60 protein-coding genes and 3 pseudogenes (2 of these 63 cut by a window edge) are annotated in these 57671 nt (G+C 36.2%); 15 read left to right on the forward strand and 48 right to left on the reverse strand.

From position 1 onward, the window contains the following. The 6 genes from VK90_RS06690 to hutP all read right to left on the reverse strand — a co-directional run. Window positions 1-115 carry the 5' portion of an alkene reductase gene (locus VK90_RS06690; protein WP_048371437.1) on the reverse strand. 1013 nt of this gene lie to the left of the window's left edge, so only the first 115 of its 1128 coding nucleotides appear in the window; its start codon is at window positions 113-115; its stop codon lies off the left edge, out of view. 135 nt (window positions 116-250) lie between these two features. After that, entirely contained in the window at window positions 251-1222 is a 972-nt protein-coding gene (hutG, locus tag VK90_RS06695) for a formimidoylglutamase (protein WP_048371439.1), read from the reverse strand. Then, entirely contained in the window at window positions 1201-2472 is a 1272-nt protein-coding gene (gene hutI, locus VK90_RS06700; RefSeq protein ID WP_002172924.1) for an imidazolonepropionase, read from the reverse strand. Before hutI ends, hutG begins: the two co-directional genes overlap by 22 nt. Window positions 2473-2484: 12 nt before the next feature. Further along, complete coding sequence (gene hutU, locus VK90_RS06705) at window positions 2485-4143, reverse strand: urocanate hydratase (RefSeq protein ID WP_048371441.1); 1659 nt, start codon at window positions 4141-4143, stop codon at window positions 2485-2487. 23 nt (window positions 4144-4166) lie between these two features. After that, window positions 4167-5684, reverse strand: a complete 1518-nt coding sequence (hutH, locus tag VK90_RS06710; protein ID WP_048371443.1) for a histidine ammonia-lyase — start codon at window positions 5682-5684, stop codon at window positions 4167-4169. Between the two features lie 103 nt (window positions 5685-5787). After that, window positions 5788-6228 (reverse strand): hut operon transcriptional regulator HutP, encoded by a 441-nt coding sequence (gene hutP, locus VK90_RS06715; protein WP_000926516.1) that lies wholly within the window; start codon window positions 6226-6228, stop codon window positions 5788-5790. Between the two features lie 196 nt (window positions 6229-6424). On the opposite strand from hutP, the gene VK90_RS06720 reads away from it, so the two are divergent. Beyond that, window positions 6425-7372, forward strand: coding sequence for a class I SAM-dependent methyltransferase (locus tag VK90_RS06720; RefSeq protein ID WP_048371445.1), 948 nt, complete (start codon window positions 6425-6427; stop codon window positions 7370-7372). 13 nt (window positions 7373-7385) lie between these two features. On the opposite strand, the gene VK90_RS06725 is transcribed toward VK90_RS06720, so the two are convergent. Beyond that, entirely contained in the window at window positions 7386-7958 is a 573-nt protein-coding gene (locus VK90_RS06725) for a DJ-1/PfpI family protein (protein ID WP_048371447.1), read from the reverse strand. Continuing rightward, complete coding sequence (locus VK90_RS06730; RefSeq protein WP_048371449.1) at window positions 7955-8542, reverse strand: AAA family ATPase; 588 nt, start codon at window positions 8540-8542, stop codon at window positions 7955-7957. The genes VK90_RS06725 and VK90_RS06730 overlap by 4 nt, the downstream gene beginning before the upstream one ends. 250 nt (window positions 8543-8792) lie before the next feature. Here VK90_RS06730 and VK90_RS06735 point away from each other — a divergent pair, with 250 nt between their 5' ends. Together VK90_RS06735 and VK90_RS06740 are read left to right on the forward strand one after the other, a co-directional pair. After that, window positions 8793-9089 carry a hypothetical protein gene (locus VK90_RS06735; protein WP_002172930.1) on the forward strand — a complete coding sequence of 99 codons (297 nt, stop codon included), beginning with the start codon at window positions 8793-8795 and terminating at the stop codon, window positions 9087-9089. Window positions 9090-9197: 108 nt separating this feature from the next. Continuing rightward, the gene (locus VK90_RS06740) at window positions 9198-9629 is read left to right on the forward strand and encodes a DUF2621 domain-containing protein (protein ID WP_002172931.1); all 432 of its coding nucleotides are present in this window, start codon (window positions 9198-9200) and stop codon (window positions 9627-9629) included. Between the two features lie 71 nt (window positions 9630-9700). Here VK90_RS06740 and VK90_RS06745 read toward each other — a convergent pair whose 3' ends face one another. Together VK90_RS06745 and ccdA are read right to left on the reverse strand one after the other, a co-directional pair. After that, window positions 9701-10207: a CcdC family protein gene (locus VK90_RS06745; RefSeq protein ID WP_002172932.1), complete on the reverse strand. Its 507-nt coding sequence runs from the start codon at window positions 10205-10207 to the stop codon at window positions 9701-9703. A gap of 91 nt (window positions 10208-10298) precedes the next feature. Beyond that, on the reverse strand, window positions 10299-11006 hold the full coding sequence (ccdA, locus tag VK90_RS06750) for a cytochrome c-type biogenesis protein CcdA (RefSeq protein ID WP_002172933.1): 708 nt from the start codon (window positions 11004-11006) through the stop codon (window positions 10299-10301). A 490-nt stretch (window positions 11007-11496) separates the two neighbouring features. On the opposite strand from ccdA, the gene VK90_RS06755 reads away from it, so the two are divergent. Next, a complete protein-coding gene (locus tag VK90_RS06755; protein ID WP_048371452.1) occupies window positions 11497-12405 on the forward strand; it encodes an EamA family transporter in 909 nt (302 codons plus the stop codon). Window positions 12406-12497: 92 nt separating this feature from the next. Beyond that, on the forward strand, window positions 12498-13658 hold the full coding sequence (locus tag VK90_RS06760; protein ID WP_048371454.1) for a M20 peptidase aminoacylase family protein: 1161 nt from the start codon (window positions 12498-12500) through the stop codon (window positions 13656-13658). Window positions 13659-13681: 23 nt separating this feature from the next. Here VK90_RS06760 and VK90_RS06765 read toward each other — a convergent pair. The 3 genes and pseudogenes from VK90_RS06765 to alsR all read right to left on the reverse strand — a co-directional run. After that, window positions 13682-14074 (reverse strand): annotated as a pseudogene (locus tag VK90_RS06765) (ABC transporter permease); the annotation flags it as partial. A gap of 9 nt (window positions 14075-14083) precedes the next feature. After that, window positions 14084-14659 (reverse strand): FtsX-like permease family protein, encoded by a 576-nt coding sequence (locus VK90_RS06770; protein ID WP_048371456.1) that lies wholly within the window; start codon window positions 14657-14659, stop codon window positions 14084-14086. Between the two features lie 262 nt (window positions 14660-14921). Continuing rightward, window positions 14922-15830, reverse strand: a complete 909-nt coding sequence (alsR, locus tag VK90_RS06775; RefSeq protein WP_048371459.1) for an acetoin biosynthesis transcriptional regulator AlsR — start codon at window positions 15828-15830, stop codon at window positions 14922-14924. A 152-nt stretch (window positions 15831-15982) separates the two neighbouring features. Here alsR and VK90_RS06780 point away from each other — a divergent pair, with 152 nt between their 5' ends. After that, complete coding sequence (locus VK90_RS06780) at window positions 15983-16348, forward strand: CidA/LrgA family holin-like protein (RefSeq protein ID WP_000872360.1); 366 nt, start codon at window positions 15983-15985, stop codon at window positions 16346-16348. Further along, window positions 16345-17022, forward strand: a complete 678-nt coding sequence (locus VK90_RS06785) for an LrgB family protein (RefSeq protein WP_048371462.1) — start codon at window positions 16345-16347, stop codon at window positions 17020-17022. Before VK90_RS06780 ends, VK90_RS06785 begins: the two co-directional genes overlap by 4 nt. Window positions 17023-17034: 12 nt before the next feature. Here the strand turns inward: VK90_RS06785 and VK90_RS06790 are convergent, their stop codons facing one another. Continuing rightward, the gene (locus VK90_RS06790; RefSeq protein ID WP_048371463.1) at window positions 17035-17448 is read right to left on the reverse strand and encodes an NUDIX hydrolase; all 414 of its coding nucleotides are present in this window, start codon (window positions 17446-17448) and stop codon (window positions 17035-17037) included. Window positions 17449-17590: 142 nt separating this feature from the next. Here VK90_RS06790 and VK90_RS06795 point away from each other — a divergent pair, with 142 nt between their 5' ends. Further along, window positions 17591-17791 (forward strand): DUF3903 domain-containing protein, encoded by a 201-nt coding sequence (locus tag VK90_RS06795; protein ID WP_048371465.1) that lies wholly within the window; start codon window positions 17591-17593, stop codon window positions 17789-17791. Between the two features lie 321 nt (window positions 17792-18112). Here the strand turns inward: VK90_RS06795 and VK90_RS06800 are convergent, their stop codons facing one another. The 15 genes from VK90_RS06800 to VK90_RS06870 form a co-directional block, all read right to left on the reverse strand. After that, window positions 18113-18865: a sulfite exporter TauE/SafE family protein gene (locus VK90_RS06800; RefSeq protein ID WP_025148027.1), complete on the reverse strand. Its 753-nt coding sequence runs from the start codon at window positions 18863-18865 to the stop codon at window positions 18113-18115. 108 nt (window positions 18866-18973) lie between these two features. Next, window positions 18974-19120 carry a BC1881 family protein gene (locus VK90_RS06805; protein ID WP_002172944.1) on the reverse strand — a complete coding sequence of 49 codons (147 nt, stop codon included), beginning with the start codon at window positions 19118-19120 and terminating at the stop codon, window positions 18974-18976. A 168-nt stretch (window positions 19121-19288) separates the two neighbouring features. Then, window positions 19289-21016, reverse strand: coding sequence for an S-layer homology domain-containing protein (locus tag VK90_RS06810; protein WP_048371467.1), 1728 nt, complete (start codon window positions 21014-21016; stop codon window positions 19289-19291). Between the two features lie 220 nt (window positions 21017-21236). Beyond that, window positions 21237-21806 (reverse strand): hypothetical protein, encoded by a 570-nt coding sequence (locus VK90_RS06815; RefSeq protein ID WP_048371469.1) that lies wholly within the window; start codon window positions 21804-21806, stop codon window positions 21237-21239. Between the two features lie 173 nt (window positions 21807-21979). Then, window positions 21980-23014, reverse strand: a complete 1035-nt coding sequence (locus VK90_RS06820) for a nuclease-related domain-containing protein (RefSeq protein WP_048371471.1) — start codon at window positions 23012-23014, stop codon at window positions 21980-21982. A 218-nt stretch (window positions 23015-23232) separates the two neighbouring features. Next, complete coding sequence (locus tag VK90_RS06825) at window positions 23233-24279, reverse strand: GH25 family lysozyme (RefSeq protein WP_048371473.1); 1047 nt, start codon at window positions 24277-24279, stop codon at window positions 23233-23235. A gap of 152 nt (window positions 24280-24431) precedes the next feature. Further along, window positions 24432-26195 (reverse strand): ABC transporter ATP-binding protein, encoded by a 1764-nt coding sequence (locus VK90_RS06830; protein WP_048371474.1) that lies wholly within the window; start codon window positions 26193-26195, stop codon window positions 24432-24434. After that, complete coding sequence (locus VK90_RS06835; protein WP_048371476.1) at window positions 26195-27946, reverse strand: ABC transporter transmembrane domain-containing protein; 1752 nt, start codon at window positions 27944-27946, stop codon at window positions 26195-26197. The genes VK90_RS06830 and VK90_RS06835 overlap by 1 nt, the downstream gene beginning before the upstream one ends. A 124-nt stretch (window positions 27947-28070) precedes the next feature. Further along, the gene (locus VK90_RS06840) at window positions 28071-28292 is read right to left on the reverse strand and encodes a YneF family protein (RefSeq protein ID WP_002172951.1); all 222 of its coding nucleotides are present in this window, start codon (window positions 28290-28292) and stop codon (window positions 28071-28073) included. Window positions 28293-28370: 78 nt separating this feature from the next. Further along, window positions 28371-28811 carry a sporulation inhibitor of replication protein SirA gene (gene sirA / locus VK90_RS06845; RefSeq protein ID WP_048371478.1) on the reverse strand — a complete coding sequence of 147 codons (441 nt, stop codon included), beginning with the start codon at window positions 28809-28811 and terminating at the stop codon, window positions 28371-28373. A gap of 156 nt (window positions 28812-28967) precedes the next feature. Then, window positions 28968-30968, reverse strand: a complete 2001-nt coding sequence (tkt, locus tag VK90_RS06850) for a transketolase (protein WP_048371480.1) — start codon at window positions 30966-30968, stop codon at window positions 28968-28970. 324 nt (window positions 30969-31292) lie between these two features. Beyond that, complete coding sequence (gene phnE / locus VK90_RS06855) at window positions 31293-32096, reverse strand: phosphonate ABC transporter, permease protein PhnE (RefSeq protein ID WP_048371482.1); 804 nt, start codon at window positions 32094-32096, stop codon at window positions 31293-31295. Then, complete coding sequence (gene phnE, locus VK90_RS06860) at window positions 32096-32890, reverse strand: phosphonate ABC transporter, permease protein PhnE (protein ID WP_048371483.1); 795 nt, start codon at window positions 32888-32890, stop codon at window positions 32096-32098. Before phnE (VK90_RS06860) ends, phnE (VK90_RS06855) begins: the two co-directional genes overlap by 1 nt. Then, complete coding sequence (gene phnC / locus VK90_RS06865; RefSeq protein WP_048371485.1) at window positions 32887-33660, reverse strand: phosphonate ABC transporter ATP-binding protein; 774 nt, start codon at window positions 33658-33660, stop codon at window positions 32887-32889. Before phnC ends, phnE (VK90_RS06860) begins: the two co-directional genes overlap by 4 nt. Window positions 33661-33776: 116 nt before the next feature. Next, window positions 33777-34715, reverse strand: coding sequence for a phosphate/phosphite/phosphonate ABC transporter substrate-binding protein (locus VK90_RS06870; RefSeq protein WP_048371488.1), 939 nt, complete (start codon window positions 34713-34715; stop codon window positions 33777-33779). Between the two features lie 184 nt (window positions 34716-34899). Between VK90_RS06870 and VK90_RS06875 the strand changes: the two genes are divergently transcribed. Beyond that, entirely contained in the window at window positions 34900-36483 is a 1584-nt protein-coding gene (locus VK90_RS06875) for a bifunctional metallophosphatase/5'-nucleotidase (protein WP_048371490.1), read from the forward strand. A gap of 46 nt (window positions 36484-36529) precedes the next feature. Here VK90_RS06875 and VK90_RS06880 read toward each other — a convergent pair whose 3' ends face one another. Then, window positions 36530-36769, reverse strand: coding sequence for a DUF896 domain-containing protein (locus VK90_RS06880; RefSeq protein ID WP_048371493.1), 240 nt, complete (start codon window positions 36767-36769; stop codon window positions 36530-36532). A gap of 45 nt (window positions 36770-36814) precedes the next feature. Next, window positions 36815-37471 carry a YneB family resolvase-like protein gene (locus tag VK90_RS06885; RefSeq protein WP_048371494.1) on the reverse strand — a complete coding sequence of 219 codons (657 nt, stop codon included), beginning with the start codon at window positions 37469-37471 and terminating at the stop codon, window positions 36815-36817. Between the two features lie 141 nt (window positions 37472-37612). Between VK90_RS06885 and lexA the strand changes: the two genes are divergently transcribed. Then, complete coding sequence (lexA, locus tag VK90_RS06890) at window positions 37613-38233, forward strand: transcriptional repressor LexA (RefSeq protein ID WP_048371643.1); 621 nt, start codon at window positions 37613-37615, stop codon at window positions 38231-38233. Between the two features lie 114 nt (window positions 38234-38347). Here lexA and VK90_RS06895 read toward each other — a convergent pair whose 3' ends face one another. The 8 genes and pseudogenes from VK90_RS06895 to hflX all read right to left on the reverse strand — a co-directional run bounded on the left by VK90_RS06895 (window position 38348) and on the right by hflX (window position 45161). Then, window positions 38348-39151, reverse strand: a complete 804-nt coding sequence (locus VK90_RS06895; protein WP_048371496.1) for a DUF4097 family beta strand repeat-containing protein — start codon at window positions 39149-39151, stop codon at window positions 38348-38350. Next, window positions 39152-39694 (reverse strand): DUF1700 domain-containing protein, encoded by a 543-nt coding sequence (locus VK90_RS06900; protein WP_048371498.1) that lies wholly within the window; start codon window positions 39692-39694, stop codon window positions 39152-39154. Beyond that, window positions 39687-40010: a PadR family transcriptional regulator gene (locus tag VK90_RS06905; RefSeq protein WP_048371500.1), complete on the reverse strand. Its 324-nt coding sequence runs from the start codon at window positions 40008-40010 to the stop codon at window positions 39687-39689. Before VK90_RS06905 ends, VK90_RS06900 begins: the two co-directional genes overlap by 8 nt. 228 nt (window positions 40011-40238) lie before the next feature. Further along, window positions 40239-40607 (reverse strand): annotated as a pseudogene (locus tag VK90_RS06910) (ATP-binding cassette domain-containing protein); the annotation flags it as partial. Window positions 40608-40673: 66 nt separating this feature from the next. After that, window positions 40674-42008, reverse strand: coding sequence for a type I glutamate--ammonia ligase (gene glnA / locus VK90_RS06915; RefSeq protein WP_002172992.1), 1335 nt, complete (start codon window positions 42006-42008; stop codon window positions 40674-40676). Between the two features lie 48 nt (window positions 42009-42056). Beyond that, window positions 42057-42446: a transcriptional repressor GlnR gene (gene glnR / locus VK90_RS06920; protein ID WP_000656783.1), complete on the reverse strand. Its 390-nt coding sequence runs from the start codon at window positions 42444-42446 to the stop codon at window positions 42057-42059. Between the two features lie 176 nt (window positions 42447-42622). Beyond that, window positions 42623-43894 carry a methionine gamma-lyase family protein gene (locus tag VK90_RS06925; protein WP_048371504.1) on the reverse strand — a complete coding sequence of 424 codons (1272 nt, stop codon included), beginning with the start codon at window positions 43892-43894 and terminating at the stop codon, window positions 42623-42625. Further along, window positions 43887-45161 carry a GTPase HflX gene (gene hflX, locus VK90_RS06930; RefSeq protein WP_048371506.1) on the reverse strand — a complete coding sequence of 425 codons (1275 nt, stop codon included), beginning with the start codon at window positions 45159-45161 and terminating at the stop codon, window positions 43887-43889. The genes VK90_RS06925 and hflX overlap by 8 nt, the downstream gene beginning before the upstream one ends. A gap of 92 nt (window positions 45162-45253) precedes the next feature. On the opposite strand from hflX, the gene VK90_RS06935 reads away from it, so the two are divergent. Continuing rightward, window positions 45254-45877, forward strand: coding sequence for a trimeric intracellular cation channel family protein (locus tag VK90_RS06935; protein WP_000312272.1), 624 nt, complete (start codon window positions 45254-45256; stop codon window positions 45875-45877). 99 nt (window positions 45878-45976) lie between these two features. After that, a complete protein-coding gene (locus tag VK90_RS30135) occupies window positions 45977-46114 on the forward strand; it encodes a hypothetical protein (protein WP_053081360.1) in 138 nt (45 codons plus the stop codon). 33 nt (window positions 46115-46147) lie between these two features. Here the strand turns inward: VK90_RS30135 and spoVK are convergent, their stop codons facing one another. Continuing rightward, entirely contained in the window at window positions 46148-47104 is a 957-nt protein-coding gene (gene spoVK / locus VK90_RS06940) for a stage V sporulation protein K (protein WP_002172996.1), read from the reverse strand. A 113-nt stretch (window positions 47105-47217) separates the two neighbouring features. Here spoVK and VK90_RS06945 point away from each other — a divergent pair, with 113 nt between their 5' ends. Then, on the forward strand, window positions 47218-48180 hold the full coding sequence (locus VK90_RS06945) for a tyrosine-type recombinase/integrase (protein WP_002172997.1): 963 nt from the start codon (window positions 47218-47220) through the stop codon (window positions 48178-48180). A gap of 169 nt (window positions 48181-48349) precedes the next feature. Further along, window positions 48350-49450 (forward strand): annotated as a pseudogene (locus VK90_RS31060) (Gly-Xaa-Xaa repeat protein); the annotation flags it as partial. 76 nt (window positions 49451-49526) lie between these two features. Here VK90_RS31060 and hfq read toward each other — a convergent pair. Both hfq and miaA read right to left on the reverse strand, forming a co-directional pair. Further along, window positions 49527-49751 (reverse strand): RNA chaperone Hfq, encoded by a 225-nt coding sequence (gene hfq, locus VK90_RS06955; protein ID WP_000813896.1) that lies wholly within the window; start codon window positions 49749-49751, stop codon window positions 49527-49529. 21 nt (window positions 49752-49772) lie between these two features. Further along, a complete protein-coding gene (miaA, locus tag VK90_RS06960; RefSeq protein ID WP_048371510.1) occupies window positions 49773-50726 on the reverse strand; it encodes a tRNA (adenosine(37)-N6)-dimethylallyltransferase MiaA in 954 nt (317 codons plus the stop codon). A 181-nt stretch (window positions 50727-50907) separates the two neighbouring features. Between miaA and VK90_RS06965 the strand changes: the two genes are divergently transcribed. Then, on the forward strand, window positions 50908-51153 hold the full coding sequence (locus VK90_RS06965; RefSeq protein ID WP_033719435.1) for a hypothetical protein: 246 nt from the start codon (window positions 50908-50910) through the stop codon (window positions 51151-51153). Between the two features lie 69 nt (window positions 51154-51222). Here the strand turns inward: VK90_RS06965 and entD are convergent, their stop codons facing one another. The 6 genes from entD to VK90_RS06995 form a co-directional block, all read right to left on the reverse strand. Beyond that, a complete protein-coding gene (gene entD / locus VK90_RS06970; protein WP_048371513.1) occupies window positions 51223-52155 on the reverse strand; it encodes a cell wall-binding protein EntD in 933 nt (310 codons plus the stop codon). 349 nt (window positions 52156-52504) lie between these two features. Further along, window positions 52505-54361, reverse strand: a complete 1857-nt coding sequence (locus tag VK90_RS06975) for a PTS fructose transporter subunit IIABC (RefSeq protein WP_048371514.1) — start codon at window positions 54359-54361, stop codon at window positions 52505-52507. 13 nt (window positions 54362-54374) lie between these two features. Further along, a complete protein-coding gene (gene pfkB, locus VK90_RS06980) occupies window positions 54375-55286 on the reverse strand; it encodes a 1-phosphofructokinase (RefSeq protein WP_048371516.1) in 912 nt (303 codons plus the stop codon). After that, window positions 55283-56035: a DeoR/GlpR family DNA-binding transcription regulator gene (locus VK90_RS06985; protein WP_048371518.1), complete on the reverse strand. Its 753-nt coding sequence runs from the start codon at window positions 56033-56035 to the stop codon at window positions 55283-55285. The genes pfkB and VK90_RS06985 overlap by 4 nt, the downstream gene beginning before the upstream one ends. 158 nt (window positions 56036-56193) lie before the next feature. After that, a complete protein-coding gene (locus tag VK90_RS06990; RefSeq protein ID WP_048371519.1) occupies window positions 56194-57357 on the reverse strand; it encodes an iron-containing alcohol dehydrogenase in 1164 nt (387 codons plus the stop codon). 117 nt (window positions 57358-57474) lie between these two features. After that, on the reverse strand, window positions 57475-57671 hold the final stretch of the coding sequence (locus tag VK90_RS06995; RefSeq protein ID WP_002173006.1) for a DUF420 domain-containing protein. The gene runs 346 nt beyond the window's last position; only the last 197 of its 543 coding nucleotides appear in the window; its start codon lies beyond the right edge, outside the window; it ends in the stop codon at window positions 57475-57477.

The raw sequence follows: 57671 nt of genomic DNA on the forward strand, positions 1-57671 counted from the left end.
ATCCAATTTGAATCGGATCAAATAACTTCGTTTCTTCAATGTTTTCAAAAGCTCCCCAATTATTTATATTTGTTCCTGCATAAATATTTGCTGCTTTATTGTTTGAACTTGCCATTTTTCTTCCCCCTTATAAAAAACTTACTATAATCGCATCATACTTACTTTTAAATAGTAACGTCAATTTATACGCTCTTATCTAGAAATATTCGTATATAGAAAAAAACCCCTCTAACAATAGAGAGGTTCCTCCTTATATACGAATCTCTTTCTCAATCGTTTCTCGCGCTAAAAGAAAACTCATAATAACTTGCGCTGCTACTCGGCTCGTCATATCTCTAAAATCAAGAGTTGGATCAATCTCTACAATATCCATCCCTTGAACGAGCGGCTCTTTTCCAAGGAATTCAATCGCATCAAGTAAAGTCGTACTATCCATTCCTCCAGGGCCGATTGCTGGACAACCTGGCGCAAACGCTTGGTCTAATACGTCCATATCAAGAGAAATATAAATAGAAGTCACGCCTTGTTTTCTTAATACTTCAATACTTTCTGTAATAATATCTTTTATTTCTCGCTCTCTTACATCTTTCATTGTATACACAGTCACGCCATGCTCTTTTGCATATTCATGGTACGCCCGTGCATTTGAAAAATTACGAATCCCAATTTGAACGAGTTGTTTTCCTGTAATGACATCATTTTCTAGTAAACTACGGAACGGTGTACCATTTGATGGGCCACCATCATCTAAATTACGTAAATCATGATGGGCATCAAATTGAATAATACCGATCTTTCCTTTACTATTTGCAAAACCACTTATACTCGGAAAACTAATAGAATGGTCACCACCAAGAACAATTGGTATCATTTTCGGATTCACTTTCGTTAAGTGACCAACTGTTTTCGCGATTCGATTATGACTTTCTTTTATATCTGTAACATGCATCGTAATATCACCGCAATCATACAGGACACTTTCTTTCATGTCGTGTTCTTCTGTAATTGCATATGTGCTATATGCATCTAACATTGAACGAATCGTTTTCGGTGCAAAACATGCCCCTGAATGACTAATGGATGGTTTAGAAAGAGGTGCTCCAATTAAGGCAGCACCGAATATTTCTACACCTTCCTCCCAATCTTTAATCATTTCGCTCCATTTCGTCACTTCACGATCGATAAACTTTGCATTCTTCTTTAAATAGTGGCCGTGCTCCACGATTGTTCACCTCTTGTATATGCGATATTACCATTCTTCCATACTGTATTTACATGACTAACACCGTAATGGTACGGTACGTAAGCATAATTATAAGCATCCCATAAAACTAAATCTGCCTTACGACCAACTCTAATTTTCCCCGCTACATCACCACGATTAATTGCGTGAGCAGAGTTAACTGTTACCGCATTCCAAACTTCTTCTGGTGTCATTTTCAGTTTCAGCATCGCAATGCTCATAATAAGCTGAATGTTTTCAGTTGGACAGCTACCTGGATTAAAGTCTGTAGCTAAAGCAACCGCAACACCTTCATCAATCATTTTGCGTCCACGTGCGAAACTTTCTTTATTTAAATAAAAAGTTGTTCCTGGTAATAATGTTGCTACTGTATTAGAATTTGCAAGCATTTCAATTCCTTTATCAGAAGCGCCAACTAAATGGTCCGCTGATGCTGCACCAATTTCAGCCGCTGCTTCAGCACCACCAAGAGGGTCGATTTCATCTGCATGAATTTTCACATCAAAGCCAAGTTCTTTCGCTTTTAATAAAAATTCTTTTGATTCTTCTACAGAGAACACGCCTGTTTCACAGAAAATATCAACGAACTCAGCTAATTGCTTCTCTTTCATTTCTGGTAATAAATCTAGCATCCATTGTAAAAATTCTTTTGATTTTCCTTTGTACTCTTTCGGAACTGCATGAGCACCTAAAAATGTTGAAACTAAATCGATTGGATGCTCTTTTTGTAATTGTGCAGTTGCCTCTAATTGTTTCCATTCCGTCTCATCATCTAATCCGTAACCACTTTTCGCTTCTACAGTTGTCACACCGAAAGATAGCATACGGTCTAAATGGAATTTTGCTTTTTGAACAAGTTCTTCTTTCGATGCCTGTTTCGTTGCATTTACAGTCGCAAGAATACCTCCGCCTTGTTCTAAAATTTCTAAGTACGGAACTCCTTGTAATTTCAGCGCAATTTCATTTTCACGAGATCCACCAAATACAAGATGCGTATGCGGATCAACAAGACCAGGAGAAACCATTTTCCCGCCGCAATCAATAACCTCTTTCGCTTGTAATCCTTTTGCTTCTTCCGCTGTTCCAACGAAAGTAATTACGCCGTTTTCAATTCCAACAGCACCGTTTTCAATAACAGGAAGCGTGTTCATCGCTTCCCGTCTTAACAAGCCATCTTCTTGATCCATTGTTAGTAATTGACCGATATTTATTAGTAAAGTGTCCAGCATGTTTCTTCCCCCTTATTTCATCATTGGAATGTTAACGCCTTTTTCTTTCGCTGTTTCAACAGCTAAGCCATATCCTGCATCAACGTGACGAACAACACCCATACCAGGGTCAGAAGTCAATACGCGTTCAATACGTTTTGCTGCTGCTTCAGTTCCATCTGCAACAATAACCATTCCAGCATGAAGTGAATAACCCATACCAACACCACCACCGTGGTGAACAGATACCCAGCTCGCACCGTTTACACTGTTAATTAATGCATTTAAAATTGGCCAGTCTGCTACTGCATCACTACCGTCTTTCATCGCTTCTGTTTCACGGTTTGGAGATGCTACAGATCCGCAATCTAAATGGTCACGACCGATAACGATCGGTGCCGATAATTCACCATTTGCCACCATTTCATTAATGATGCGGCCAAATTTTGCACGCTCTCCGTAACCAAGCCAACAAATACGTGATGGAAGACCTTGGAACTCAACTTGCTGACGAGCCATACGAATCCAATTACATAAATGCTCATTATCCGCGAACTCGCGTAAAATAACTTCGTCTGTTTTATAAATATCTTCTGGGTCACCAGAAAGAGCTACCCAGCGGAATGGTCCTTTTCCTTCACAGAATAACGGACGGATAAATGCTGGAACGAATCCTGGGAAATCGAAAGCATTTTTTAATCCTTCATCGAAAGCAACTTGGCGAATGTTATTTCCATAATCAAATGTAATCGCGCCCTTCTCTTGCATTGCAAGCATTGCTTCCACATGTTTTTTCATACTTTCTTTTGATAATTGTACGTAACGTTCTGGATCTTCTTCACGAAGTTTCGCTGCTTCTTCTAATGTGTAACCTACTGGAATATAACCGTTTAATGGATCATGAGCAGATGTTTGATCCGTAACTAAATCTGGCGTAATATTGCGCTTCACTAGTTCTGGTAAAATCTCTGCTGCATTTCCTAACAATCCAATTGAAATTGGTTCTTTCTTCTCTTTATACTCGTTCGCAACAGTTAATGCCTCTTCTAAAGATTCTGTATACATATCACAATATCTCTTTTCGATACGACGATCGATGCTGCGCTTATCAACATCAATAGCAATTACAACACCGCCGTTCATCGTTACAGCAAGAGGTTGTGCACCACCCATACCACCTAAACCAGCAGTAAGTGTTAATGTACCTTTTAATGAACCATCGAAATGTTGACGTGCAGCTTCCCCAAATGTTTCATATGTTCCTTGTAAAATCCCTTGTGTTCCAATGTAAATCCAGCTACCTGCTGTCATTTGTCCGTACATCATAAGGCCTTTTTTCTCTAGTTCACGGAAGTGATCCCAGTTCGCCCACTTCGGTACTAAATTTGAGTTCGCTAAAAGAACGCGAGGCGCATCTTCATGTGATTTGAAAATTGCAACTGGTTTTCCTGATTGAACAAGTAACGTTTCATCACTTTCTAACGTTTTTAATGAATCTACAATTGCATTGTAGCTTTCCCAGTTACGAGCTGCACGGCCAATTCCGCCATATACAACTAATTCTTCTGGTTTTTCAGCTACTTCAGGGTCTAAATTGTTCATTAACATTCGAAGTGCAGCTTCTTGAACCCATCCTTTCGTTTGTAACTCAGTACCTCTTTGCGCACGAATTGTTTGTTTTACTTTTTCCATTTCAATCTCTCCCTTTTCTCATTTTATATTGCTGCGTTTACATCTAATCTTTCTTTTATTGAATAGTTCGCTTTTAACCAATGCGCGATATTTTCAATATCCGTTGAGAATATGCGGTCATTTGTAATAGAAGGCACTTGCTGACGGCCTTGATGATAGAACGCTTTCGTCACTGTACTCATGTTTTCAGTACCACGATACTCTGCTGCTTGCATCGCACAAATCATCTCAATTGAAAGAACACGTCTTACATTTTGAATAATTTGATGCGCATGACGTGAAGCGATTGTTCCCATACTTACGTGATCTTCTTGGTTAGCTGACGATGGAATTGAATCTACACTCGCCGGATGTGCTAACGTTTTATTTTCAGAAACGAGCGAAGCCGCTGCATATTGCATAATCATTGCACCAGATTGAAGTCCTGGTTCTGGACTTAAAAATGGTGGTAAGTCATTTAATTGCGGATTTACTAGGCGCTCAATTCGGCGCTCTGAAATATTTGCAAGTTCTGCCATTCCTACTTTTAAGAAATCCATCGCAAATGCAATCGGTTGTCCGTGGAAGTTACCACCTGAAATTACTTTTTCCCCACCATCAAAAATAAGTGGATTATCTGTCGCTGCATTCATTTCGATTTCTAATTTTTCTTTCACATAATTTAAAACTTGCCAAGAAGCACCGTGCACTTGCGGGATACAGCGAAGTGAATATGCATCTTGCACACGAAGTTCTCCTTGTTTTGTCACAAGTTTACTATCATGAAGAACGTCACGAATTCTACTTGCTACTTCCACTTGCTCTTTATACCCACGTGCTTTATGAACATTTTCATCAAATGCATCAATAATGCCGCGTAATCCCTCAATTGTCATAGAAGCAATTAATTCAGCTTGATAAGCCGTTGCTTCTGCTTCTATATAAGAAAGAACTCCTTGCGCTGTCATCGCTTGCGTACCATTGATTAACGCAAGACCTTCTTTCGCTTCTAATTCAATAGGTTCAAGCCCCTCTTCTGTAAGAGCAACCATCGCATGAACTCGTTTTCCCTTGTAGAACACTTCACCTTCACCTAATAAAACGAGAGCAAGATGAGATAAAGGTGCTAAATCACCGCTCGCTCCTAGTGACCCTTGTTGCGGAACGACTGGATGAATTTTGCGATTTACAAACTCAAGAAGCATATTTACAACAAGTGGTCTAACGCCAGATACTCCTTTTAACATCGTATTAGCTCGTAAAATTAACATACCGCGTGATACTTCTTCTGGGAATGGATCACCTATCCCGCACGCATGTGATTGAATTAAATTGTGCTGAAGTGCCTTTACATCATCTTTTTGAATAAGCACATCACTAAACTTTCCAAATCCAGTTGTAATACCGTAAACAACTTTTCCATCTTCTACAATTTTCTCAACTACTTCGCGGCACTCCGCTACCTTTTGCATACTATTTGGGCAAGCTGTTACACCTTCACCTTCAAGTAACAACCTCTCCATTTCTTCAACTGTCAATGTGTGTCCTGTTAACGTAATCATCATTTTTCCTCCTTAAAAAAAGCAAAAGGGGACCTTACCTTTTTAAGACAGACTTCTGTCCTAAAAAGCAAGGCCCCCTTCTAACTAATAGACTATGGGCAAATCATATGTGATTAATTCCTAAACCAATCGCCTCATGCTCAGATCCTTTTACAGGTGCACCAATCGTTCCATATAATGCAACAGCAACCCATTCGCCTTCTTTTTTACCGTCGTATGGTGTACCGCGCACTATCGCAAAGCGAAGTCCTACTGTACGAAGAACGTCTGCTAACTGAATTTGACCTCTCGTCACTCCGTACAAAGCTTCCATTATTGCATGATAAAGTGCATGTGTTTCTCTGTAAACGTCTGTTTCAATAACTTGGTTGCTCTTAGCCGCTGTTTCCATTGCTGCTACAACTTTTTGCGAATTCATCGAACCCACTTTCCCCGTACAATATTTCCAACCTTTTGGAATAGATAATACAGGGCTTTCATTCTCATCCGCAAGTGCCAACAGCATGGCCATCCGACCAATTCGATGTGTTCCTTGAAGAAGCATGTGACTCTCTCATTTCTTTTGAATTATTTGAATATTACTTAATTTAAGAATATATGAAAACGTTTAAATCGTCAATAGTTTAAATGATGATTCAAATAATTTTTTAATTTTCTCCAATTTGTGTACACAAATTATTTACACAAATTTTTCAAGCGTGCTATAGTCGCACTAACAGATGCAAAGGAGCGAGATTTCAGTGGCGAAGCGAAAAGATATTCATTTTCGAATTGAAGAAAAATTACTTGAAAGATTTGAAGCAGCACTCCATTACGAAGGTTTAAATAAAACAGACGTATTAACACATGCAATCCAGCAATTTTGCACGAAGGTGGAATATGAAAAAATGAATGATGTAAAACGCCAATACAACGTAAGCAACCATTTACAAACACGTATCGATACGCATAAACATTTTGAAAAGAAACGAGTGAATGTAGATGAAGTCGTCATTGAACATTTACAGCTCCAAGGGAAAGAAAAAATATTAGAGGTCGGGTGCGCTAACGGAAAATTTCTTTCCCTTTTGCAAACGAATGGTCATACAGGACATCTAACCGGTTTTGATCAATCGGAAACTATGCTTTCTGAAGCTGCAATAAAGAATAGCATAATTGAATGGAAACTGGGTGATGCTAGCAAACTTCCTTTCGAAGATAATTGTTATGACTGGATAGTCGCAAGGCATATGTTATATCACATGAAAGATGTCGAAAAAACAATTCAAGGATTCCATAAAGTAATTCGTCCCGGCGGCGGCCTTTTAGCTACAACAAATTCTAAAGTTTCATTACCTCGTATAGATGAAATGTGTAACAAAATGTTAGTTGCATTTGATTTACCAAAAACATCACCATCCGCAGCTCCATTTTGTTTAGAAAATGGTAAAGAGCTATTACAATCTGTTTTTTCAACTGTTGAAGAAACAATTATTCATAATGCACTTATTTTTCATCATGCCACTCCAATCGTAAACTATATTTCTAGCATGTTTCCGTCTCTGAATATACCTGATAATATATACCTTCACGCCGAAATGAAGGACTGGTTGAAAAAAGAAATAGAAAATGAATTAACTCTTCATGACGGTATATGGAGCGATCCGAAAACGTTAGCGATTTATCGATGTAAAAAGGAAAAAAGCTAGCATTTGCTAGCTTTTACACATTTTCCGCTAAAAGTTTCTCCATCATTATATTGCCATTTCCACGATAAAAATTTGTATTATGTTCATTCGCTACCCCAAAATAAGAGGCAATCGCTATTCCAAATGGTACAAATGCATGTCCTTGTGCTGTAATAATATTTGAGTGCTGTACAACTTCTGTATACACAAAATTTTCTACTGGAAAACAATCTAATTTTTGATAATCTATCGTTACTGTATAAGAGATTTCTTTAAATAACCCTGCTTTTGCTAACGCATACGGTCCAGCGCAAATTGCTGCCACTAATTTTTCTTGTTCATGAAATTGACGAATAACTGAAAAGAGCAGTTCTGCATCTTTCAAATGTACTTCGTCTCCTCCTGGAATAAGAATCCCCTCAAACTCTTCCACACACACTTCATTTAATTCTATATGCGGCTGTAATTGTAAGCCTGTTTCACTTATAATCATTTCTTTCGTTAAACCCGCTGTAATAATCTCATAATTATTTTTCAGTAATGCCGTTGCTACCGTAATTTCAAACTCCGCAAATGTTGGGTATACGAATAAAAGTATTTTTTTCATATTCCTTTCTCCCTTAACCATTCCATAAAATATGCTTCTAATTCGTTCACTGATAATGTATTCGTGTCCACATAAGTTACAGGAAATTTTTTATACCATTCTTTTTCGGTTTCTACTAATTTAAATTGTTCCCCAAATGTACTTCGATTTCTTGTTATATCATTCTTTTTTCTATCATATACATTCTCTTTTGAAACATCTAAATAAAAAATTGCATCCGAACGACATTCTCTTAATTTATACAATTCATCTTTTAATTCGGTTTCTATATCCCATTCTTCTCCTATAATCGTCGAATAAAATAGTGTATAAAATTCAATGTCTTCCGGCCCACGATCAAAAATCATGACCGAACCTTTCACATTTTGAAATTCCTTTATTTTTGCTTCAATAAACATTTTTTGATTTGTAATAAACCCTTCTTTTGAGTTCATATCTAAATTCAATTCTTTTCGTTTTTCTACAATTGGATATGGATTTTCATATATAACCGAAAGCCCATATTTCTCTAACCTTTTAGCCAATGTTGTTTTTCCACTTGCCATCGGTCCTTGAAGTGAAATTACATAAGTCATACCTCTCATTCCTTTTCCCTCATAGTAAACTAATTTTATAATATATAGAATTTTGAAAACTATCAACAAAATACTTATCATCTTGTTTCCTATTCCCATCTGACTTATAATGAAAAATAGAAATGATTATGAACGCATTTATATGTAAGCTTGGATTTCCAAGCTTACATTATTTTTTGCTTCCACTTTTCTTATAAAAAGAGTATACTAACATAGAACGTATGTTCTTAACAATTACATACAGTAAGGAGATAGAACAATGGTATACGACACAAAAGCAATTTCTTGGAATGAATCTTTAAAGCAACTTCAACGCCAATATACAAACAAACAAGTTGACCGAAAAGAATTTGAAGATGTTGAACTGATGGAATTCTTCCGCGATAACGACTACATTTCTTTACCTACACATATAAGCGGCTTATCAACAACACGTTTTACTTCTTACTCTATTTTCACAACTGAAGATAAAGATCGTAAAGTTGGCACACTTATTATTGAATACGTTGAAGACGATAATAATAATTTATGTGTTGAACAACTATACTTCGTTTAAACTATAACGCTTGGTCAAACTGACCAAGCGTTCTTGCTTTCTATGAATCTCACTGCTTATAATATAAATAATAGAAAACTACTGCTTTCATTAAAGGAGGGCATGCAATTGCTTGAAGGTTGGTTTAGTTGGTTTATAGTCGTTTGGACTGTTGTATTATTAGGACTTATGTCTATTGGTGGATATTTTATGTTCAGAAAATTCCTAAAACGTTTACCGAAAGAAGACGGTATGTCCATTTTAGATTGGGAAGAGCACTATATTAATAAAACTAGACATTTATGGGATGACAAACAAAAACAATTATTAGAGGAACTAGTGAGTCCCGTTCCTGAACTATTTCGTGATGTTGCTAAATCAAAAATTGCTGGTAAAATTGGCGAACTTGCATTACAAGAAAATGCACCTAGAATTACACAAGATTTAATTATTAAAGGATATATCGTTGCCACACCAAAGCGTGACCATAAATTTTTAGTTAAAAAACTGCAAGAAAAAAAGATTGATTATTCTAACTATAAATCTTTACTCGCAAAGTAACTTCACATTATTTTCGATAAAAAAGACAGCGCCTTTGACGCTGTCTTTTTTATTTTATACATATACAGTTTTCAAGTTAGCTTCATATCTTTTTCATTATAAAAATCATCTTCTTTTTCCATTTCCTTCTGCAATTTCGTAAAGGAACGATACATCGCAATTCTCCACGAAACAATCATTGCGAACGCTAGTAAGAAGAACATGCCGCTAAGTTGTCCTAAATCAAGAGATTGGCTTAAATATGTTTTAAACACGATACGCACTACAAGTAATCCAATTAAAATAAATACAAATGCTTTTGAACGCTTCAAATAAATCTCTTGTCCGCGTATTTCAAACTTAGATGTTTTAATAAGAAAAATAGAGAAAAACAGACCGACACCAATCGCTTCTAACATTTCGGCTGGAGTTAATCGAAATTCAGGAAAAACATACATCAATGCTCCCGTACTCATAAAAAACGGTGGGAGTATAATTTTTTTCAATGTTGCAGGTTTCTTAGCTGCTTTTAAACGAATAAACATCGCACCAACGGCCATACAAACAGCAACGATACTTGATAAAACGACTATGTTCATATTTTCTCATCCTTTTTTTGTGGCTATACGCAAAATATAATTTCATTATATGCTTTTCCGTTAGTATTTCCAACATTTTCACGGAATAATACTAGAAACCGGTAAAACCACCAAATAAACTTGAGAAATATACGATAATTTTCGTCATCCAGTTAAAGTACAGGAAGACCCCCATGACAATCATAATGTATCCTCCGACTTTCATGAATGTCATGCTATTTCTTTTAATCCAAGACATTTTCGTAATAAAGAATGAAAGCAGGAAAAATGGGATAGCAAATCCAAGTATGTAAGCGATCATGTAAACCATTGCTGATTCTGGATTTGTTGCAGCTAATCCAATTACAGACACTAATATGGGCCCTGTACAAGGTGTCCATCCTGCAGCAAATGCTAATCCAATTAGAACTGAACCAAAATAACCACTCGGACGGTTTTTAAAAGTAAATTTACGATCTTGCATTAAAAATTTCGGCTTAAACACACCGACAATAATAAGACCGAACACGATGATAAATATACCACCTAACTGTCTAATTAAATCTTTATAATCCGTAAAGATTCCTCCGATAAAACTTGTACCAAATCCAATTGCAATAAATATAATTGAAAACCCAAGTAAGAAAAACGCTGTATGTATCATACTTCTTTTGCGAAGCATTGCATTTTCTTCTTTCAATTCAGAAACCGACATACCTGTTATGTATGATAAAAATGCCGGATAAAGCGGTAAGCAACATGGGGAAATAAATGATAAGAACCCAGCGCCAAACGCTAAAAAAATACTAATATCTTGCATTATTCCACTCCTCTCCTCCTCAATATTGTAGCAAAAACAAATAAAAATGCTATGGACAATTCATGAACTAACTTTTCCAACATGACAATGAGTAAAACTACCCTTTCACACACTTTCTAATAAAACGTTTTCATTTCCTTCTATTATATAGAAAAATCTCAATCGAATTTTGAAACTCTTTCTAATTGTTACTAACATAACAAAGGTTCCATAGTTTCTCAAATCATTAGCACATTGCGATTGATTACACACATATTGACATAAAAAACATTTTTTTAAAATGCTGTCTTTATACAATACAAAGCTGATTTTACAATACTTCCATTATTATTAATTTCAAGATTATGCATAAATATCATACTTTTATTATTATTCTATAAAATGTCACACTTTTCTTTTATTTGACCCTACATTTTTAATTTTGTATACTTCCCTCTAGTTATATTTGTCCGTTACGGAATAGTTTCATATAGATGGGGAGGAATTTTTCATGCTTCGTTATTCTCTTTTAGTTTTATTAGGAGCGTGTAGTTATGGGGTTTTAGCTATTTTTGTTAAACTTGCATATGCAGAAGGATTTTCACTTGGAGAGGTAATTGGTAGCCAGTATTTGTTCGGTTGGATTATTTTACTTGCTATTACACTTCTACTTTCTAGGCATCGTGTTCCACTTAAACAAATGTTAATTTTATTCGTCGCAGGAACGTCTGCAAGTTTTACTGGTATTTTTTATTACGCTTCCTTAAAAACTGTACCAGCTTCTATTGCAATTATACTTCTATTCCAGTTCGTTTGGGTTGGGATTATCATTGAGGCAGTCGCAACGAAAACATTGCCTTCAAAAGAAAAAGTAATTTCGGTTATTTTCTTACTTGCAGGTACATTTTTATCAAGCGGTTTATTAGAAAACTCAGTAGGTGATTTCGATACGACTGGAATCATTTTAGGCTTACTATCTGCTATTACATTTGCAACATACATTTTCGTAAGTGGTAAAGTTGCTGTTGAAGTACCTTCATTACCACGTGGTGTTCTTTTAATGGCTGGTGCTTTAACTTTAGTTATGATCGTATTCCCGCCAACATTTCTTTTTAGCGGGGCAATTTCTCAAGGCCTTTGGAAATACGGCTTAGGATTAGGAACATTTAGTATCGTTATTCCGTCCATTGCCTTTACAATCGGCATTCCAAAAATCGGCTCTGGTCTAGCGACTATTCTTGGTGCAGCCGAACTACCTGTTACAACAATTATGTCTGTATTCGTTTTAAAAGAAGCTGTGCTTTCTTCACAATGGTTCGGTGTATCACTTATTTTAATCGGTATCGCAATCCCGCAAATTGCATATGCAATGCGTGGACGTTATAGAAAACAGCATACTCATAAAAAAGTTGCCGCATAAACGAGAGAGGATTTTCATTTGAGAATCCTCTCTTTTATTATTGTGTTATATAATGAATACAAATATTTCATTTAAGAAAGAGGGTATAATAAGTGGCATCCATTCCAAATCAATTAACAGAAAAACTTATTTCTATTCGTCGACATTTACACGAATACCCAGAACTATCGTACGAAGAATTTGAAACGACAAAAGCGATAAAAAATTGGTTAGAAGAAGCTAATATTACTATTATTGATTCCAATTTAGAAACAGGAATTATCGCTGAAATTTCTGGTAATAAAAGCGGGCCTGTTGTGGCGCTTCGTGCAGATATTGATGCCCTCCCGATTCAGGAAGAAACAGACCTTCCATACACTTCAAAAATACACGGCAAAATGCATGCTTGCGGGCATGATTTTCATACAGCTGCTATGTTGGGTGCAGCTTACTTATTAAAAGAAAAAGAAGCATCCCTTAACGGAACTGTTCGCTTTATATTTCAAGCTGCTGAAGAAAGCGGAAACGGAGCATGTAAAGTTGTTGAAGCTGGACATTTAAAGAATGTACAAGCCATTTTTGGAATGCATAATAAACCTGATTTACCAGTAGGTACAATCGGTATTAAAGACGGTCCACTAATGGCCGGAGTCGATCGATTTGAAATTGAAATCCACGGCGTCGGAACACATGCAGCTGTACCTGATGCTGGCGTCGATCCTATCGTTGCATCATCTCAAATCGTTATGGCTTTGCAAACAATTGTAAGCCGCAATATTAGTTCTTCTCATAACGCTGTCGTAAGTGTAACAAACATTCATTCAGGGAATACGTGGAACGTTATTCCTGAAAAAGCTACATTAGAAGGAACTGTTCGTACATTCCAAACTGAAACACGCGAAAAGATTCCGGCATTAATGGAACGTATTATTAAAGGCGTTTCTGATGCACTAGGTGTAAAAACAGAATTCAGATTTTATCCAGGCCCTCCTGCTGTTCAAAACGATAAAGTACTCACTGATTTTTCTATTCAGATTGCAGAGAAAATGAATCTAAATGTTATCTCTCCGAACCCATCCATGGCAGGAGAAGATTTTTCTTTTTACCAACAAGAAGCACCAGGTTCATTCGTCTTTATGGGCACAAGTGGTACACACGAATGGCATCATCCTGCTTTTACAGTAGATGAAAAAGCATTGCCTATTAGCGCAGAGTATTTCGCCTTATTAGCCGAAGAAGCTATTCATCAATTATTACAAACAAAAAGCCGTTAAGTTCTCTCCTTAACGGCTTTTTCTTATGCTGTTAAATCTCGTTTTAAAAATACAGTATAGGAAATTCCTAAAAATACAAAAAGGTATAGTAATAACATACAAGAAGCGAATGGGAATGTTACCCCATTAATAAAGCTTCCACTCTTCAAAATTCCATATAAATCTGTATTCGCTGGCAATAAATATTTCACCCATTCATATCTCGCCGCTGGAATTAGTACTATTCCTCCTGATAAAGCCAGAAATAAAGAAATACCGATTGCGCCTCCACTTGATCTCGTTAAAACGGAAAGCATAAAGGCAAATGCCGCATACACAAGAGTTGGTAACCAAGATAAAATGTAATATTTACTTGCTTCCACGAAAATGTTTTGTTTTATAATATTTCCATCTTGAACGATAAATGAAGAAAAAGCCATGATTTCTCATGCCTTTCTCCTCGTTTCGTGTGACTTTTCACCCTTTAGCCTTTGTGTAAATCTACAACATTGCCACATTGATATTATAATGACGATTATCATAACAACTGCTGTTACCACTATCGCATACATCGTAATCGGAGCATTTGTTACTCCTTGGATTCCTACTGCTTTCATAAAAATAATAGTAAATAATTTCAAAAATAACATGCCATGAATTAATCCAAAAACAAAGGCTCCTCCATAAGTTAATAATTGCTCCTGACATAATAAACAAAACATTTCTTTTCTCGTCATATTCACCACTTCATACGATTTAAACTCCTCTCTTCTTACCTGTAAAAGAGAGGTTGTCATTTTATAAGTAATGAAAGTACACACAAAAACTACAAATAAAAATAAAACATAAAACCAATTCACAAATATAGGTGTATATCCTGCTTTACTTACTACAACTTCATTGAATCGGAATGATATCATAAAAAAACAAATCATTGTATTCATAGCGATCCACATAAATTGTTTTAACCTTTTGGTAGCAAATGTTTGTATATTTTTTTTCGCCAACCGAAATAAAGACATAAATTTCTTCCCCTACCTTACTTCATAACATACGTACTCTATACTACTAGTGTATAAAAATATGACATTTTAAACATCGCACTACAATCGGAATCTTTACTAAGCCTTTAGTCCTAGAAACTAAGCATGTTTATCCCTTTAGCATTGGACTTAAAAAAGAAACAAAAAGCGGAAATGCACTTTAGTTACATTTCCGCTTTTTGTTTAACGAGGTGAATCTTTATATAACTTAATTATCATGAATGCCTTGTAACTTCATCAACTACTCAACCTTCGCATCTTCCACTTCAATCCTTTTTTTCTCTCTTGCAATTTTTAAGAACTCTAACAGCTCTGGATTACTATTCATTTTTTTGTAAGCTACCGACATTTCTGCTACAAAATTAGAGTCGCATAGTTCCTTATATACCACTTCTGTTTTATACAACTTATTTGCTGATACAGGTATTACCGTAATACCAATACCTGCCGCTACAAGACCCATAACAGTTTGATACTCCGTTGCTTCTTGAACAATGTGCGGACTAAAGCCTACATCGCGGCAAAGCGATAAAATTGTATCGTATAAAGCTGGCCATACCGGTCTCGTAATAAAAACGAACGGTTCATCTCTTAAATCTTCGATATGTATTTCATCCTTGTCAGCAAGCGGATGTGCCTTCGGTAAACATAACGTACACGAAAGTTTTTGAATTGGTTCTAACTCAAGTAATTGCGTCGAGATTGGCGGACGTAAAAATCCAATATCAATTCGATTATCATGAAGTGCATGCACTTGATCCGGTGTTGACAATTCATGTAAAGCCACAGACACTCTCGGAAATTTCTTTCTATACTCTCTGACGATTGACGGTAAAATATCATATATCGCCGCACCTACAAATCCAATTGAAAGTGATCCAACTTCTCCCCTTTGAGCACTTTGTGCAACTTCTACTGCTTTTTCAATTTGTTCAAACGCTTTTTTTACTTCTTTTAAAAACATTTCTCCTGCTTCTGTTAATTCAACCTTTCTCTTCGTTCTTGAAAATAACATAACTCCCATTTCTTTTTCTAATTGCTGAATTTGTTGACTAAGCGGTGGTTGTGTCATTTGTAAACGAGCAGCTGCTCGTCCAAAGTGTAACTCTTCTGCCACTACAACAAAATATTGCAAATGCCGTAATTCCATTTCGGACACCCTTTTCACTTTCAATTAATACATCTAATATATTAATAACATACAATTTATATATTAGACAAACTTTTTGAATGAACGTATAGTAGAAATTGTTAATTCTTTATTACAATTTTTATGTAAAAAAAGAAAGAGGTGGTTACTGTATGAAATGGTGGAAGTTAAGCGGACAAATATTATTATTATTTTGTTTCGCTTGGACAGGTGAATGGATTGCAAAACAGGCACACCTCCCAGTTCCAGGAAGTATAATCGGTATTTTCCTATTATTAATCTCATTAAAATTTAACATAGTGAAAAAAGAATGGATTCAAGACGGTGCAGACTTTTTATTAAAAGAACTTATTTTATTTTTCATCCCTTCTGCAGTCGCTGTCATTCGTTACAAAGATACGTTATCACAATATGGAATCGATCTCATTTTAATTATCGTGATTAGTACACTTTGTGTCACTCTCGTAACAGGACTTTTAACTGAATTGCTATTAAAGCGGAAAGGATCAACGCAATGATCGGCTTTCTTTGTTTACTATTAACACTATTCACATATTGGATATCTAAAAAAATGTATCAACGCTGGAATTGGAGCTTACTTTCCCCACTTCTTGTATGCCCAATCATTTTAATTTCTTTATTACTCGGATTAGATACACCATACGAAACCTACGAATCGGGTGGTCATTGGCTAACTGAATTATTAAAACCTGCAACAGTTGCTTTCGCATGGCCAATTTATAAATACTTTGATCTATTAAAAAAACATGGAACTGCTATTTTAATTAATGTCATTGTCGGTTCTTTTCTATCAGTTATTACTTCAGCACTACTAGCTAATTTTTTTCAAATTGATTCATCAATAGAACAGAGTTTAGCACCACATATTGTAACGACACCTATTGCAATGGCTATTTCCGAAATGATTGGTGGCATGTCACAATTAACAGCAGTTTTTGTCGTATTAACTGCCTTAACTGGTGCATTACTCGGCCCTTCTCTCATACGAATATGCCGCATTAAAACAGCGCTCGCTAAAGGTATAATGCTAGGTACTAGTGCAAATGGAACCGGAACATCAAAAGCATTTGAAATCGGTCCTGTAGAAGGTACAATTGCAAGTTTATCAATGCTTTTAACAGCCGGCGCTAGCTTAGTTATCGTTCCACTTTTTTTATCTTGGTTACACTAAAAAAGCAAGTGTTTAAACACTTGCTTTTTCATTTATGTATTTATTTAAAAGCTCTTGATCCTCTGGAAAAGATAAAGGTAATTCTTTCACTTCATCTATTCCTTTCCAATCTATTTCATGTATTAACTCATCGGGGTCTTGTATTTTCATGTTACCGCCTATTAACTTTACAATATAGTAATGCACATGAACTGGTACCCCATATGTTACCCCTTTCTTTTCGCATAGTTTTTCTATAATTTCCACTTCATACCCCGTTTCTTCCCATACTTCACGAACACAACACTCTTCAAGTGTTTCTCCCTCTTCTTGTCCCCCGCTTGGCACAGTCCATCGTTTCTCTTCATCTACTTTTCCTTGTAGTACCATTAAAAATTCATTCTTTTCATTCATACATATAGCTGCCGTACCAATCCATCTTTTCATCCCATCTCCCCCCATACTAAATTTCGATCTTTCTTTATATTTATCCTTGAAAAAAAGAGGAAAAAAGTAAAAAGATGACGAAAGATTACATCAACTTCATGAGCAGTCCCTTCTTAGAAATTCAATATGGAAGGATGAAAGTATGATTTCTAAATATGTTGTGGAGTGTGTCTTTTGTGAAGAAAATCGAAAACCTCGGCAAGCCATTGTCACAGTGCCCGCCACTTCTCAGCTACTGGCAATTCAAAAGGTAAGAGCTGAGTGCAAACGCCGCTTTGGAAAAACTTTATTATTACAAACAGAGATTAAAGAAGAATTACTTATTGAACCAAAAGAAAGCTGACCATAAATTGGTCAGCTTTCATCCGATCATATTTTCACATGAAGATTAGGGGCATCCTCTTTAAGGATCGGGATTTTTCCATTATGTGCGTTCCATAATGGTCATCGAACAATATATTTCTATACAATAAACTATTGAATAGAATAGGGCAAAACTTGTTCGCATTTTTAGAAAAGGGATAGGGATATAATTCAAGTAATACTTCGAATACTCGAACTTTACACTCATTATATTAAAGCAAATCCTTTTATATGGGAAATATGAATTACTTACATAATTCATTCGTAAAACATATTAATAGTTTTCTATATATACTTCTCACTAGACTAACAACATACACCCAGCTAATATCGGTGTCATAATCATCGAAAACCTTAGTAGCACGCGAGGTGCATAATTTGTAAACTTAGCTCCTATATATGCTCCTAACATTGTCCCAATTAAAACTTGTACTAATAATACATAATCTAAATACCCTTCCGAACTATATCCAAATCCCCCTCCAATTGCGATTGGTAATATAACAAGCATTGTCGTCCCTACAGATTGCCGAATCGTTAAACCTAATAGAACCATTAATCCGAGTTGGATAAAGGGTGCTGAGCCAATCCCAAATGAACCAGCTAACATTCCAGTAACCAGTCCGAGACATATACATTTAATCAAGTTATCATTCGAAAGTTCTTTATGCCCTTTTAAAGACGACTGCTCCCTGTTTTGAAACATAATCAAACGAATAAACATAAAAATTGCAGATAAAAATAACATCCCCGCTGTAAACCAGTGTAGAAGATTCGCTGGTATTAGCGAACCAAACTTTGAACCAATAAAGGAACCAATTGCTCCGAATCCCCCAACAATCCCGCCTATTACAAGCACAACATTCCCTTCTCGGTAATGACTTACTACTCCGGATAATGTCGTAAATGCCATAGCAGTTAAAGATGTTGCAAGCGCAACATGAATAGGGATATGGAATACTAAAGTAAGTATCGCGATGATAAATCCTGCTCCTCCCGCTCCAACAAATCCTAATAAAACACCCATTAATAACATCGTTGTAATAATTGCCACATAATCCCCCTCCAGTACCCCAATTATCTAATATATCCTCTCTTTCATACAAATAAAAAGCATCCTAAACGGATGCTCTTACTACTTTTCTTTATTGATAATATGTACTTAATCTTGATTAATTAAAATAACAGCTGGACCAGAGACAACTACTCCTGCCACTTCTATCTTTTCAAATTCATTCACTGTAATAGATATAACCCCTTCTCTTTCCATCAATTCCTTACTCAGGACATCAGTCGGTATCTTTTTCACCGTCTTACCTCCTTTTCATTTTATACAATATTACAAAAAACTACCCAATGCATCTAAATATATGCATCACCTCCGCTTTCATTCCTTATTCCAGTCAAAATTCACATCCCCTTTCTATAACATATTGAAAAATAAAAAAGCACTCGCTAAAGCGAATGCCTTTCTATATTATTTACTCTCTATTACTTTTAGCATTCTATTAATAAATGCTGCCGATTCTCCACGTGTTGCGGAACCTTTCGGCATAAACTCATTGTTCTCATTTCCTTTTACAATTCCAAGCCCATAAACACGTTGAACAGCTTGCTTATCATACGCTAAATTTTGATCCGTGAATGGTAATTGAACTAAATTACCCTTAATATTTTTGTATTGTAACGCTCGATCAATCATAATGACAGCTTCATCACGTTTAATCGTATCATTCGGTGCAAATAGGTCATTTCCTCGTCCACTTATAATCCCAGCACTAGCTGCACGATTAATACCATCTACTAGCGATGGATGCGCTGTGTTTAAATCTTTGAAATTCGATTTCCCCTCTGGTAATTGTAATGATCTTGAAACTAAATTCGCAAATTCCCCGCGTGTTACAAGACGCTCAGGCCAATAAGAACCATTTCCATCTCCAACCATAATACCTCTTTTATTTAATTCACGAATATCAGCTTCATACCAACCGCCTGTAATATCATCTTTATGATTTGCATCATAGTAAGCTTTTGTTCCCTGTAAGAATGGTTCCCATGCATTATTCTTTATCATAATAGCCGGACAATTTTTCCCGCTCCAAAATTGATGTTTTTTCACATTTTCTAAAGGAATATTTAATTCCCCCATTAAATAAGCCGCTAGTTTGCGAGCATTTTCCACAGCTTTATTATAATCACCATCTTGGTTGACAGCAATTTCAATAGCAATTGATTCTCTATTACCAGTTCCTTCTGCTCCATCTCCAGCATGCCAGCCATTTTCATTTAATGGTAGATGTTGATAAATTTCTTTATCATCTACTGTAAAATGCCAAGATGCCGAACGATCAGTCGTTCCTGTTGCTTGACTGTATAAATATTGTGCATGGTTTCTAGCATTTGCTCCAACACTATAATTATCTGTCTCATGAATTGTAATGTATTTTGGTTTCATCGCATAGCCTGGACGAATATTTTCATTTCCTGTCGGTACAATCATTTCCTTTAATGGTACACCGTAAATATCCGTTGTTTTCTCTGCTGATGGTGCTGCATACATAACTGCTTCACTTTTCTTACGAGTTGGGGTTGTGCTTTGAATAAGAGATGCTTTTGTACCCTCAAATTTTGCTGAAGGTGAATAGATCCATTTCACCTCATTATCTATTTGGACTTGGAACCACTCTCCAGCTTGTCCAATAGCAATAATTGTTTGCGGCTGTAATACTTTCTCTTCTTTATATGAATTGAATGGTGCGGAATATGTAGCTGTTTCTTCATTAATTACTAACTGTTCGTTTGATAAGTGATAAATTCCCTTAACCTCTACATTTCCTTCACTATTTTGTATCCAGCCAGCTCCAGATGATGTTTCAACATAGTAAGCGTTTCCTTTTCGTTTCTCAGCTTTCACTACTTGATTTGAAATCTGAACACCTGTCGCTTTTTGTAAATCAGCAGAATCATATAAAGGTGTTGAACTTATTATATGTACAAGAAAATCTCCTTGCGCTTCATTTGTTATTCCTTTGTCCTCTCCACGCCCATCTTCATCTTTCATATGGGTTTCAATACTTTTTAAAGCTTGCTCGTCAGTTGAAATTGTTACGGTCTTTTCTACTGTGTCAGCATAGGAAGAACTTGGAATCGTTACCAAACTAAATACAATTGATGCAGCTAAAACATTATAAAATCCTTTTTTCATACTAATTATTTAACACGCTTATATCAAAATTCGTGTTAACTTCCCTCCCTAATCTAAAAATTTAATCCTATCTAGTAAACTTCTAAACTAGATAGCCATATACAATATAACAAACTCTACCCCATTCGTATAGATAGGAATGACTACTATTTGCCTACTTTTTCTATATTGGAATATAGAAAAGAAGCTATAAAATGTATAGCTTCTTCCTCTCACTATTTCAATCTCGTTGCACCTTATAGTCTATAACCCTACCATCTCTATCGAATTGCAACACAAGACATTCACTATCTATAGAAATGAAACCACGTTCATTCCCAAGATAATACAAAGTAGTAATTCCCTCTTCCAAACCTCTTGTTTCCGTAGGGGCCCCCAACAATTTTATAATTTCATCATTGGATTTTCCTATCAATTTATACTGCTGTAATAGGTCATCTACCATATGTACCCGTTTTTCTTCATAATTTAACCACCGATTCTGATTAAAGTTTGAAGTATATTCATTTATACTTAATTGTACAGTGCACACTATTAATGGAATGAGACCCACCATCATTACTGTGAACAGTTGTTTCTTATCTTTATTACGCCTTTCCGAAACATGTAAGATAGACTTTTGAATAATAACTAATAAAATAAACGGTATTCCTACTACCAAAACACTCATTACGCTCAATGACACATGAACCATATTAATAACGATAATAAACGCAATGTACATTAATATATACAAACAAAAATAAATGTACAATATCCCCCACAATATAGAACTTTTACCTTTCTTCACCCAGCACACCTACTTTATCCCACTATTTAAGCTCAGTATGACTCACACCTCAAAATTCGGCCGTACAGCAAAGAAATTAAGTGGAAATTAGTTTGCCCGTAAAAGCCCCATTGGTATAACTAATTGTCAGCGTAGGATGGATACCCTCACTGACTAAAATCTCACTTTACTTTTCACTTCGTAACATAATTCATCTGGCCAATTATATCTCTAATCTTTTGTAGTTCTTGTGCTGTATATATTACTTTACCTGTTAAAATTTCATTTCTGAAAAACGTTACAATTTGCTCTCTATCTTTTAATCTCGGCAATTTTTCATTAGAAAGGTCAATAACTTCTTTGCCACTCTCATTTTCAAAATATACAACCGGTTTCACTTTTTCCTTTACAATATCTACTTGTATTCCTTCCAAATAATTATATACAGTTTGAGCTAATTTTTTCGCTTTATATGCTGGATTCCCTTCATTTCTTACTTGCAAAGTTAATGAAGTTCCATCCGTAATAAATTCAAATGTCTCTTCTTTTTCAATTTCATATTGATACTTGCCGATTTCATCAATCATAAATGAATATATACCCGCATTTTCTCTCGTTAAGCCATGGATTAATTTCCCTGTCCATTCTTTCGTCTCAATTAGATAAATGCCAGTTTTGCATAAGATGAGGTGATGGATTCGATTATCGTTTATTTCACGTTTATCTCTATATTTATTACTTCTCATAAAAACGTTCGGCATAATATGAAACTCATCTTCTAGTATGATTCCTTGTTCAACAAAACCTCGTTTCATATAATGTAATGTTTCATGTGTATTCACTTCAGCACTATTTTTGGCATACTCTCGTAAATCTGCAATTAAATTTTGAAACATATGTAGTTCATTACTATGCCTATCTTGCATTTCACTGCGTTCTTTACTATGTTGAACAGCTAGCTGATTTTTCATCATACGCATATTTTCAAGTTCTCTAGCTGTACTCACTTGTAAATCATTATATTTTTTCTGTTCCATATTCTTTAAAGTACTTTGTTGTTCTTTATGCTCTGTAATCGTAGCTGCAATTTCACTTTCATACGTTTCAATCGCTTGTTTCTTTTCAAATTCTACTTGCTGACTCTCTGATTCTAACTGTTTATTTTTATAAAACAGTACAAACACTGCAGCTAATAATATTAAAATTCCACCTATTAGCACATACTCCATGTTTTTTCTCCTTTATTTCATTTCCGATTATTTTTATAAATATATCGATTATATTATACTATGCTTTTAATATACACTTTATAAAAATTATATTTTTTTATAAAAAGGCACCTCAAGTAAGATACCTTTTTATAGTAAGACTGCTGGTAAAAACCAATTGGTACTGGTCAATTGTCCAATATTCAGTGTGGAGAATCCTCATCAATTAAGGTTTCACTTTATTGCACACCATATTGAATATAACTTGAATCATAGTATACCCATTGATTTGTCCCTAAGCAAAGCCATCCATCTTGCTTACTCCATACTCGATATGATTCACCATGATGTAACTGTCTTATAACATTCCCGTTTAATGACGGAGCGTCTCGCAGATTCACATTATCGCCAGTAATAGTTGCCACATAATGTTTATACTGAATATAACTTGAATCATTATATACCCACTGATTTGTCCCTAAGCCGAGCCATCCATCTTGTTCTCCCCAAACTTCATATGATTCACCACGATTCAATTGGCGAATTACACTAGACTGTAAAGATGGTCCACTTCGCAAATTTACATTATCTCCATTAATTACAGCAACTCCGTATACTGGAGTTGCATTATTAGGTTGAGAAACATTACCTCCACCACTTGCTCCATTTCCTTGTAAAGCTTCTAATGAAACAGCTGCTGATACATCACAATTTCCTACACCTGAAATTTGACCAGAACCTGTGTACTGCCATGCTGTCCACTCTGTCCATCCACCAGCATCAGCAGGCGGTGTACTAGAATATCTGGAAATCCAAAGTGGAATGTCACTTAACCCGTTAATTCCGAATTCATTAATATACCAAACTCCTGTATATAACATTACATTTTTCCCAGTAGCTTGTTTCACATAATTTACGAAACTTCTTACCCAATTCGATATAGTCGCACCCGTTAAACTACTATTGCTAGAATTCGTTGGCGATTCTAAATCTAAAACAGGAATTAAGTCCGTCTGATTACTCTGTAATATATTCACAAAATATTTCGCTTCTGAAATTGCATCATTTTTTTCTGGGTGCGCAAAATGATATGCACCGATTAATACTTTCGCATTTCTCGCAGCTTGTACATTTTGAACGAAAGTAGGGTCAATATAGTTCACACCTTCCGTCGCTTTTGCGTACGCCGCTGGAATGCCAGATGACTTTACAGCATTCCAATCAATGTTTCCCTCCCAATGAGACACATCAATAAACGTAATATTTGAACTGGATCTATTTTGCATATAAAAGCTCCTATCAAATTTTTTTATTCCGTATATAATATGTACAACTTCAGTTATAGGACACGACGTATAAGAAAAAAGTGGCATCGAAACTACACCGTCCACCAGAAACTCCATTAATACACTTTTAATACCTCAAAAAAGCCTTGTAATTACAAGGCCTTTTGTAAACTCCCTTTATTTTGTAGTAAGTACATATTGTAGTAAAGTCCTTGTTTACTAAGTAACTCTTGATGTGTTCCTCTTTCTATGATTTCCCCTTCATGCATAACAAATATTTGATCCGCATCTTGGATTGTAGACAATCTGTGTGCAATCGCTATCGTTGTTCTACCTTTTCGCATTTGCTGTAATGCCGTTTGGATAGCCTCTTCAGTTTCTGTATCAATATTTGCCGTCGCTTCATCTAATACTAATACTTTCGGATTGGTTGCTATCGTTCTAGCAAAAGCAATTAATTGCCTTTGACCACTAGAAAATGCAGCTCCTCTTTCGACTACCTCTGTATCATACTGCTCTGGTAATTTTTCAATAAACGTATTCGCTTGCACAAATCGTGCTGCTTCTTCTATCTCTTCATCCGTAATTTCTTCATTATACATACGAATATTTTGCTTTACATTTCCCGCAAATAAAAATGCATCTTGTAACACAAGACCAATTTTCTTCCGAATTTCTTGTTCTCCAAACTTCTCTAAATCGACTCCGTCTATTACAATATTCCCTGATTTAATATTGTAAAACCTCATTAATAAATTCATAATTGTACTCTTACCACTACCAGTGTGTCCAACGAAAGCAATCGTTTGCCCTGGCTTTACGTGAAAAGATACATTTTTTAATACGTCACGCTTCCCATCATATGAAAAGGTAACATCTTTAAATTGAATTTCTCCTTTATCTACTCGTGGATTCTCACTCCCCATTTGAACAGGAGCTAAATCTTTATCATCCATTAAATGAAATACACGCGATGATGAAACGAGCGCTTGCTGGAAGAAAGACAATTTCATCATCATTTCATTTACGGGCTGGAAGAAACGGTGAATATAGTTAACGAAAGCATATAAAACTCCTACTTCAACAGGACTCTTTAAAGCGTCGATTCCAAATAACCCAAGAACTAACGCAATTGCTACAATATGAACAAGATCTGTTGCTGGACGTAAAAGTAATGCATCTAATTTTAATGTACGGCGTCCAGCACTATAATGCTTGTTGTTTACTTCTTCAAACTCTTTTCTCATCCGCTTTTCTTGTCGGAATACTTGAACAATATTCATCCCCTGGATGGACTCATTTAACTTTGCATTTAATATACTTAGTTGATTACGTACCTCTAAATAAAAAGCTGCACTTTTCCGGCGATACAGCACCATAATCGTAAACATAATTGGAATTAATATGAGAGAAAATAGCGCTAATTTTACATCTAATAAAAACATCGCTACTAAAATCCCTACTAAAAAGACTACATTTTTCACGAATGTTGATAGTACACTAACATAAAAATCCTTAATCGCTTCCGTATCATTCGTTATGCGAGATACGAGCGTACCAATCGGCGTACGATCAAAAAAACTTAATGACAACTTTTGAACGTGTTCATACACTTCAACTCGCATATCCTGAACAATCTTAAAAGCGATATTTTGAAAGTACAATAGGTCTAAATAAGTAAATAACACTTTTAATAAGTGAGCAATAATATACACTACAAATAGAGTAACAAGTGCCGATTGTTCAAAGTTGCGTGGTACTAAGTGTTCATCAAGAAATTGTTTAATCAAAAAAGGACCCATCATTTCAGTTACAGTTGCACCAACTAGAAATATAAATGCTAGCGATAATAACCCTTTATATGGCCTCATATAAGAAAGCAATCGCCTTAAATCACTCCGCTTTTTCTCAGCCATCATACGCCTCCTTTCTCTACCAACGCCTCTAACTGCTGGCTTTCGTACATTTCTTTATACCAACCATTTTCGTTCATTAGCTGCTCATGTGTTCCTCGCTGCACAACCATACCTTCATCAATAACAAGAATAAGATTTGCATGCTGAATCGCACTTAAACGGTGCGCAGTAATAATTGTCGTTTTTTCTGCTCTTTCCCGTTTCAATGCAGTTAAAATCGTTTCTTCTGTTTTTGCATCTACAGCCGATAAACAATCATCTAAAATTAAAATTTCAGCATTCGTTAATAACGCACGCGCAATGGAGATTCGCTGTTTTTGGCCTCCTGATAGCGAAACCCCTCTTTCACCTACTACCGTGTCATATCCTTCTGGAAATTGAATAATATCATTATGAATACAAGCAATCTCAGCAGCACGGGTAATTTCTTTATATGTAGCATCAGCCTTTCCAAACGCAATGTTCTCCCCAATACTCGCTGAAAATAAAAAATGATCTTGCGGCACATATGAAATTGCAGAGCGTACACCGTGAAGTGTTAAATCTCGAATATCCCGCTCACCAACTTTTAATTCACCATTAAAATGGTCATACTCACGAATTAAACATTTTAACAACGTCGTCTTCCCTGCACCAGTACGTCCTACAATTCCTAACGTTTCACCTTTTCTTAAGTTAAAATAAATATCTTTTAAGTTTAATAGTTCATTTTTCTTATAAGAAAACGAATCAACAGCGAATGAAACATCACCACTTGCTATAGTATGTATAGCATTTTCCCTATTCACTACATCTGAAGTTTGTGAAAGTATTTTCTCCACACGATCATATGAAGCGCGTCCACGCTCCATAATATTAAACAACCACCCAAAGGCTAACATTGGCCATACAAGAGTCCCTAGGTATGTTGTAAATGTTACTAGTTCCCCTACAGTTAATTCGCCCCGTACTACTAATAGTGATCCGTAACAAACTGCGATTAAAAACGAAAACCCGACAATAAGTGCAATCGTTGGGTCGAATAACGAGTCAATACGTGCGACTAACATATTTTTATGTACGACATCTTCCGATTTCTTCCGAAACGCTTGTAAATCCTCTTTCTCTTGTCCGAGCGAGCGAATTACCTTCATCCCACTCATACTTTCTTGTACTTTATCATTGATTTCAGAAAACGATTGCTGCGCTTTATGAAATCTTCTATGCAATAAAGTTCCATAATAATTTGTAGAAATCGCTACAATTGGCATCGGAATTAAACTTAACAAGGTCAACTTCCAACTAATTGTAAACCCCATCGCTACGAGTACACATCCTCCAACTGCTAATGAGTCAACAAGTGTTAAAACACCCGATCCAGCAGTTTGCTGAATCGCCTGAATATCATTGGTCGCATGTGCCATCAAATCACCCGTACGACGTGATTGATAGAAAGTTGGGCTCATCTTTGTAAAATGTTCATATAAATTTTTTCGTAATTGACGGGCTAGTTTTAACGATGATCCGAATATCATAATTCGCCATAAGTAGCGTAATATGTACATCGTAATGCCTACAACTACTAGCAGAATGACCCATTTCAACAATTTTTCAGATGTTAATGTTCCATTATTAATTTCATCTACTATAATCCCTAGTACTTTGGGGGCTACAAGTTCAAGAAGCGCGACACCAAATAACATAATAATTCCGATTATGTACGCTCGTTTTTCTTGTTTAAAAAACCAACCTAAATTTAAAAACACTTTCATATTTATCCTCCTCCCTTAAAATGAGCGATGTTTTCAGTTTAACAAAAATACAGAATTTTTAAAAGTTTTAAACACTTTCAAGATTCAAAAGGAAAGGGCACTCGGTAAGAGTGCCCTTTAGCGCTTATTTTGTTTGTTGCTTGTTCATCGCGCTCATCATTTGATTGATTTTCTTTTGGGAAGGTTTTTGTCCCATTTGCATCATCATCATTTTTAACATTTGTTCGTTAATTGGTGGATTTTTTTGTAAGTAATTCATCATGTATTTGCGTGCAATGAAAAATCCTAATGCCACGCCTGCTACTAGTGCTACTACGCCCACTAGAACACCTAACCAAATTGACATATATTTTCCTCCTTCATGTTGTCTACCTTACAGTGTACTAAAACCATTTCAATAAGACAAGATACTATTCGACATTTTTTACACATATGTCCGTACTTGTTTGAGAGGATTTAACCAACCATACTTTTTATTCTCATAATCCATCGCTAAAAATGTTAACTCACACTTTCTAAGCACCTCAAAGAAAGTTGTTTCCATGGATACATTTCCAGAAGTATTCATTCGAATATATTGTGATTTTACCATTATTTCACCATATTCCGCTCCCGTATAAAGTGTATGCGCGTGATGTGTTCTTTCATATTTACCAAGAACACGCAAGGCTTGTTCCAATTTATGATGAATTTTCATTACTTGTAACGGCATTGTAATATACATCATTTGCTTATATAACACTTTTTTCTCCGAAAGGGACCCAGATTCTGAAAATCGAGCAAATAAATCAAAAAATAAATATTCACGACCAAAGTAAGCTTTCGCAATATCCTCTTGAATTAAATACAATTCATACGTTTTCATTTTTTCCCTCCCGATCTGGACAACCTTTTCCCTACATTATATAAAAGAAAATTTGCAATGATTGTCTGACTACGGAGAGAGAAAAAACTTTTTCTGTCGAAAAAACTCAATTACATAGAAAAATCTCTCCATGCTGGAGAGATTTTTCTAAAATCATTAAAGCATTTCTTTTACTTTACGAACAACGTTCTCTACAGTAAATCCATACTCTTCCATAATCTTCTCACCAGGAGCAGAAGCACCGAATGTATCGATACCTAGTACATCTCCATCAAGACCTACGTAACGGTGCCATCCGATTGTAGCACCCATTTCAATTGCGAAACGTTTCGTTACTGCTTTTGGTAATACAGATTCTTTGTACTCAGCAGTTTGAGCTTCAAAGCGATCCATAGATGGCATACTAACAACAGCTGCATCAACGCCGTCTGCTGCTAGAGCTTTTTGCGCTTCGATTGCTAAGCTTACTTCAGATCCAGTTGCAATTAAGATTACATCAGCAGTTTCTTTCTTACTTGCAGAAACTACATATGCACCTTTTGCCACTTTTTCATAAGTATCGTCTTTTGCGCCTTCTAATGTTGGAAGATCTTGACGAGTTAACACTAATGCAGTTGGTGTTTTTGTAGATTCTAGAGCTAATCTCCAAGCTGCAACAGATTCGTTACCGTCAGCTGGACGAATAACAGAAACATTTGGCATTGCACGAAGTGCTGCTAATTGTTCGATTGGTTCATGTGTTGGACCATCTTCACCAACAGCGATACTGTCATGTGTGAATACATACGTTACAGGCAATTGCATTAATGCTGCAAGGCGAATTGCTGGACGTAAGTAATCAGAGAATACGAAGAACGTACCACCGTAAGTTTTTAAACCGCCATGTAGTGCAATACCGTTCATTGCTGCACCCATCGCAAACTCACGAACACCGTACCAAATGTTTTTGCCGCTGTAATCAGCTCTTGTGAAGTCTTTTTCGTTATTCATGTATGTTTTGTTAGAACCAGCAAGGTCAGCAGATCCACCGAAGAATGATGGTACAGACTCTGCAATAGCATTAATTACAGTACCTGAAGAATTACGTGTTGCTGCTTTTGATCCTAATTCATAAGTTGGTAAGTTTTGCTCCCAACCTTCTGGAAGAAGACCATTCATTGCTGCTTGCAACTCGTTTGCTAATTCTGGATATGCTTGTGCATATTCACCTAACATTGTGTTCCACTCAGCTTGTGCAGTTTCACCAACATCTTGTACTGTTTTACGGAAGTTGTCATATACTTCTTCTGATACATGGAAATCTTGTTCAGCAGTCCAAGCATATGCTTCTTTCGTTAATTTTGTTTCGTCTACACCAAGTGGAGAACCGTGTGAAGCTGATTTTCCTGATTTGTTTGGAGAACCGAAACCAATTGTCGTTCTTACTTCAATTAGCGTTGGGCGTTTTTCGTCAGCTTTCGCTTCTTCAATTGCTTTTGCGATTGCTTCAATATCGTTTCCATCCTCAACACGGATTACTTGCCAACCGTATGCTTTGTAACGATCTTCTACACTTTCAGAGAATGAACGATTTAAATCGCCATCTAAAGAAATGTCATTAGAATCGTATAACACTACAAGACGACCTAATCCTAAGTGTGCAGCTAATGAAGATGCTTCAGCAGAAACGCCTTCCATTAAATCGCCGTCACCGCAAATAGCGTACGTAAAATGATCAACTACATTGTACGCATCACGGTTATATTTTGCTGCTAAATGTCTTTCAGCCATCGCCATACCAACAGCAGTTGCAATACCTTGTCCAAGTGGACCAGTTGTTGCGTCTACACCTGCTGTGTGACCATACTCAGGATGTCCTGGAGTTTTGCTTCCCCATTGACGGAAGTTCTTTAAATCATCCATCGTTACATCGTAACCAGATAGGTGAAGTAGGCTGTATAATAACATTGAACCATGACCTGCAGATAATACGAAACGATCACGGTTAAACCACGTTGGGTTATTTGGATTGTGTTTCATAAATTGAGTCCATAATGTATAAGCCATTGGTGCTGCACCCATTGGCATTCCTGGGTGACCAGAGTTTGCTTTTTCAATCGCATCAATGGATAATGTGCGAATCGTGTTGATAGAAAGTTGTTCGATTGAATGTGACATGCTATTCTTCCCTTCGCTTATATTAGTAAACGTTTTATACATTTATATGATAGCTTCCCACGCAAGATTATACAACATGTATCGACAAATATGTTGATGTTTTTTTGATTTTTTATAAAAAAATCAATGATTCCGGCAATGTATGGGCATTCAATATGACATACTTTTTCAATGTTTTTATTTTAGGAAGAAAGAGAATTATCTGTATTTTTATACAAAACACTACATCCACAAATGTGAAATATACCCGTGTTATTAAATACTATCCAAATTATTTCTCTTATTATGCAAAAAAGCACCTTGTGTGGGTGCTTCAAAAAACACTTATACGATTCTCTTTCGAATCGAACTCGAAATAAAATCAATAATAATTACCATCAAAATAATACCTAGTAAAATAATACCTACACGAGACCAATTTCGTGAGCTTAGTGCAAAAATTAAGGGTGTACCAATTCCGCCTGCTCCAATAACTCCTAAAATTGAAGCGGAGCGTACATTAATTTCAAACCTATATAACGTATATGACAAGAAATCCGGTAATACTTGTGGTAATACTGCATGCCAAAGTATTTGAAGACGATTCGCTCCTGTTGCAATCAACGCTTCCGTCGGCCCTTTATCTATATTTTCAATCCCTTCCGAATACAGTTTCCCTAACATTCCAATAGAATGCAGTCCTAAAGCTAATACACCCGCAAAAGAACCTGGACCAACAGCCTTTATAAATAATAGTGCCATAACTAACTCCGGAAATGTACGAATAAAACTTAGTACAAATTTCCCTGTTCCAGAAGTCACTTTTTCCGTACTCATATTTGTTGCTGCCCAAAATGCAAATGGGACAGATAAAAATGCTGATATAAATGTACCTAATATTGCGATTGCTAACGTATCAATTAAACCATGCAATAAGTCTTCGCCATCCGGTAATGACACGTACGACCAATCTGGATGTAACACCCCTGTCATGATCGCTTTTGTAATTTCGCCAGCTGTATCCTTTATTCCTTCTAGCGGTACTCCGGAAAATGCCCATATATAGAGAACTGCAAGTGCAATAAAAATAATCCAACGATATAAACTCGGTTTCCTTGGTTTCGGTACCACCATCTTCGGTTCACTCATCATAATTTCTCCCGTAACAATGTACTTATATAATCAATTCCCAATACAACAACGAGTGTATAAATAATAATAGAAGCAGTTTGTTGATATTGTAAAAACCCAAGCGTTCGATCATAATATAATCCAATTCCGCCTGCTCCAACTAACCCTAAAACAGCGGCTGCACGTACATTCACCTCAAATGTATACAGAACATAAGAAACGAAGTGTGCCTTCACCTGCGGGATTACTGCATATACAATCCACTGCACCTTATTTGCTCCTACAGCGGTCATTGCTTCTAATGGACCTGGATCAATCGATTCGATTGATTCATATAATAACTTCGCAACAAGCCCAATAGAGAAAAAAGTAAGCGCCAAAATACCTGGAAGTGGTCCAATTCCAAAAATCGCTACAAAAATAGCTGCTAATAATAAATCTGGTATCGTTCGAATTAAATTTAAAACGAATCGAGCCGGACCATATAAAGCCATATTTGAAAACACATTATTCGCCGCGAATAATGCAAGAGGAATAGCTAAAATGGCACCTAAAGTCGTTCCAATAATAGCCATACGAATTGTGTCTAATATCGCCATTGTAATTACCTGAAAATAGCCCCAATCTGGTGGTACCATCTCCTTCAGCAAATCCATCATATTTGGAAAGCCAGTTACAAGTTTCGAAAATGATGCATCTACCTGTACACTGCTACTCCACAATAATAAAATGATAATAGCAGCAGTTAACATATGCTTCAGTTTACTAGGGGGTTTCGGTATCGTTTTCGAATGTATAGTCACATCATTCATTTGACTGCCACCTCTAACAATTCACTGTTCTGAATGGAGTTCCCATAAATCTCAGCAAATTTTTCATCTGTTGCCTCTACTACAGGTCCATTAAATACAATTTCACCTGCATGTAACCCAATAATGCGCGTCGCATACTCTCTAGCCAAATCAATAGAATGTAAGTTTACAATCATTGTAATTCCAAAATCTTGATTAATTTTCTTTAAATCATCCATTACCTGCTTCGTAGTAAGCGGATCTAAAGAAGCGACTGGCTCATCAGCTAAAATAATTTTTGCCTCTTGCGCAAGTGCCCTTGCAATTGATACACGTTGCTGTTGTCCTCCTGATAACTCATCAGCCCGCGTATATGCTTTCTCTAAGATGTTCACTCGTCCCAAGGCTTGAAAAGCAAGCTCTACATCTTCTTTAGGAAATAGCCCGAGCGTTGTACGTAATGTAGAATGATATCCAACACGTCCGGCTAATACATTTTTTAAAACAGTAGATCTCTTCACAAGATTGAAACTTTGAAAAATCATACCAATGTCTCGTCGCATACGTCGTAACTCTTTTCCTTTCGCAACAGTAATAGATTCTCCATCAATAATAATTTCTCCACCTGTAATTTCATGAAGTCGATTAATCGATCTGAGAAGTGTTGATTTTCCAGCCCCAGATAACCCTACCATAACGACAAACTCGCCTTTTTGAATTTCCATATTAATATTATTCAATCCTTTTGTACCGTTCGGATAAACTTTGGAAACATTTCGAAACTCAATCACGCCTTTTACCTACTTTCTACTTAATAATAAAAATCGAAAAACGGCCCACTAACTGAAAACACACACAATTCCAGTTAGTCGCCATTTTCACTGAACCTGTAAAATATCCGTATGTATTATTGCGTTTTTACTTTCTTTCCATAATCACGAACGATATCAAATTTACTATCATCAGATCTAATATATCCTTCATGCGAATATACTTCTTTAATAATTTTTTGTCCCTCTTCACTCTTTCCAATTTCGATAAATGCGTCTTGTAATTTTTTACTCCATTCAGCATCTAAGTCGGAGCGTACAGAAATAGTATCGTTAGGAATCTTTTCTGTGAATTTCACAATTTTTGTTTGATCAAACACATTAGGATAGTCTTTTTTTACAATATTACGAGCATCTTGGAATACAACCGCAGCATCTACATCCCCATTCAATAGAGCGATAATAGATTGATCATGACCTTTTAATGTAACAGGTTTCACATCTTTTAATGGATCTATCCCTTCTTTCAGCAATAAAGCTGCAGGCCACACATATCCTGCTGAAGATGTTACATCTTGATACCCGATTTTTTTACCTTTTAAATCTTTCACACTATTAATGTTAGAATCTTTCTTTACAACAAACTCAGACTTATAATAATCTACCAAGTCTTTTGTTGGAGCTCCTGTTGCATCATCTACTCCAAATCGTTGTGCTTGTAAAATTACATTTGCGGCCTTTTTTTCATGCGCTAATACATATGCCGTTGGAGGCAAGAAACCTACATCTACTTGTTTTGATGCCATCGCTTCTACAATCGTATTGTAATTCGTCGAAATACTAACTTTTACAGGGATATTCAGCTTATCACTTAACAGTTTTTCTAGTGGCTTTGCTTTTGCTTCTAACGTATCAGCATTTTGCGATGGAACAAATTGAACATTTAAAGTCTTTGGTACATAGCCTTTTTTCGTATCTTCACTTTTATTTGCACTTGATTCCTTCGCCCCACAACCACTTAATAATCCCGCCGCTAATACAACCGATGTACCCATTGCAAAAACTTTTTTCAACATGTTAAAGCCTCCATTTTCCTTGTTATAAATTTACTTTTTGTAAACACGTAGAAATATATCACATATTTTCCCATACAATTATTTATTTACAGAATTTTTACACATTCTAAACATTCCAATCAAACTTCATTTCACATATCTGATATGATTAATCGTAAGATAACAATAGAAAAGGTGGATTATGTTGAATCAAAATCGATTTGTAACTATTAACATCTTATTAACGAGCGATATACATGGTAATGTTTATCCAATTCACTATCAAAATAACTTACCAGCAGACGTGGGACTATCCAAAATTTCCACACTCATTAAAAAAGAGCGTTCTACAAATGAACATGTGATTTTAATTGATAACGGTGATTTCATCCAAGGAACTCCTTTCACTTATCATTATGCTACTTATGAAAAAGATAAAGAGAACCCAATGGCCTTATTAGCCAATTATCTAGATTATGATGCTGCAATTATCGGAAATCATGAATTTAATTACGGGATGGACATATTAAACAATGCTATTTCAACTGCCAATATCCCCTATTTATCAGCCAATATTTTAGATAAAAACAGAAAGAAACCGTATTTTGGAAAACCATATATCATAAAGCAAATTGAGCCGAATATAAAAATTGCTATTTTAGGGGTAACAACGCACTACATCCCAAATTGGGAGCAACCTCATCATATTGAAGATTTATTATTTGAAGATGCACTGGAAACAACAAAAAAGTGGGTTTCTTACATCCGTGAAAACGAAAAACCTGACTTACTCGTCGTTGCCTACCATGGAGGATTTGAACGCGATTTACATACTGGAGAACCTACTGAAGCTTTAACAGGTGAAAATCAAGGCTATGCAATATGTCATGAAATTGACGATATAGATATTTTACTAACAGGTCATCAACACCGAACGATTACAAACACAAAAGTGAATGGTGTTACAATTTTACAAGTCGGCTGTAATGGGCACTCATTAGGAAAAGTGAAAGTGACATTTGAAAGAAATAATAATGAATGGATTACGACAGAATGTCATTCAGAAATATTGTCTGTACAAGGGATTCAGGAAGATAAAGCTATCCTTTCTGTTGTATGTGATTACGAGGATAAAACACAAAAGTGGCTTGATCAGCCCATTGGGGTTATCAATGGAGATATGCAAATTTCTGATGCTCTGCAAACACGTCTACAAGACCATCCCTTTATTGAATTTATTAATAAAATACAGATGGATGTAGCAGAAGTTGCTATTTCTTGCACAAGTTTGTTTCACAATGAATCTCCGGGTTTTCCAAAACATGTCACAATGCGTGACATCGTTTCAAATTATATTTATCCAAATACATTAAAAGTTATTCGAGTGACTGGAGCAGATATAAAAGAAGCTCTCGAACTCTCTGCTGCCTATTTCACATTACAAGGGGGCGGAAACATCATTGTAAATCCTACATACATAGAACCGAAACCGCAGCACTATAATTACGATATGTGGGAAGGAATTTCATACGTATTAAACATTTCAAAACCAATTGGCGAAAGAGTTACTTTTTTAGAATATGATGGACTTCCAATCAACATGAAGCAAGAATACGATGTCGTTATGAATAATTATCGTGCAAGTGGTGGCGGAAACTTCCTTATGTATCAAAATAAGCCCATTATAAAAGACATACCAATAGATATGTCTGAACTTATCGCTAACTATATATTGAAGCATAAAACGATAGAAGCAACAACAAATCATAACTGGAAAGTTATTAAATAGCGAATCTGTCTATTAATATCAAAAAAAGATGGGCTACGCCCATCTTTTAATTTAATTTTGCATTATCTTGCTTTTTTAAAGCTTTTAATTTCGCCGGTGTAACATCAGTGCCTTTTTCGTTAACGACTTTAATTCCTTTTAATTCGTTTAACATATTTTGACGAAATCCTTTTAAATATTGTTCACGTAGCGATTGGCGCTCACGTTGTTCTTCTTCAGTTAAGCCTTCAGCTTTTGCTTTTTTCGCTAAGAAGTTAATGCGTTCAATGAGTTCGTGACTTAGCATCTCGAATCCCCCTTCTACTCAAAACTGATTATTATCATACAATAGTTAGTCTTCTTTATCAAGCAATTGCTTTGTATATTCTACATATCTTCGATGTACAGTTGCTTTTGAAACATCATGACCAAAACCACGAAGTGTTGCTGCAATCTCTTCAAAAGTTAATTCACTCCTACGCAAACGTACAATTTCTTCAATAGGCACTTCTTTTTTCTCACGTCCTACGCTTAAATGACGATTTTTTAAATTATTCTCTGGACGAAATCCTTTCTCCACTGCTCTTTGCATACCACGTTTAATTTTCAAATTATGGATCTTTCTTTGGTACTCTTCAACAATCCCAATTATATCTAACACCATCGAGTCAGAATCCGAAAGCTGTAATTCACCACTATGCGTGTGCGTATAAACTTTTATTCCCTCTTTATGTAAACAATGCATTAACGCAATCTTCGCATTCCCTCTACCAAGACGCGTTTCATCTTGTATAAGAAGCACATCAACTTGTTCATCTCGAATTGTATCTAGCACTTCTAATATGCCATCACGTTCAATTGTATAACCGCTAGCCTGCTCTTCAATTACCTTTATAACATTCATTTGATAGCGCTCAGCTAAATGCAATAATTCATCTTTTTGACGCAATAATGATGTTTCCTGCGCTTCTTTTGTTGTGCTCACACGTGCATAAATAATTGCATTCATTTCGAACCCCTCTTTCTCACTATATTTTCCCTCTAGTGTATCATAAATCCGCCTTTCGTTCGAACTTATGTTTGTAGAATGTTTTTTCACATGTTATACTTATTAATAAGAAAAATGAAAGAAAACGAGGTGTTAGAAAACATGGAAAAGTTAACGAAACGCCAGCAAGACATTCTCGACTTTATTAAGCTAAAAGTACAAGAAAAAGGATATCCACCTTCCGTACGTGAAATCGGTCAAGCAGTCGGCCTCGCTTCTAGTTCTACAGTGCACGGACATTTATCACGACTAGAAGAAAAAGGATATATTCGACGCGACCCAACAAAACCACGAGCAATTGAAATTTTAGGTGACAACCGAATGGAAACAGAAACACAATCTGTTATTCAAGTTCCAATCGTCGGAAAAGTTACTGCTGGTTTACCGATTACAGCAGTCGAAAGTGTAGAAGAGCACTTCCCGCTTCCAGCTAGCATTGTTGCCGGAGCAGATCAAGTGTTTATGTTACGAATTTCTGGAGATAGTATGATTGAAGCTGGTATCTTTGATGGTGATTTAGTCGTTGTTCGCCAACAACAGTCTGCATACAATGGTGAAATTGTAGTTGCCTTAACCGAAGACAATGAAGCAACTGTTAAACGTTTCTATAAAGAAAAAGATCATTTCCGTCTACAACCGGAAAACTCTTCATTAGAACCTATCATTTTAAAACAAGTGTCAGTTATTGGAAAAGTAATTGGCGTATATCGCGATTTACACTAAAAATAATAAAAAGAAGAAAATTGCCTTATTTATATAAGTAATTTTCTTCTTTTTGTATTTTGATAGATTTCCGTTCATTTAAAAACTAATTGAACGAATACATCCAATTAATTATTAACGCGTTTCAATAGTAACATCTCCAGCAGAAGTTTTCCCACTAATCTTTGTACTTCCATTACCAATTGTTATATTTTTATTTTCCTCATTAAAAATTGTCACTTCTCCAGCAGTGCTTCGCCCGGTTATAACTGTGTCTTTCGGTTTTTCCAATAAAGTAATATCTACATCTCCAGCAGTTGAGCTTGCCTCTAGATCATATTTAGAATCATGATCAATAACATCCACATCACCACTAGCCGTTTTTGCTGTTACTTTCCCTATTACTTTTTTAATATTCACGCTACCAGCTTTTGAAGTTGCATCCACATTCTTAGCTGTTATATGTTTCAAATCCACTTCTCCAGCGAGTGTTCCAACACTTACGCGGTCACTTTTCACATCACTTATTTCTATTTGTCCAGCGGCTGAATTTACTTTTATCTCTTGATAAGAACGTTCAGGTACAAATATAGTCAATGTAGGCGTTTGAAAATTGAAAGTAAAAAATGAGAAATCAAATGAAACACCTTTCTCTATTTCTCCTTTAATTTTTAATGTGTCACCCTCTTCAGCAATACGAATCTCCTGTTTACGTAAATCTCCTGATTGCTTTACATAAAAAGAGGAATCAGGAGATTTTCGGACAACAATATCTCCAGCATCTAACTTAACTTCTACATTTTTTAGCGTTTCGTTTTTAATTACGTCTTCTTTATTTCCTTTTTCTGCAGTTTGTACTGCTTTTTCATATGTTTGTGAAATCCCTATTACTCCAATAATGATACAAGCGATAGCTACTAACAATATTTTTTTCATCATCTACTCCCCTTTTATCATTTTGAAGTTCCATATTACATATCGTACGCATAATCTTTTAAACCACTTCGTACTATAATAAGCTGCAATACATAACAACAAACCAACTCCAACAAACGTGATACTAACGAATAAGTCAATCCATAAAAAAGTACCCATAAACACTTTTAAAATAACGAAAAATGGCGTCACTACACTAGAAATCCCCGCAACCCAAAGAGAAAATATAGTAGCAATAATTGCAATTAATGGGCCTAACACAATAATAAAGTTAAACAAACTAAGTCCAATCGCCGCCATGACAGCTCTTGTCACATTTGAAGTCGATGGATCTTTTTTCATTTCATCAAAGCGATACATCGCAAGTAATTCCTTTGCAATCACTTTCGGAGAACCAAGTCCTTTTATTATTTCCGATTCAGTTTTCCCCTCTTCTACCCCAAACTGAAAGTGCTCTTCATAATCAAATAAAATGTCTTTCCTCTCTTCTTCCGGTAACTTTCTAAGCTGATTCGATAATTCCCGAAGGAACTGTTCTTTATTCATCCCAATTCACCCCTTCAATAATTTCTTGTACACCTTTCGCAAAATCACGCCACTCTGCTACTAATAAATGAAGTTGCGTCTCACCTTGCTCAGTTAGTTGATAATATTTACGAGGCGGCCCTTCCGTAGACTCTTTTAAATATGTTTGAAAATATCCCTCTTTCGTTAAACGACGCAATAACGGATATACTGATCCTTCTGATATTAAAAACTTATTAGAGATTTGTTGAACCAGTTCATAGCCATAACAATCTTTACGTTTTACAAGTGCCAATACACACAGTTCTAACACACCTTTTTTAAACTGAACGTTCAAGGACAATCCTCCTTTCTTATTTTAGTACTGTTTAATACACGGTACCTATTTTATCCATAATATACCACTTAGTACTGTTCATTGCAAGGTACTTAACTATATTTATCCCCTAAATATAGAAAACACACAAATGAAAGCCCTAATAAGATCCTGTTGTAACTGACCATTATTCGGGCTTTCATTCAATTCTAATTACATTAATACAAGACTTCATTCACTTTTTCTCCTCTAAAAACCAACTTCCATTTGTGAGCCAAATAAATTCCGAAACACACCTTTTCTCTCTTTAGCCAATTGATTAAACTCACCTTTTTGGACAATTTCACCTTTTCCTAAAACAATAACTTGATCTGCATTGTGTATCGTAGATAAACGATGCGCAATAACAATAATAGTCATCGTTCCTTTCAATCTTTCTAATGTTGATTGGATTTTCACTTCATTTTCAGTATCTAACGCACTCGTAGCTTCATCTAATACTAAAATGAACGGTTGCCTTAAAATCGCCCGAGCTAGTACAAGTCGTTGGCATTCACCACCTGAAAGCCTCACTCCACGATTTCCAATAAGAGTATCAAGCCCTTTTGGAAGCATTCGCCACAATTTACTGTAGATAAATGACGAAAAAGCCCTGATACCGTAGTATCAAGGCTTCTCTTGCTCTTAGTATAGAGACATATATTGATCGCGTTCCCATTGGTGAACTTGTGTTCTAAAGATATCCCACTCAATCTCTTTCGCTTCAATGAAGTGCTCAAGTAAGTGATCTCCTAGCGCGCCACATACTACTTCATTAGATTGTAATGTAACTAATGCTTGCGCTAATGTTGCTGGTAAATCAGCGATACCTGCTTCTTCGCGCTCTTCTTTTGTCATTACATAGATGTTACGGTCTACCGCAGCTGGTGGAGTTAATTTATTTTTAATTCCGTCAAGACCTGCAGCTAATAATGTTGCCATTACTAAATATGGGTTTGCAGCTGGGTCAACACTACGTACTTCTACGCGTGTACTAATACCACGAGATGCAGGGATACGTACTAATGGACTACGGTTTTGTGCAGACCATGCTACGTAACATGGAGCTTCATATCCAGGTACTAAACGTTTGTAAGAGTTTACAGTTGGGTTTGCTACCGCTGTAAATGCTGGTGCATGTTTTAAAATACCTGCAATGAAGTGACGAGCATCATCACTTAATTGTAATTCACCATTTTGATCGAAGAATACGTTCTCACCATTTTTAAATAATGATAAGTTACAGTGCATACCTGAACCGTTTACACCATATAATGGTTTCGGCATAAATGTTGCATGTAAACCATGCTTACGAGCAATTGTTTTTACAACAAGTTTGAATGTTTGAATGTCATCACATGAGCGAATTGCATTTGCATATTTAAAGTCAATTTCATGTTGCCCTGGAGCAACCTCATGGTGAGATGCTTCAATTTCAAAGCCCATCTCTTCAAGTTCAAGAACGATATCACGACGACAGTTTTCCCCTAGATCCATCGGCGCAAGGTCGAAGTATCCACCGTTGTCGTTTAATTCTAATGTTGGATTTCCTTTTTCATCTACTTTAAATAGGAAGAATTCTGGCTCTGGTCCAAGATTGAAATCTGAGAATCCTAAAGCTTCCATTTCTTTTAATACACGTTTTAAATTGTTACGTGGATCTCCTTCAAATGGAGTGCCATCTGCATTGTAAATATCACAGATTAATCGAGCTACTTTACCTTTTTCAGCTGTCCAAGGGAAAATTACCCAAGTATCTAAGTCCGGATATAAATACATATCAGATTCTTCAATACGTACGAAACCTTCAATAGAAGATCCATCAAACATCATTTTGTTATCAAGAGCTTTTGTTAATTGGCTCACTGGAATTTCTACGTTTTTAATTACTCCTAAAAGGTCTGTAAATTGTAAGCGGATATACTTTACATTCTCTTCTTTCGCCAAACGGAAAATATCTTCTTTTGTGTACCTAGCCATTATAAATTCCTCCTTAGTCCCTCTAAACACCTTCAGAATCAGTTATCTTTAGTGAAAAAACCTTGAAATATCACCTTGTCGCAACGAAGTCCGATTAAATCTACCTGTATGTTGTAGTTCATCTCGAAGTATTTTGCGAAGCTCAGTTTTTGAAATTTCTTTCGTTTCTTCTTTTACTTTCACTGCTTCTGTTTGATTTTCTTTCATTAGTAACACTTGCTTAATACCAGCCATATTTAAGCCTTGATCTAATAAATCTTTAATCTCTAACAACTTATCTACATCGTTAAATGAAAATAATCTACGATTCCCCTTTGTACGGGTTGGAGAAACAAGATTATGCTCTTCATAGTAGCGAATTTGACGTGCAGACAATTGTGTTAAATCCATTACTATACCAATAGGAAACAGCGGGGCAGAACGTCTATCTTCTTTCATCGTTTCAGTTCCTCCTTCGCCTTAACTGCTTCTCATTTTATACCATGTTATGTTTAGTGTCAATAGATGTAAGCTTTTCTTACATGGTTTTTTTATAATTTTTTTCATTCTTTTTTCTAATGGCATAAATCATTACTTTCATATGAAAAAAAGCTGTCGAAATCGACAGCTTCCCTTTAAGAAATTGTTAATAGATTCTTTTCAATTAACGCATCAATCGCAGAACAAATCGCAATCTTTACATGCGAATAAGTTAATCCGCCTTGTACGTAGGCAACATAAGGCGGACGAATTGGGCCATCAGCCGACAATTCGATACTTGCACCTTGAATAAATGTCCCAGCAGCCATAATTACATCATCTTCATAACCCGGCATATAGTTTGCATATGGCGTAAAATGAGAATTAATTGGAGATGCATATTGGATCGCTTGACAGAACGCAATCATACGATCTTTATCATCAAATTGAACAGATTGAATTAAATCCGTTCTTGATGCATTCCACGCTGGTGATGTATTCATTCCTAACTTTTCTAAAAATGCAGCTGTAAAAATCGCACCTTTCAGCGCTTGACCAGCAACATGCGGCGCTAAGAAGAAACCTTGATACATTTCTTGCAGACTGTATAAAGATGCCCCTGCTTCCGCACCGATTCCCGGAGATGTTAGACGATATGCACATGCTTCAACATACTGTTCTTTACCAACAATATAACCACCAGTTTTAACAATTCCTCCACCCGGGTTTTTAATAAGAGAACCTGCCATTAAATCTGCACCAACATGACACGGCTCTTGCTCTTCAATAAACTCACCATAACAGTTATCTACAAATACAACAACATCAGGTTTAATCTCTTTAACAAACGCAATCATCTCTTTAATTTGAGAAACGGTAAACGACGGACGAGTAGCATACCCTTTTGAACGCTGAATGCCAATCATCTTCGTATTACTATGGATTGCAGCTGCAACAGCTTCAAAGTCCACAAACCCCTCTTCAGTTAGCGGAACTGCGTTATACCCAATATTATATTCCTTAAAAGAACCTACACCTTTTCCACGCACACCAACGATTTCTTCTAGCGTATCATATGGTTTTCCCGTTATGTATAGCAACTCATCTCCCGGACGTAAAATACCGAATAAAGCTGTTGAAATTGCGTGAGTACCCGATATTATTTGCGGACGAACAAGACCAGCTTCAGCTCCAAATACATCAGCATACACTTTCTCTAACGTGTCACGACCAATATCATCATAGCCATAACCTGTCGTCGGAATAAAATGCGAATCGCTAATTTTATGTTTACGAAAACTTTCTAATACACGAAATTGGTTACTTTCAATTACTTCATCCACACGTTTATGCACTTCTGTAACTTGACTTTCTACTTCTTTTACGATTGGAGCAATTATTTCTCCATTTTTCAAACGATCAAACATTATTATTTTCTCCTTCTTCCACTAAAAATCTCTTTAATTGCCCATTAAGTGATGAATGAGCAAAGATATACCCTGTACAATCATATACAAATTCTTCTTCTAAAAACTCCATTTTTGTTAGCAACGTTTCCGTTTTTAAAAGTGTTAACAATCTACCTTCACTTGGCGGGAGTTTCACTTGATAAACAACCATTTCTTCCTTCATCTTCGTTTCTATCGCTTCTTTAATACGTAATAAATCATTTTCTTCAAAAGCACTAGTCATTAAGAAATCACTTTTTGGAAATGGAATAAAATTTTGATGCAATTCATCTTTTTTATTATATAACGTAATAATAGGAATATGATTAATTTCAAGATCTGACAATAGTTGTTTTACCGTTTGCTCATGCCCTACATAATTAGGGTCTGCTGAATCAACAACATGTAAAATAACATCCGCTTCACCAGCTTCTTCTAACGTAGATCGAAAAGCAGCAATTAACGACGTAGGTAAATCTTGTATAAAGCCAACCGTATCAGTCAATAACACTGTATAACCAGAAGGTAACGGCATCTTCCTTGTTGTCGGATCTAACGTTGCAAACAATAAGTTTTCTTCAAACGTATCCGCTTCCGTTAATCTATTAAACAACGTAGATTTCCCTGCATTTGTATATCCAATTAATGAAACTTGAAATACTTTATTATCTTTTCTTCTCTCACGATATCTTTTTCGATGCTCCACAACAACCGCAAGTTGTTTCTTTATTTCATCAATACGTGATCGAATATGACGACGGTCCGTTTCAAGCTTTGTCTCTCCCGGTCCCCTTGTACCAATTCCACCACCAAGACGTGATAAAGATAGACCTTGCCCCATAAGGCGCGGCATTGTATATTGCAACTGAGCTAATTCTACTTGAAGCTTACCCTCTCTCGATTTCGCACGTTGCGCAAAAATGTCTAGTATTAACTGCGTTCGGTCAATCACTCTTGCATCTAATACTGAAGATAAATTCCGAATTTGGCTCGGCGTTAACTCGTTATTAAATATAATAACAGCTGGTTCTAATTCTTCAGTTAACATCGTAAGCTCTTCTAGTTTACCTTTTCCTATATAAGTCGCCGGATGAAACTTCGGGCGTTTTTGAGTTGTGGACACTAACACTTCTGCTCGCGCAGTCTTCGCTAACGATGCAAGCTCTTTCATGGAATGCATGAATTTTTCATCATCATCTTGCGACAATTGACAGCCAACTAATATGACTTTTTCTTTTTCTTCCATCAAATATGTTCACTCATCCTTTTCGAAATTTAAACCTTCTAATATAATAGCAGAGGAAGCACATTTCATCTAGTTAGCGGGGGAGAAAATTCATGGCATGGGAGATTTTTAGCATCATAGGCACAATCGCCTTCGCACTAAGCGGAGCCATTGTTGCAATGGAAGAAGATTATGATATTTTCGGGGTGTATATTTTAGGAATGGCAACCGCATTTGGGGGAGGTGCCCTTCGTAATTTATTAATCGGTTATCCAATCGTCGCGTTTTGGCAACAAGACATGTTATTCCAAATCGCACTATTATCAATGACGATTATTTTTCTTTTTCCAAATAAATTGATTAGACATTGGAAAAAGTGGGAAAACATCACGGATGCCATCGGCTTATCAGCATTTGCCGTACAAGGAGCACTATATGCACAAAAACTAAATTTACCAATTAGCGCTACAATCGTAGCCGCTGTTTTAACCGGTATTGGCGGCGGTATTATTCGTGACCTTTTAGCCCGCAGAAAACCTCTCGTCCTTCGAGCTGAAGTATATGCATTTTGGACGATTTTAGCAGGTTTTTTAATTGGAGCTCAAATTATCGTTAGCGATTGGGCTCTATACACCTTATTCATTTTAATTGTTTGCTTCCGCATGGTTTCTATTCATTACAAATGGCATTTACCGCATAGACGCATCGATACAAACGAACGTTCAATGCATAAATAGCAATCTAACCTCTTTACATATCGTAAAGAGGTTTTTCTTTTCTAACGAGTTTTTCTTTACATAATGTTTATACTAATTTTTAAAGCGAGGTGAATACAAATGACAAACCATGTTAATAAAGGAGCTCAAAAAAGCTCCGTAAACCAATTTGGACACGATCCAAATTCAGCACATGAAAAGAGCGCTAAAATGGAACGCTTTCATAAATCTTACCAAGAAAAAGCAAAAAAAGAATAACCGAAGTTATGTACAAAAAAACAGACGCACAGCTTACGTACTGTGCGTCTCCTCTTCAAGCATCAAATCAATACTTGATATCCCAATTAAATCATATTTATCATACGTATCTTCTTGTAACAATCGCATAGCTTGTGTTCGAATTGATTTTTCAACAATATTCCGTACGTATCGTCCATTACTAAACGATGTAATTTGCGACGAATACTTTACTGCATGTAAATGATCTCGAAATTTCCACTCCGCCTCTTTAGATAACTGATATTCACGCTCTTCATACATTCTCTTCCCAATTTCCAACAACTGATTTACTGAGTAATCTGCGAATTCAATAATAAACGGAAAGCGAGATTGTAACCCTGGATTCAACGAAAGAAAATGATTCATCTCTCTTGAATACCCAGCCAAAATTAATACAAAACCGTGTTGCTTATCTTCCATATGCTTCACAAGTGTATCAATGGCTTCCTTTCCAAAATCTTTCTCTCCCCCACGCGCTAAAGAATACGCCTCATCAATAAACAAAATACCTCCCATAGCCTTTTTTATTAAATCTCTTGTCTTTTGCGCTGTATGACCGATATACTCCCCTACGAGGTCCGCACGTTCAGCTTCAACTAAATGCCCTTTTGATAAAATATTCATCTCAAACAACAATTTCCCTATCATTCTAGCAACAGTTGTCTTCCCAGTACCCGGATTCCCTTTAAACAACATATGAAGCACTTGCTTCTCAGATTTCAACCCCATCTCTTGTCTTTTTTTATTTACATAAATCCAAGCATAAATTTCTTTAATTATCTTTTTTATGTCATCCATCCCAACAAGCTTTCCCATCTCTTCTTCAATTCTCTGCAACATCTCATGTTTAGTAGTGGTTTCACTTGAAATTACAGTTTTATCTTCCGATGCCGGTAACGAAATTTTCTTCCGATGGTTTAACACGATATTAATTTGATTGTTATTTTTCTTACGCATTGATTGTTCCATACAATCACCTCATTTTATCCACTCATCAAATATTATTATTCCCGTCCCCCTTACAAATGCCTATTTTCAGAAAAGTTTGCTATAATATAAGAAATAATTAAGGTGGTGGGACTATGGAAACAACGGAATTCCATGATACAATACAAGCCTTTTCTATTTTTTTATTGAATAAAGGCCGAAAGTCTTCAACTATTAAACGCTATGTCTATGACATCGAAGATTTCGGACATTGGTTAGAAAAAAACAAAAAGCTCCCTTCCAGTAATATATGGGCTACACTTTGTACAAAAGACTATGAAGATTACTTTTCCGACTTAAAAAAGAATCGACACTACTCAGAGAAAACAATGCATCGTGTATTTATTGTATTAAATAGAATGTATCATTTTCTAAACATTCCTAATCCATTGAAGAATATGGAAATCGTTATTCAACCAAACCGTGCATTACGTAATGAAGATTTCATTTCATCCGATGAAGAAAAAAGATTAAAACATATAGTCACTTCATTGGAAGGCCTTTCAGAAAAGCAACGTCCTGTTCGCCCTTTATTAATGGATCGTAATATCGCTATTTTAAACCTACTAATCGACTACGGACTATCCTTACAAGAACTTACAGCATTAACTATGCATCAAGTTCACTTTGAAACCAATACATTGTCTATTCCAGCAACCGCAGGAGTAGCAAGAGCAATCACATTAACAAATGAAGACAAAAAACAATTGTACACATATTATAAAAGTATCCCAGAACCAGTTCGCCCCAAATACCATAGCAATGATCCATTATTTGTGGCATTCGATTTTAATCGCGGAACATATAGATGGGTATATGAAAATGACGCACCAAAGGCCTTAACAGAAATTGCCATCCAAAAAATGATCCGACTTGAAGTAGCAAGAGCAAATTTACGTAAAGGCATTTCCGGACAACATTTTCGGAACACCTTTATTCTACGCCTAATAAAAAAACAAATCCCAGAACCTGAAATCATAAAATTAGTTGGCTTCAAATCAAAAATTTCATTAAAACGATATTATCAATACGCAGAAAATAGAAAAAACGCCTTATAATAAGGCGTTTTTTCTATTTTTTTTGAAACAATTAATTTTACTATGACCATTTACCTATTCTCTGCATCTACTATGATGAGTTTCGCTCACAGTCTAATTAGAAAGGAGAGATTTAATGTCTCGTTTTAACGACAATCAAAATAAATTCTCCAAACCATGCTTTCCAAGTAGTGCTGGACCTCAGGGTAACACAGGCGCTCAAGGTATCACAGGTGCTACTGGTGCCACTGGACCTCAAGGTATCACGGGCGCTCAAGGTATCACAGGTACTACTGGACCTCAAGGTAATACGGGCGCTCAAGGCAACACAGGCGCTACCGGTGCCACTGGACCTCAAGGTAATACGGGTGCTCAAGGTATCACGGGTGCTCAAGGTATCACAGGCGCTACTGGTGCCACTGGACCTCAAGGCAATACTGGCGCTCAAGGTATCACAGGCGCTACTGGTGCCACTGGACCTCAAGGTAATACGGGTACTCAAGGTATCACAGGCACTACTGGTGCCACTGGACCTCAAGGCAATACTGGCGCTCAAGGTATCACGGGCGCTACCGGTGCTACTGGCGCTCAAGGCAACACAGGTGCTACCGGTGCCACTGGACCTCAAGGTAATACGGGTGCTCAAGGTATCACAGGCGCTACTGGTGCCACTGGACCTCAAGGTAATACGGGTACTCAAGGTATCACAGGCACTACTGGTGCCACTGGACCTCAAGGCAATACTGGCGCTCAAGGTATCACAGGTGCTACTGGTGCCACTGGACCTCAAGGTAATACGGGTGCTCAAGGTATCACGGGTGCTCAAGGTATCACGGGTGCTACTGGTGCCACTGGACCTCAAGGTATCACGGGCGCTACCGGACCGACTGGACCAAACTTCCCAGTCGCGACAATTGTTGTACAAAATAATATTCAACAAACTGTACTCCAATTTAATAACTTCATTTTCGGCACTGCAATTAATGTAAACAATATTATTTTTAAAGGCACAGACACAGTTACCGTCGTCAATGCTGGTATTTATGTAATTAGCGTCTCAATCTCTACAACTGCACCAGGCGGCGCCCCATTTGGTGTTGGAATTTCAATAAATGGTACAGTCGCAACAGATAATTTCTCCTCTAATTTAATAGGTGACTCGCTTTCCTTTACAACAATTGAAACTTTAGCAGCTGGCGCAAATATTTCTCTCCAATCTACTCTTAACGAGATTACGCTCCCTTCAACCGGAAACACTAACGTTCGACTTACTATATTTAGAATCGCTTAAATTTCACTATTTATTGTTTATGACAAATAAAAAAAGAGCGAGAAACTCGCTCTTTTTTGTTATGTACAATTCATTACTACTCTAATTCAATTGAAACATTTTTTTGAGGTACAAATGTAGAAATTGCATGTTTATAAATAAGCTGTTGCTTACCTTCTGTTTCCAGTAGGACTGTAAAGTTATCAAACCCTTTAATTAATCCACGAAGCTGAAAACCATTTAATAAGTACAGCGTAACGAACGTATTCTCTTTACGGAGTTGATTTAAAAACTGATCTTGAATATTGATTGATTGCTTCATGTCGAATCCTCCTCTTTTTCTCTACTTACTATTATTCGACTTTAGTTGTAGCTTTCCTTCTATGTATCGTAAAATTTCTGACGTTTTTTCACCATCAGTAACATCAAACCACGCGACATCCATTTTATTACGGAACCACGTTAATTGACGTTTTGCATAACGGCGTGAATTCGTCTTTAATTGTGATACCGCTTCTTCTAAAGAGACACGATTCTCAATATAATCATATATCTCTTTATAACCAATCGCTTGAATAGATTGACACTCTCGCACTCCTCTTTCATGCAGACCTTTTACTTCCTCTAATAAACCTTGTTCAACCATTAGGTCAACACGTAAGTTAATGCGATCGTATAGCATTTCTCGATCCATTGTCAAGCCAATTAATGAAACATCGTACAGTAACTCATTTTCTTGTTTTTCGAGCTGGTTACTCATTTTTTCACCCGTCGTGTGAAAAATTTCTAACGCCCGAATAACACGCCTTACATTATTTGCATGAATACGCTCCGCACTTTCTGGATCTACTTCTTGCAATTTTTTATGTACATATTCCACACCGCGTTCTAACGCTAACTTTTCCATCTGCTCTCGGTATATAGCATCCCCAGCCTCATCAGTAAACTGGTAATCGAATAAAACAGATTGTATATAAAGGCCAGTTCCACCAACAATAATCGGTAATTTCCCACGCTCTGTAATCTCTCGAATGTACTTACGAACACGTTCTTGAAATTCCGCCACAGAAAATGAATCTTCCGGATTTTTTATATCAATCATATAATGCGGAATTCCGTCCATCTCATCCGTCGTTACCTTTGCAGTCCCAATATCCATCGTACGATAAATTTGCATGGAATCACCACTAATAATCTCACCATTCAATGCTTTTGCAAGATCGATACTTAATTTCGTCTTTCCGACAGCAGTTGGCCCAATGATGACAGCAACTTTTTCACGTTGCACTTCTCCCATATAACTCAACTCTCTTTATGTAATATACTCCACCTAATCATTATACCCAATCTTACCAATTTTAATGGTGTGATTGCAAGTTCTTTGAATCCAGTACATGAAATTATATATAAAAAAAAACATAGTTTGTCCAATTTTGCATATACATGATTAAAAATAGCTCAGAGAGGGTGCAATGACTATGAAACAAACCACTATCGATTTTTCATCATTAACAAAAGACCTCATTTTAGCTACTGCTACAAAAGAACAAAATTGTTCACAAGAAGAATTATACTTCGCCTTAAATTGTTTACTACGTTCCTTTCATTCTACCCTTCAAGAAACGACGTTACATCCAGAAAATAAAAATACAGAGTACATGCAAACTCAATTTTGCAGCGCGTATAAAATTATTACAGGTAAAACGGTTTATCCCTTTCAGTGAATCTCATATAAAAAAAGCGGCTACTTAGACATTTTCAAGCAGCCGTTTTTTTATTTTAATACAGATAAATTATTGTATAACTTTCACTTTAACGGATTTACGACCCCAACTATCCGCATTACCATCTGAACCAACTAGAACATCAATACGGTTTCCTTTAATCGCGCCACCAGTATCTCCAGCAATTGCTTCTCCATACCCTTCTACCCACACTTTTGATCCAAGAGGGATTACTTTCGGATCAACAGCAATAACTTTCATGTTTGGATTCGCTGTTAAATCATGACCCATCGCAGTTAACACTCGACCACCATATGTACCATTTTCACTTGGATTAGCTGTGTACGCTGTCGCTTCTACTGTTATTTCACGACCACCAGCTGGTGCATTTGTTTCAGTAGATTTCGCCACTGATTTAGCTGTCGGCTTCGCTTGCGCTTCTGGTTTACTTGTTTCTTCACTCTTAGCAGGTGCTTTTCTGTTAACTGCCGTATCATTTTTAACCGCCGTTTTCACCTTAGTTGGCGCTTCAGCTTGAGCAGGAATTTCTTTTCTTTCAATAACAGGTGCTGTACCTGTTAAAAAGGGTACGTGAACATATGCCGCTTTCCCACCATATTCGAATTGTAACCATTCGTTTTGCACTTGATTTGTCGTTTCAATCACGTCATCTTTTTTTAGCGTGCCAAGAATTTCTGAGTCAGTATTCGCTCCAGCACGAACGTTTAATACGTTTGCTGTTACATAATAAGTACTTTTCGTAAACTCAGCACTTACAAACGCTTCTTTACCGTCTAATTTAATTTTTGACCATCCGTTTTCTGTATTTATAACATCTAATTTATTTCCACTTAACATTTTACCTACAAGTTTTGATTCTACAGTTGGGGTTTCCCTAACGTTTAATACATCTGTCGTTACAATCGTTTCTGCTTTTGCAGAACCTACAAAAATCCCAAGACCAAAAACTGCTGCCGTTGCTATACCTAATAATTTTTTCATGAATAGCCTCCATTCGCTTTGTTTTCGTGTTCTCATTATAGCAACAGTTTTTTACGGAATTTCGAAAATCACAAAATTACAAAGCATTCGTAACAAACGATTAATGATTTGTAACATAAATTTCCATATTAAAGAATTGTATTTCTACCAAAATTATCAATAGTTTTCATATATTTCCCACATATTAGTATGAGAGTTTTTTTCCAGAAAAAATTACAATATTACTGTTTTGTTACAAAAAAATCGTTTTCCATTACATCTTTTACCAAAATCCATCATGATTCAATTATTAAACCACTTTTTTGTAATAAAAAAGGAACAGCTCCCGCTAGCTGTCCCTTTTTACCTTTTAATTAACTTTTTTCTTCCAAATCCCCATCATAAGAGCCGAAACAACTGCCCCTATTAATATAGAGAAAATATATAGCCAAGGTTTATTTACTAATGCGATGACAAAAAGTCCACCATGCGGTGCTGGCAATGTAATTTGAAATAACATAGATAAGGCACCTGCAATACTTGAACCAACAACACAACTTACAATTACTCGAACCGGATCTGCAGCTGCAAATGGAATCGCACCTTCTGTAATAAATGACGCTCCCATAATATAATTTGTTAAGCCAGATTTACGTTCTGCTTCTGTAAACTTCGTTTTGAAGATTGTAGTTGCTAGTGCGATTGCAAGTGGAGGTACCATACCACCAGCCATAACTGCTGAATGTACACCAAAGTTTCCTGCCGCAATTGCAGCGATACCGAATGTAAACGCCGCTTTATTAATTGGTCCTCCCATATCAATTGCCATCATACCACCTAAAATTAAACCTAATAGTATAGCATTTGTACCACCTAAACTATTTAACCAACTCGTTAACATTTCATTTAACGCAACTACAGGTGGATTGACTACTTTTAACATGATAACACCTGTAATTAATAACCCAAATACCGGATATAGCAAGACCGGTTTAATCCCTTCTAACTGCGCTGGCAAACCAGAAAATAGCTTTTTCAAACCGACAACAACATATCCTGCTAAGAAACCTGCAATTAATCCACCTAAAAATCCAGCATTCGCTTGTGCTGCTAAAAAGCCACCAACAACACCAGGCATAAAACTAGGACGATCAGCAATAGAGCTTGCAATAAATCCAGCTAAAATTGGAACAAGGAATAAGAAAGCTCCTTTTTCTCCACCACCAATAGCCATTAATATTTCAGCAATGGGACCTTTTGCCTTAATTCCACCGAACATAAATGCTAGTGCGATTAAAATCCCGCCACCAACAACGAATGGAAGCATATTACTTACACCGCTCATTAAATGCTTATAGATTCCTAACCCTTTTCCTTTCTCAACACTTTCTGCCTTCCCATTCTCTTTAACACCTTTAAAGATTGGCGCATCCTGTTTTACAGCTCTATTAAGAAGGATTTCAGTTTTTCTAATACCATCAGCTACCGGCACTTGAATGACATGCTTCCCAGCGAAACGGTTCATTTCTACTTGTTTATCTGCAGCGACAATAATTGCTGTTGCACGATCGATATCCTCTTTCGTTAAACCGTTCTTTACACCTGTTGATCCATTCGTTTCAACTTTAATCGCAATCCCTAACTCTGCCGCTTTTGCTTTCAAACTATCAGCAGCCATATATGTGTGAGCGATACCAGTCGGACAAGCTGTAACAGCTAATACATATGGTTCATTCCCTTCTGGCTTTGCTACTTCAACTTCTTCTTCTTTTTCATTCTCTTTTTCATCAAATAAACGGAGAAGTTCATCTTCATCCTTTGCTTCTAATAATTGCTTGCGAAACCCTTCATCCATCAATAACGTAGAGAGACGAGATAACGTTTCTAAATGAGTATTATTCGCCCCTTCACTTGCAGCAATCATAAAAAACAAATGTGCGGGCTGTCCATCAAGCGATTCATAGTTGATACCGCTTACACTTCTGCCAAAACAAATCGCTGGTTGCTTAACTGCCTTCGTCTTCGCATGAGGTATTGCAATACCTTCACCAATTCCAGTTGTACTTTGTGACTCACGCTTTAAAATAGCTTCTTTAAATTCAGCCTTACTATTTAAACGATTTGCTCCGTTTAATTTCTCAACTAATTCATCTATGACAGCTTCTTTATTTGAAGCTGTCAAATTCATAATGACTGTATCCCTTTTTAATAGTTCTGTAATTTTCATATGTTGTTTCCCCCTATCGCTTTGTGACAATTACTTGCGACAATAATTCTTCTACTTTTTCCTTTGTACATAAATCTGCTGAAAATGCTGTTGCACTCCCTGTTGCAACACCATATTGAAATGCCTTTTCAATATCTTTTGTCTGTTCATATTTCCCTACAAATCCTGCAACAAGAGAATCCCCTGCTCCAACTGAGTTAATAACAATACCTTTCGGGACAGTCGCCTCATATATACCTTCTGCCGTAAATAATAAAGCTCCATCTCCGGCCATTGATACTATAACGTGCTCTACACCTTGTTCGATTAATTTTCTTCCATACGGTAAAATGTCTTCTACTGTTGAAAGCTCCACTCCAAATAACTCACCAAGTTCATGATGATTTGGCTTTATTAAAAATGGGTTATTTTTAATTACATGTTTTAACGCACTTCCACTTGCATCTGCTACTACACGAATACCTTTTTCTGCTCCAAACGCTGCGATTGATTCATAAAAGGTAGTTGGAATAGAAGCTGGTACACTTCCTGCTAGTACAACACAATCTCCAAGTTGCATACTTTCAATTTTTTTCATTAACTGCCCAAATTGCTCATTTGTCACAATAGGACCTTGTCCATTTAACTCTGTTTCTTCTTGTCCTTTTATTTTCACATTAATTCGTGAATCTCCGTCTACTTGTACGAAGTTTGTTGTTACACCTTCATCATGTAATACATTTTCAATAAATTGACCAGTAAATCCACCTGTAAAACCAAGCGCTACATTTTCAACACCTAAACGATGAAGAACACGAGAAACATTGATTCCTTTTCCTCCAGGAAACTTCATATCTTTCTCCGCTCGGTTTACTGTTCCTAAATCGAAAGAATTAACTTGTACTACGTAATCAATAGATGGGTTTAAAGTAACTGTATAGATCATTGTTTATCAGCCTCAATTACATTGGTTTGTCTTTTATATTTTTCTAAATCAATTTCTAAATAGTTTGTAATAATGTTTGCCTCTTCAACATTTGCAATTTTCGCAAACGCAACTTCTGAAAATTTACTTTCATCAATTAAGAAATACCCTTCGTTTGCTAATGTTAATGCCATTTTTTTCAAAAGTGCTTCTTCTGGATCTGGTGTTGTATACCCTAACTGTTCATGTACACCATTAGCTCCTAAAAAGCATTTATCAAAACGATATTTTTGCATACTTTCCTGTGCCATGGCACCAATTAAAGCTTTCGTCCTACTCTTCATCATTCCGCCTAGTAAATACGCCCGAATGTTATTTTCAACTAAAGCTTCAATATGCATAAGACCATTTGTAACGACAGTAACATCTTTATTTATTAAAAACGGAATCATTTCAAAAGTCGTACTTCCTGCATCTAAATAAATGCAATCACCTTGTTCAACAATGCTAGCGGCATACTTGGCAATTTGTTGTTTTATATGAATGTTTTTGGATGATTTTTCAACCATCGTTGGCTCTTGCCCTTTTCCAGTTAATATAGAGGCACCGCCATGAACTCTTTTTAATAACCTTTGTTTTTCCAATTGCGCTAAATCACGACGAATTGTCGATTCAGAGCTTTCCGTTCTTTCAACTAATTGCTGCAATTTAACAACTTTCTGTTCCTTTACAAGCTGTAGTATCATTTGATGACGTTCAGGAGTTAACATTTTATTCACCTCTCCTTTGATTACAGTATAATGAAAACGATCACAAAAATCAATCAAAATCAATCAAAAATAATCACTAACATTCAATTCCGTTAATAAACAATCAAAAAAGACCCTATTTGATACTCCGATCAAATAGGGTCTCACTCTCAAATTGCTTATAAAGAAGCTTTATAAATTTCAAGAACATCATCTTTATTTAATTTTTTAAAGTTACCGAATTCACCATAAGCCATCGCTTTATCCGCCATTAAGTCAATTTCATTTTCCCCAATGCCGTAATCTGCTAATGTTACTGGCGCTTCAATTGACGTCCAAAACTGGCGTAATGCTTCAATCCCCGCTATTGCAATTTCTTTATCTGTTTTCCCATCTGATTCTACATTGAACACACGAATAGCGAACTGTTTAAAACGATTCACATTCTCATCCACAACATGCTTCATCCAGTTCGGGAATAAAATCGCGAGGCCACCTCCATGTGGTATATCATGAACTGCAGAAACTGCATGCTCAATATTATGGGTTGCCCAATCTCCTCTTACTCCCATCGCTAAAATACCGTTTAACGCCATCGTTCCACAATATAGAATTGTTTCTCTGTGCTCATAACTTTCTAGATCATTTAAAAGCTTAGGAGCTGTTTCTATTACTGTTTTTAAAATCGATTCACAATACCGATCTTGTAGTTCTGTATTTGTTCCATGGTGGAAATATTGTTCTAATACGTGCGACATAATATCGACCATACCATAAATTGTTTGATTTCTCGACACAGACGCAGTATGAACTGGATCTAAAATTGAAAACTGAGGGAATGTAACTGGACTGCCCCAGCCATACTTTTCATTTGTTGCCCAGTTTGTAATTACAGAGCCTGCATTCATTTCAGAACCTGTTGCCGCAAGAGTTAGAACAGTACCGAATGGCAACGCTTCGCTAGCAAATGCTTTTTTCGTTACAATATCCCATACATCTCCATCATATTTACTACCAGCAGCAATCGCTTTCGTACAGTCAATTACACTTCCTCCACCAACTGCTAAAATAAATTCAACTCCATTGTCTTTACAAATTTGAATCCCTTTCTTTACAGTTGATAAACGAGGATTCGGTTCAACACCTGTCAACTCAAACACTTCCGCATTTATATCTTTTAAAATAGAAATTACATTATCATAAATACCGTTTCTTTTAATACTTCCTCCTCCATATACGAGAAGAACTTTTTTACCGAACTGTGGAATTTCAGTTTTTAACTGCTCTAATTGTCCTTTACCAAAAATAAGTTTTGTTGGATTACGAAATACAAAATTTTGCATATTCTTATTTACCACCCTTCTATATTAAAAGCAACTATACTTTTGTATACCATATTTTTAAAATTTCACAAACAAATTTGCTTAACAAAAAAATCCCAGCCTCTAGGCTGAGATTTTTTATTGATAATAAGGTGAGATCATTAAGTAAACAATAACACCAGATAAGCTTACATATAACCAAATTGGCATCGTCCAACGTACAATTTTACGGTGACGTGTTAATTGATTCGTAAAACCAAATACAAGTGCGAACAATGCAAGTGGTACGATAATCGCTGCAAGGATAATATGTGTAATTAAAATGAAGAAATACA

The sequence above is a fragment of the Bacillus sp. LK2 genome (assembly GCF_001043575.1).
Classification (GTDB): Bacteria; Bacillota; Bacilli; order Bacillales; family Bacillaceae_G; genus Bacillus_A; species Bacillus_A paramycoides.

What these genes read in the sequence shown, in the direction of transcription:
- hutP (WP_000926516.1), bottom strand. Translation starts at nt 6,228, where the DNA reads ATGCTTCTTCAAGGAACACATCGAATTGGTCGGATGGCCATGCTGTTG.
- VK90_RS06725 (WP_048371447.1), bottom strand. Translation starts at nt 7,958, where the DNA reads ATGAAAAAAATACTTTTATTCGTATACCCAACATTTGCGGAGTTTGAA.
- VK90_RS06945 (WP_002172997.1), top strand. Translation starts at nt 47,218, where the DNA reads ATGGAAACAACGGAATTCCATGATACAATACAAGCCTTTTCTATTTTT.
- VK90_RS06925 (WP_048371504.1), bottom strand. Translation starts at nt 43,894, where the DNA reads ATGTTTGATCGTTTGAAAAATGGAGAAATAATTGCTCCAATCGTAAAA.
- VK90_RS06785 (WP_048371462.1), top strand. Translation starts at nt 16,345, where the DNA reads ATGATCGGCTTTCTTTGTTTACTATTAACACTATTCACATATTGGATA.
- VK90_RS06780 (WP_000872360.1), top strand. Translation starts at nt 15,983, where the DNA reads ATGAAATGGTGGAAGTTAAGCGGACAAATATTATTATTATTTTGTTTC.
- VK90_RS06835 (WP_048371476.1), bottom strand. Translation starts at nt 27,946, where the DNA reads ATGAAAGTGTTTTTAAATTTAGGTTGGTTTTTTAAACAAGAAAAACGA.
- VK90_RS06990 (WP_048371519.1), bottom strand. Translation starts at nt 57,357, where the DNA reads ATGCAAAATTTTGTATTTCGTAATCCAACAAAACTTATTTTTGGTAAA.
- VK90_RS06825 (WP_048371473.1), bottom strand. Translation starts at nt 24,279, where the DNA reads ATGCAAAATAGATCCAGTTCAAATATTACGTTTATTGATGTGTCTCAT.
- VK90_RS06810 (WP_048371467.1), bottom strand. Translation starts at nt 21,016, where the DNA reads ATGAAAAAAGGATTTTATAATGTTTTAGCTGCATCAATTGTATTTAGT.
- tkt (WP_048371480.1), bottom strand. Translation starts at nt 30,968, where the DNA reads ATGTCACATTCAATCGAACAACTTTCTATCAACACGATTCGCACATTA.
- VK90_RS06795 (WP_048371465.1), top strand. Translation starts at nt 17,591, where the DNA reads ATGATTTCTAAATATGTTGTGGAGTGTGTCTTTTGTGAAGAAAATCGA.
- sirA (WP_048371478.1), bottom strand. Translation starts at nt 28,811, where the DNA reads ATGAAAACGTATGAATTGTATTTAATTCAAGAGGATATTGCGAAAGCT.
- VK90_RS06840 (WP_002172951.1), bottom strand. Translation starts at nt 28,292, where the DNA reads ATGTCAATTTGGTTAGGTGTTCTAGTGGGCGTAGTAGCACTAGTAGCA.
- VK90_RS06880 (WP_048371493.1), bottom strand. Translation starts at nt 36,769, where the DNA reads ATGCTAAGTCACGAACTCATTGAACGCATTAACTTCTTAGCGAAAAAA.
- VK90_RS06900 (WP_048371498.1), bottom strand. Translation starts at nt 39,694, where the DNA reads ATGAATAAAGAACAGTTCCTTCGGGAATTATCGAATCAGCTTAGAAAG.
- hflX (WP_048371506.1), bottom strand. Translation starts at nt 45,161, where the DNA reads ATGGAAGAAAAAGAAAAAGTCATATTAGTTGGCTGTCAATTGTCGCAA.
- VK90_RS06830 (WP_048371474.1), bottom strand. Translation starts at nt 26,195, where the DNA reads ATGGCTGAGAAAAAGCGGAGTGATTTAAGGCGATTGCTTTCTTATATG.
- lexA (WP_048371643.1), top strand. Translation starts at nt 37,613, where the DNA reads ATGGAAAAGTTAACGAAACGCCAGCAAGACATTCTCGACTTTATTAAG.
- VK90_RS06745 (WP_002172932.1), bottom strand. Translation starts at nt 10,207, where the DNA reads ATGAACATAGTCGTTTTATCAAGTATCGTTGCTGTTTGTATGGCCGTT.
- hutH (WP_048371443.1), bottom strand. Translation starts at nt 5,684, where the DNA reads ATGATTACGTTAACAGGACACACATTGACAGTTGAAGAAATGGAGAGG.
- VK90_RS06755 (WP_048371452.1), top strand. Translation starts at nt 11,497, where the DNA reads ATGCTTCGTTATTCTCTTTTAGTTTTATTAGGAGCGTGTAGTTATGGG.
- hutU (WP_048371441.1), bottom strand. Translation starts at nt 4,143, where the DNA reads ATGGAAAAAGTAAAACAAACAATTCGTGCGCAAAGAGGTACTGAGTTA.
- VK90_RS06935 (WP_000312272.1), top strand. Translation starts at nt 45,254, where the DNA reads ATGGCATGGGAGATTTTTAGCATCATAGGCACAATCGCCTTCGCACTA.
- hutI (WP_002172924.1), bottom strand. Translation starts at nt 2,472, where the DNA reads ATGCTGGACACTTTACTAATAAATATCGGTCAATTACTAACAATGGAT.
- VK90_RS06965 (WP_033719435.1), top strand. Translation starts at nt 50,908, where the DNA reads ATGAAACAAACCACTATCGATTTTTCATCATTAACAAAAGACCTCATT.
- VK90_RS06735 (WP_002172930.1), top strand. Translation starts at nt 8,793, where the DNA reads ATGGTATACGACACAAAAGCAATTTCTTGGAATGAATCTTTAAAGCAA.
- phnE (WP_048371482.1), bottom strand. Translation starts at nt 32,096, where the DNA reads ATGAGTGAACCGAAGATGGTGGTACCGAAACCAAGGAAACCGAGTTTA.
- VK90_RS06870 (WP_048371488.1), bottom strand. Translation starts at nt 34,715, where the DNA reads ATGTTGAAAAAAGTTTTTGCAATGGGTACATCGGTTGTATTAGCGGCG.
- VK90_RS30135 (WP_053081360.1), top strand. Translation starts at nt 45,977, where the DNA reads ATGACAAACCATGTTAATAAAGGAGCTCAAAAAAGCTCCGTAAACCAA.
- VK90_RS06820 (WP_048371471.1), bottom strand. Translation starts at nt 23,014, where the DNA reads ATGGAGTATGTGCTAATAGGTGGAATTTTAATATTATTAGCTGCAGTG.
- glnA (WP_002172992.1), bottom strand. Translation starts at nt 42,008, where the DNA reads ATGGCTAGGTACACAAAAGAAGATATTTTCCGTTTGGCGAAAGAAGAG.
- VK90_RS06730 (WP_048371449.1), bottom strand. Translation starts at nt 8,542, where the DNA reads ATGAGAGGTATGACTTATGTAATTTCACTTCAAGGACCGATGGCAAGT.
- pfkB (WP_048371516.1), bottom strand. Translation starts at nt 55,286, where the DNA reads ATGATCTATACAGTTACTTTAAACCCATCTATTGATTACGTAGTACAA.
- spoVK (WP_002172996.1), bottom strand. Translation starts at nt 47,104, where the DNA reads ATGGAACAATCAATGCGTAAGAAAAATAACAATCAAATTAATATCGTG.
- VK90_RS06895 (WP_048371496.1), bottom strand. Translation starts at nt 39,151, where the DNA reads ATGATGAAAAAAATATTGTTAGTAGCTATCGCTTGTATCATTATTGGA.
- glnR (WP_000656783.1), bottom strand. Translation starts at nt 42,446, where the DNA reads ATGAAAGAAGATAGACGTTCTGCCCCGCTGTTTCCTATTGGTATAGTA.
- ccdA (WP_002172933.1), bottom strand. Translation starts at nt 11,006, where the DNA reads ATGCAAGATATTAGTATTTTTTTAGCGTTTGGCGCTGGGTTCTTATCA.
- VK90_RS06975 (WP_048371514.1), bottom strand. Translation starts at nt 54,361, where the DNA reads ATGAAAATTACAGAACTATTAAAAAGGGATACAGTCATTATGAATTTG.
- entD (WP_048371513.1), bottom strand. Translation starts at nt 52,155, where the DNA reads ATGAAAAAATTATTAGGTATAGCAACGGCAGCAGTTTTTGGTCTTGGG.
- hfq (WP_000813896.1), bottom strand. Translation starts at nt 49,751, where the DNA reads ATGAAGCAATCAATCAATATTCAAGATCAGTTTTTAAATCAACTCCGT.
- VK90_RS06885 (WP_048371494.1), bottom strand. Translation starts at nt 37,471, where the DNA reads ATGAATGCAATTATTTATGCACGTGTGAGCACAACAAAAGAAGCGCAG.
- alsR (WP_048371459.1), bottom strand. Translation starts at nt 15,830, where the DNA reads ATGGAATTACGGCATTTGCAATATTTTGTTGTAGTGGCAGAAGAGTTA.
- VK90_RS06790 (WP_048371463.1), bottom strand. Translation starts at nt 17,448, where the DNA reads ATGAAAAGATGGATTGGTACGGCAGCTATATGTATGAATGAAAAGAAT.
- phnE (WP_048371483.1), bottom strand. Translation starts at nt 32,890, where the DNA reads ATGAATGATGTGACTATACATTCGAAAACGATACCGAAACCCCCTAGT.
- miaA (WP_048371510.1), bottom strand. Translation starts at nt 50,726, where the DNA reads ATGGGAGAAGTGCAACGTGAAAAAGTTGCTGTCATCATTGGGCCAACT.
- VK90_RS06770 (WP_048371456.1), bottom strand. Translation starts at nt 14,659, where the DNA reads ATGTCTTTATTTCGGTTGGCGAAAAAAAATATACAAACATTTGCTACC.
- VK90_RS06985 (WP_048371518.1), bottom strand. Translation starts at nt 56,035, where the DNA reads ATGTTAACTCCTGAACGTCATCAAATGATACTACAGCTTGTAAAGGAA.